The 42,940-nt window shown below is 63.9% G+C and carries 36 protein-coding genes and 1 pseudogene; 19 read left to right on the top strand and 18 right to left on the bottom strand.

Annotated features, from left to right (window positions below; all coding sequences use genetic code 11):
• Positions 1-1,528 (top strand): putative PEP-binding protein (locus JWQ24_RS15495; RefSeq protein ID WP_299809647.1); only part of this gene is annotated, 1,528 nt, incomplete at its 5' end.
• Positions 1,529-1,751: 223 nt separating this feature from the next.
• Here JWQ24_RS15495 and JWQ24_RS15500 read toward each other — a convergent pair.
• The 4 genes from JWQ24_RS15500 to JWQ24_RS15515 all read right to left on the bottom strand — a co-directional run bounded on the left by JWQ24_RS15500 (position 1,752) and on the right by JWQ24_RS15515 (position 6,849).
• The gene (locus JWQ24_RS15500; protein ID WP_299809649.1) at positions 1,752-2,975 is read right to left on the bottom strand and encodes a bifunctional alpha/beta hydrolase/OsmC family protein; all 1,224 of its coding nucleotides are present in this window, start codon (positions 2,973-2,975) and stop codon (positions 1,752-1,754) included.
• Between the two features lie 103 nt (positions 2,976-3,078).
• Entirely contained in the window at positions 3,079-3,741 is a 663-nt protein-coding gene (locus JWQ24_RS15505) for a sulfite oxidase-like oxidoreductase (RefSeq protein WP_299809651.1), read from the bottom strand.
• Positions 3,742-3,775: 34 nt separating this feature from the next.
• Positions 3,776-5,011 carry an MFS transporter gene (locus JWQ24_RS15510; protein ID WP_299809742.1) on the bottom strand — a complete coding sequence of 412 codons (1,236 nt, stop codon included), beginning with the start codon at positions 5,009-5,011 and terminating at the stop codon, positions 3,776-3,778.
• Between the two features lie 410 nt (positions 5,012-5,421).
• On the bottom strand, positions 5,422-6,849 hold the full coding sequence (locus JWQ24_RS15515) for an amidase family protein (RefSeq protein ID WP_299809654.1): 1,428 nt from the start codon (positions 6,847-6,849) through the stop codon (positions 5,422-5,424).
• A 113-nt stretch (positions 6,850-6,962) separates the two neighbouring features.
• On the opposite strand from JWQ24_RS15515, the gene JWQ24_RS15520 reads away from it, so the two are divergent.
• Positions 6,963-7,808, top strand: a complete 846-nt coding sequence (locus JWQ24_RS15520; RefSeq protein ID WP_299809657.1) for an alpha/beta hydrolase — start codon at positions 6,963-6,965, stop codon at positions 7,806-7,808.
• Between the two features lie 177 nt (positions 7,809-7,985).
• Here the strand turns inward: JWQ24_RS15520 and JWQ24_RS15525 are convergent, their stop codons facing one another.
• The 5 genes from JWQ24_RS15525 to JWQ24_RS15545 form a co-directional block, all read right to left on the bottom strand.
• Positions 7,986-8,762, bottom strand: a complete 777-nt coding sequence (locus tag JWQ24_RS15525) for an SDR family oxidoreductase (protein ID WP_299809660.1) — start codon at positions 8,760-8,762, stop codon at positions 7,986-7,988.
• Between the two features lie 154 nt (positions 8,763-8,916).
• Positions 8,917-10,398 (bottom strand): ATP-binding cassette domain-containing protein, encoded by a 1,482-nt coding sequence (locus JWQ24_RS15530; protein WP_299809663.1) that lies wholly within the window; start codon positions 10,396-10,398, stop codon positions 8,917-8,919.
• On the bottom strand, positions 10,398-11,321 hold the full coding sequence (locus JWQ24_RS15535; protein WP_299809666.1) for a branched-chain amino acid ABC transporter permease: 924 nt from the start codon (positions 11,319-11,321) through the stop codon (positions 10,398-10,400). The genes JWQ24_RS15530 and JWQ24_RS15535 overlap by 1 nt, the downstream gene beginning before the upstream one ends.
• 2 nt (positions 11,322-11,323) lie before the next feature.
• On the bottom strand, positions 11,324-12,199 hold the full coding sequence (locus JWQ24_RS15540) for a branched-chain amino acid ABC transporter permease (RefSeq protein ID WP_299809669.1): 876 nt from the start codon (positions 12,197-12,199) through the stop codon (positions 11,324-11,326).
• Positions 12,200-12,420: 221 nt separating this feature from the next.
• On the bottom strand, positions 12,421-13,671 hold the full coding sequence (locus tag JWQ24_RS15545; RefSeq protein WP_299809673.1) for an ABC transporter substrate-binding protein: 1,251 nt from the start codon (positions 13,669-13,671) through the stop codon (positions 12,421-12,423).
• Between the two features lie 222 nt (positions 13,672-13,893).
• Here JWQ24_RS15545 and JWQ24_RS15550 point away from each other — a divergent pair, with 222 nt between their 5' ends.
• The gene (locus JWQ24_RS15550) at positions 13,894-14,967 is read left to right on the top strand and encodes a tartrate dehydrogenase (RefSeq protein WP_299809676.1); all 1,074 of its coding nucleotides are present in this window, start codon (positions 13,894-13,896) and stop codon (positions 14,965-14,967) included.
• An 83-nt stretch (positions 14,968-15,050) separates the two neighbouring features.
• Here the strand turns inward: JWQ24_RS15550 and JWQ24_RS15555 are convergent, their stop codons facing one another.
• Genes JWQ24_RS15555 through JWQ24_RS15565 form a run of 3 tightly spaced genes read right to left on the bottom strand, consistent with a single transcriptional unit; the run spans position 15,051 to position 18,189 of the window.
• A complete protein-coding gene (locus tag JWQ24_RS15555) occupies positions 15,051-15,959 on the bottom strand; it encodes an NAD(P)-dependent oxidoreductase (protein WP_299809679.1) in 909 nt (302 codons plus the stop codon).
• 25 nt (positions 15,960-15,984) lie between these two features.
• Positions 15,985-17,232: a Zn-dependent hydrolase gene (locus tag JWQ24_RS15560; protein ID WP_299809682.1), complete on the bottom strand. Its 1,248-nt coding sequence runs from the start codon at positions 17,230-17,232 to the stop codon at positions 15,985-15,987.
• A 39-nt stretch (positions 17,233-17,271) separates the two neighbouring features.
• Complete coding sequence (locus JWQ24_RS15565; RefSeq protein ID WP_299809684.1) at positions 17,272-18,189, bottom strand: LysR family transcriptional regulator; 918 nt, start codon at positions 18,187-18,189, stop codon at positions 17,272-17,274.
• A 125-nt stretch (positions 18,190-18,314) separates the two neighbouring features.
• Between JWQ24_RS15565 and JWQ24_RS15570 the strand changes: the two genes are divergently transcribed.
• The 6 genes from JWQ24_RS15570 to JWQ24_RS15595 all read left to right on the top strand — a co-directional run bounded on the left by JWQ24_RS15570 (position 18,315) and on the right by JWQ24_RS15595 (position 23,937).
• Positions 18,315-19,136, top strand: a complete 822-nt coding sequence (locus JWQ24_RS15570; protein ID WP_299809687.1) for a putative hydro-lyase — start codon at positions 18,315-18,317, stop codon at positions 19,134-19,136.
• An 81-nt stretch (positions 19,137-19,217) separates the two neighbouring features.
• Positions 19,218-20,468 (top strand): ABC transporter substrate-binding protein, encoded by a 1,251-nt coding sequence (locus JWQ24_RS15575; protein ID WP_299809690.1) that lies wholly within the window; start codon positions 19,218-19,220, stop codon positions 20,466-20,468.
• A 185-nt stretch (positions 20,469-20,653) separates the two neighbouring features.
• Entirely contained in the window at positions 20,654-21,532 is an 879-nt protein-coding gene (locus JWQ24_RS15580) for a branched-chain amino acid ABC transporter permease (protein WP_299809693.1), read from the top strand.
• On the top strand, positions 21,532-22,518 hold the full coding sequence (locus tag JWQ24_RS15585; protein ID WP_299809696.1) for a branched-chain amino acid ABC transporter permease: 987 nt from the start codon (positions 21,532-21,534) through the stop codon (positions 22,516-22,518). Before JWQ24_RS15580 ends, JWQ24_RS15585 begins: the two co-directional genes overlap by 1 nt.
• Positions 22,515-23,249, top strand: a complete 735-nt coding sequence (locus tag JWQ24_RS15590) for an ABC transporter ATP-binding protein (RefSeq protein WP_299809698.1) — start codon at positions 22,515-22,517, stop codon at positions 23,247-23,249. Before JWQ24_RS15585 ends, JWQ24_RS15590 begins: the two co-directional genes overlap by 4 nt.
• A complete protein-coding gene (locus JWQ24_RS15595; RefSeq protein WP_299809701.1) occupies positions 23,233-23,937 on the top strand; it encodes an ABC transporter ATP-binding protein in 705 nt (234 codons plus the stop codon). The genes JWQ24_RS15590 and JWQ24_RS15595 overlap by 17 nt, the downstream gene beginning before the upstream one ends.
• Positions 23,938-24,124: 187 nt before the next feature.
• Here the strand turns inward: JWQ24_RS15595 and JWQ24_RS15600 are convergent, their stop codons facing one another.
• On the bottom strand, positions 24,125-24,385 hold the full coding sequence (locus JWQ24_RS15600) for a GIY-YIG nuclease family protein (RefSeq protein WP_299809704.1): 261 nt from the start codon (positions 24,383-24,385) through the stop codon (positions 24,125-24,127).
• A gap of 149 nt (positions 24,386-24,534) precedes the next feature.
• Positions 24,535-25,200, bottom strand: coding sequence for an aldolase (locus JWQ24_RS15605; protein WP_299809707.1), 666 nt, complete (start codon positions 25,198-25,200; stop codon positions 24,535-24,537).
• 75 nt (positions 25,201-25,275) lie between these two features.
• Between JWQ24_RS15605 and ltnD the strand changes: the two genes are divergently transcribed.
• The 5 genes from ltnD (at position 25,276) to JWQ24_RS15630 (ending at position 32,944) form a co-directional block, all read left to right on the top strand.
• Entirely contained in the window at positions 25,276-26,214 is a 939-nt protein-coding gene (gene ltnD / locus JWQ24_RS15610; protein WP_299809710.1) for an L-threonate dehydrogenase, read from the top strand.
• A gap of 22 nt (positions 26,215-26,236) precedes the next feature.
• The gene (gene otnI / locus JWQ24_RS15615; protein ID WP_299809713.1) at positions 26,237-27,016 is read left to right on the top strand and encodes a 2-oxo-tetronate isomerase; all 780 of its coding nucleotides are present in this window, start codon (positions 26,237-26,239) and stop codon (positions 27,014-27,016) included.
• Positions 27,013-28,284, top strand: coding sequence for a 3-oxo-tetronate kinase (gene otnK, locus JWQ24_RS15620; protein WP_299809716.1), 1,272 nt, complete (start codon positions 27,013-27,015; stop codon positions 28,282-28,284). The genes otnI and otnK overlap by 4 nt, the downstream gene beginning before the upstream one ends.
• Positions 28,285-28,569: 285 nt before the next feature.
• Positions 28,570-31,755 (top strand): efflux RND transporter permease subunit, encoded by a 3,186-nt coding sequence (locus JWQ24_RS15625; RefSeq protein ID WP_299809719.1) that lies wholly within the window; start codon positions 28,570-28,572, stop codon positions 31,753-31,755.
• On the top strand, positions 31,745-32,944 hold the full coding sequence (locus tag JWQ24_RS15630) for an efflux RND transporter periplasmic adaptor subunit (RefSeq protein ID WP_299809722.1): 1,200 nt from the start codon (positions 31,745-31,747) through the stop codon (positions 32,942-32,944). Before JWQ24_RS15625 ends, JWQ24_RS15630 begins: the two co-directional genes overlap by 11 nt.
• 233 nt (positions 32,945-33,177) lie before the next feature.
• Here JWQ24_RS15630 and JWQ24_RS15635 read toward each other — a convergent pair whose 3' ends face one another.
• Both JWQ24_RS15635 and JWQ24_RS15640 read right to left on the bottom strand, forming a co-directional pair.
• Positions 33,178-34,677 carry an acetyl-CoA acetyltransferase gene (locus JWQ24_RS15635; protein ID WP_299809724.1) on the bottom strand — a complete coding sequence of 500 codons (1,500 nt, stop codon included), beginning with the start codon at positions 34,675-34,677 and terminating at the stop codon, positions 33,178-33,180.
• Between the two features lie 66 nt (positions 34,678-34,743).
• The gene (locus JWQ24_RS15640; RefSeq protein ID WP_299809727.1) at positions 34,744-35,877 is read right to left on the bottom strand and encodes a nitronate monooxygenase; all 1,134 of its coding nucleotides are present in this window, start codon (positions 35,875-35,877) and stop codon (positions 34,744-34,746) included.
• A gap of 272 nt (positions 35,878-36,149) precedes the next feature.
• Between JWQ24_RS15640 and JWQ24_RS15645 the strand changes: the two genes are divergently transcribed.
• Entirely contained in the window at positions 36,150-37,814 is a 1,665-nt protein-coding gene (locus JWQ24_RS15645) for an NAD(P)/FAD-dependent oxidoreductase (RefSeq protein ID WP_299809730.1), read from the top strand.
• Between the two features lie 131 nt (positions 37,815-37,945).
• Here the strand turns inward: JWQ24_RS15645 and JWQ24_RS15650 are convergent, their stop codons facing one another.
• Complete coding sequence (locus JWQ24_RS15650; protein ID WP_299809732.1) at positions 37,946-38,725, bottom strand: SDR family oxidoreductase; 780 nt, start codon at positions 38,723-38,725, stop codon at positions 37,946-37,948.
• Positions 38,726-38,882: 157 nt separating this feature from the next.
• Between JWQ24_RS15650 and JWQ24_RS15655 the strand changes: the two genes are divergently transcribed.
• From JWQ24_RS15655 to JWQ24_RS15665, 3 genes and pseudogenes are all read left to right on the top strand, one after another.
• Entirely contained in the window at positions 38,883-39,674 is a 792-nt protein-coding gene (locus JWQ24_RS15655; protein ID WP_299809734.1) for an enoyl-CoA hydratase/isomerase, read from the top strand.
• Positions 39,675-39,684: 10 nt separating this feature from the next.
• The gene (locus tag JWQ24_RS15660; protein WP_299809736.1) at positions 39,685-40,683 is read left to right on the top strand and encodes a phosphotransferase family protein; all 999 of its coding nucleotides are present in this window, start codon (positions 39,685-39,687) and stop codon (positions 40,681-40,683) included.
• A gap of 1 nt (position 40,684) precedes the next feature.
• Positions 40,685-41,047, top strand: a pseudogene (locus JWQ24_RS15665) (DUF6285 domain-containing protein); the annotation flags it as partial.
• 91 nt (positions 41,048-41,138) lie between these two features.
• Here JWQ24_RS15665 and JWQ24_RS15670 read toward each other — a convergent pair.
• Positions 41,139-41,918, bottom strand: coding sequence for an enoyl-CoA hydratase-related protein (locus JWQ24_RS15670; protein WP_299809738.1), 780 nt, complete (start codon positions 41,916-41,918; stop codon positions 41,139-41,141).
• 220 nt (positions 41,919-42,138) lie between these two features.
• On the opposite strand from JWQ24_RS15670, the gene JWQ24_RS15675 reads away from it, so the two are divergent.
• On the top strand, positions 42,139-42,940 hold an 802-nt coding region (locus tag JWQ24_RS15675; RefSeq protein ID WP_299809740.1), incomplete at its 3' end, for an acyl-CoA dehydrogenase family protein.

The following is a 42,940-nucleotide window of genomic DNA, read 5'->3' on the forward strand; positions in this document are numbered from 1 at the left end:
TCCGGCGTCGCTGGACCAGCTGCTGCATCCGACCATCGATCCCTCGGCCAAGCGCGATGTGATCGCAACCGGCCTGCCGGCGTCGCCTGGTGCCGCCTCCGGCGAAATCGTGTTCTCCTCCGATGAAGCCACAAAACTGCAGGCCGATGGGCGTAAAGTCATTTTGGTGCGGATCGAGACCAGCCCGGAAGACATCCACGGCATGCACGCCGCCGAAGGCATTCTGACCACGCGGGGCGGCATGACCTCCCACGCCGCGGTGGTTGCGCGCGGCATGGGCAAGCCCTGCGTCTCCGGCTGCGGCACCATCCGCGTCGATTACGGCCGCGGCACCATGACGATCGGCGATCGCACCTTCAAGGCGGGTGACATCATCACGATCGATGGTTCGATCGGCCACGTGATGGCTGGCCGCATGGCGATGATCGAGCCGGAACTGTCCGGCGAGTTCAACACGCTGATGGGCTGGGCCGACAAGGTTCGCAAGCTCAAGGTCCGCGTCAACGGCGACACCCCGGACGATGCGCGCACCGCCATCAAGTTCGGCGCCGAAGGCATCGGCCTGTGCCGCACCGAGCACATGTTCTTTGAGGAAACCCGCATCCGCACCGTGCGCGAGATGATCCTGGCAGAAGACGAGCAGACCCGCCGTGCGGCACTGGCCAAATTGTTGCCGATGCAGCGCGCCGACTTCGTCGAGCTGTTCGAGATCATGAAGGGCCTGCCGGTCACCATCCGCCTGCTCGATCCGCCGCTGCACGAATTCCTGCCGCATACCCAGGCCGAGGTCGAGGAAGTCGCGCGTGCGATGAACACCGATCCGCGCAAGCTGGCCGACCGCGCCCGCGATCTCGCGGAGTTCAACCCGATGCTCGGCTTCCGCGGCTGCCGTCTGGCGATCGCCTATCCGGAAATCGCCGAGATGCAGGCGCGCGCTTTGTTTGAAGCCGCCGTCGAAGCCGGCAAGCGCACCGGCGAGCTGGTCGGGCTCGAAGTCATGGTGCCGCTGATCGCCACCAAGATGGAATTCGATCTGATCAAGGCGCGCATCGACGCCACCGCGCTGGCGGTCATCAAGGAAACCGGCGCCAAGCTGAAGTACAGCGTCGGCACCATGATCGAACTGCCGCGCGCCTGCCTGATGGCCGGAGAAATCGCGGAAACCGCCGAGTTCTTTTCGTTTGGCACCAACGACCTGACGCAGACGACGTTCGGCATCAGCCGAGACGACGCAGCCTCCTTCCTGGGCACCTACATCGCCAAGGGCATCCTGCCGATCGACCCGTTCATCTCGGTCGACCGCAGCGGCGTCGGCGAACTGGTGAAGATCGGCGTCGAGCGCGGCCGCAAGACCCGCCGTGACCTCAAGGTCGGCATCTGCGGCGAACACGGCGGCGATCCGGCCTCGGTGGCGTTCTGCCACGAGATCGGTCTGGACTACGTGTCCTGCTCGCCCTACCGCGTGCCGATCGCCCGTCTGGCCGCCGCACAGGCGGCGCTGGGCAAGGAAGTCTCCAGCCAGGCGTAAGTTGGCAGGAGGCTTTATTGCAATAGTTACGAAAATGGCCGGGGATTCCCCGGCCATTTTTACGTGCAGAAATCGCCGTCATCGTGATTGTTCCCGCTCCCTCAGCTGTCGTTGCGAGGAGCGAAGCGACGCGGCAATTCAGAAGACCGCAAGCGCCGAAAGAACTGGATTGCTTCGTCGCAAGGGCTCCTCGCAACGACAGCTGAGAGAGCGGGGGCTCCCTCTACTCTTCCGCCGTTGTCACGATCCGGATTTCTGAGGTCAGCGTCTTGTGCACCGGGCACTTGTCGGCGATCTCCATCAATCTTGAGCGCTGCTCCGCGTCCAGCGCGCCGTCGATGGCGATCACCCGCTCGATCTGGTCGAGCATGCCGTCCTTGGTCTCGCAGTCCGCACAGTCCTTCGCATGGATCTTGGCGTGCTTTAGCGTCACCCTGACGCGATCCATCGGCAGCGCCTTGCGATCGGCGTAGAGCCGCATCGTCATTGCTGTGCAGGCGCCCAGCGCGCTCAACAGCAGGTCGTAGGGGCCGGGCCCGGTATCCGCGCCGCCAGAAGCCAGCGGTTCGTCGGCGATCAGCCGGTGTGGGCCGATCACGATCTGCTGCTGGAACTTGCTGGCGCGGGTCTCGGTCACCACCACCTGGCGCGGATCTTCCGTCGGGGCGGTCAGCGGCGCGTTGACGACAGGATCGAGATAGCGCGCCACCCAGGCGGCGATCAGGTCGGCGACGTAGATCGCGTCAGCCTGTTTCGTCAGCAGATGGTCCATGCCGTCGAGCGAGACAAAGCTCTTGGGATGCTTCGCGGCCAAGAATATCCGTGTCGCATTGTCGATGCCGACGGTGTCGTCGGTCGGCGATTGGAGGATCAGGAGCGGCCGTCGCAGCTTGGCGATATGCGCCGCCAGATTGTGGTCGGCGACGTCGTCGAGGAATTCGCGCTTGATGCGGAACGGCCGTCCGGCGAGTTGCACCGTGACCTCGCCTTTGGCGCGGATGTCGTCGAGATGGTCGGCGAACAGATGCGTGACATGCGAGGGATCGGAGGGGGCGCCGATCGTCACCACCGCCCTGGCCTCCGGAATCTGCGCTGCCGCGGCCAGGATGGCCGCGCCGCCCAGGCTGTGGCCGATCAGGATTGCGGGCGCCTGGCGATGCTCCCGCAAATGACCGGCGGCCAGGACGAGGTCGGCGACGTTGGAGGAGAAGGTCGTGTTGGCGAAGTCGCCTTCGCTGGAGCCGAGGCCGGTAAAGTCGAACCGCAGCACCGCGATGCCATCCGCGGTCAGCGCTGCTGCGATGCGCTTTGCCGCGAGCGTATCCTTGCTGCAGGTGAAGCAATGCGCGAACAGCGCGGTGGCGCGGACCGCGCCATCCGGCAGATCAAGCGCCGCCGCGAGCAGGTTGCCGTCCGCGCCGGTGAATTGGAAGCGTTCAGTAGGCATGGCGCATCCTTTCGATCAAGGTCGTTCACATACTCTACCGTCATCCTCAGGTGCCGTCGCGCAAGCGGTGAGCACCTCAGGATGACGACTTCGTGGCGAGTGGTCAGTCCTCCGAGTAGCGTTGCTCCAGCCAAGGATCGCCGCGGTTATGGTAGCCGCGGACTTCCCAGTAGCCGGGTTTGTCTTCGCTGACGAACTCGATGCTCTGCAGCCACTTGGCGCTCTTCCAGAAATACAGATGCGGCACAATCAGGCGCACCGGGCCGCCGTGGTCGCGCTCGATAGGCTGGCCAGCCCACGAATGCGCCAGCAGTGCGTCCGCGGCGGCGAAATCCTCCAGCGCAAGGTTGGTGGTGTAGCCGTCATGCGAATGCAGCACGACGAAATTCGCCTCGTCGCGCGGCTTGCACGTCGCCAGCAATTCGCGCGTGGAGAGGCCGTCCCACGTGTTGTCGTAGCGCGACCAGGTGGTGACGCAGTGGATGTCGGAGATGAATTGCTGCTGCGGCTGCGCGGTGAACTGCGCAAAGTCCCAGAACAGCGGGTTCTCGACCGCGCCGTAGACGTCGAGGCGCCAGCGTTCGCGGGAGATGTCCGGGGTAATGCCGAGGTCCAGCACCGGCCAGTCCCTGGTGAGGTGCTGGCCGGGTGGAAGTCTTTGCTCGTTCGGGCGCGCGATCCTGCCGGTGAGGAATTTGCCCTCGCGCGCCCAGCGTTGCTTGCTTTTCGTCAGCTTTGAATCCGGCGGCAGTTGATCGTCGGTCATTGCTGTCGCTCCGTCGTTCAGGACGACGCCGCCGTCACTCGTGACGGTTCATCGCCGAGGTGTGCTTGGTGTCGCGCATCGTGGCGTAAATGATCAGCGAGAGGAAGATCATGCCGCTGAGATAATAATAGAACCATTCCTCATGGCCGAGGCTCTTGAAGTACAGCGCGATCGCAGGCGCAGTGCCGCCGAAGATCGACACCGTCAGCGCGTAGGGCAGGCCGACGCCCAGCGCGCGGATGTTGGTCGGGAACAATTCGGCCTTCACCACGGCGTTGATCGAAGTGTAGCCGGCGACGAACACCCAGGCAGCGCAGATCAGCAGGAACGCGACGAACGGCGACTTGGTGTCCTTCAGCAGCGTCAGGATCGGGATCGTCGACAGCGTGCCGGCGACGCCGAAGAAGATCAGCAGCGGCTTGCGGCCGATCTTGTCGGAGAGGGCCCCGTACAGCGGCTGCAACAGGCAGGCAAAGATCAGCGTGCCGAAGATCACCGTGGTGGTCTGGTCCGTGGTCAGGCCGACCGAGAGCTTGACGAAGGTCTGCATGTAGGTAGTGAAGGTATAGAACGCCGCGGTGCCGCCGGCGGTGAGGCCGACAACCAGCAACAGCTCGCGGGGATAGGCCAGCAGGCCCTTGATCGAGCCCATCGGCTTCTTCAACCGCTTGGCTTCGAGGAACTGCGGGGTTTCGTGCATGTCACGGCGCATCACGGCGGCGAACACCGCGAGCAGGGCGCCGATCACGAACGGAATCCGCCAACCCCAGTCCTTCAGCTCCTGCTCGGTGAGGAACACCTTCTGCAGCAGCAGCAGCACGATGATCGCGGTCAGCTGGCCGCCGATCAAGGTGACGTACTGGAAGCTCGAATAGAAGCCGCGATGCTTGGGATCGGCGACCTCCGAGAGATAGGTGGCGCTGGCGCCGTATTCGCCGCCGAGGCTGAGGCCTTCGATCATGCGGGCGCAGGCCAGGATGACCGGTGCTGCAAAGCCGATGGTGGCGTAGGTCGGCGTGCAGGCGATGATCAGCGAGCCGAAACACATGCACAGCACCGAAAGCGTCAGCGAAATCCGCCGGCCGTATTTGTCGGCGAGGTAACCGAACAGCCAGCCGCCGAGCGGGCGCATCAGGAAGGTCGCGGCGAACAGCACGGCCGCATTGAGTTGCTGAACCACGGGGTCGCTGTTGGGAAAGAAGGCCGGTGCGAAATACAGCGCGAAGGCGGTGTAGGCGTAGAAATCATACCACTCGACGAGGTTGCCCATCGAGCCGATGAAGATCGCCTTGATCCGTTTCTTGGCGTCGTCGAAGTGAAGTTTGCCGTCGGGGTTCGGCGCTGCAATTTGTTCCGACACGTGGGACCTCGTATTCCGTGAAATGAAATGCCCCGTTGCCACGATCTAGCCAAAAAGCCAATGCCGCGGAACGCATTGCAGCTGGCAGCAGGCGGTTATCCTGCCTGGATCAAATCCATTTACAGAAACGCAGTGTCTTTCGGATCATGTTACCGGTGGTCTTGTGCTACGAAAGTCGTAGTTAGCCAGCGTGGAGGGCGCGCGCTACGGCGATAGCCCTCAGTCGTCGTTTCGAGGAGCACTTGCGACGAAGCAATCCAGTCTGGCCGGGAGTGCGGCTATGTGGATTGCTTCGTCGGGTTGGTTATATGCGGTCGTGCTTACTGCGCGGCGCGCGGATCGATCGGCGTAGTACCACGCAGGCCGAGCACGTCTTCAAGTACGCGGGAGCCGGCGAGCAGCTGCGCCTCGCCGCGCGGGGCGGCGACGATCTGCAATCCGACCGGCAGACCCTTCGAGGTGAAGCCGCACGGCAGCGACAGCGCCGGGCAGCACACCAGCGTGATTGCCGACACCAGCGTCAGCCATTCGATGTAGTTGTCGAACTTGTGGCCGGCGCATTCGGCGACATAGCGATCTTCGATCGGGAACGGCGGCACGATGGTCGAGGGGATCATCAGGAGGTCGTAGGTCTTGAAGAACTCCAGCGTGCGCACCGTCATCGCCAGACGCTGCGCCTCGGCGCGTTCGAGATCCTCGACGGTCAGCTTGAGGCCTTCCTCGATATTCCAGATCACTTCCGGCTTCAGCAGTTCGCGCTTTTCGCGCAGCAGCGCCGCCTTGGTCAGCGCGAAGTCGAAGGCGCGCAGCACGTGGAAGCAGTCGTGAGCCTCGCGCAAATCGGGATGGGCTTCCTCGACCTTGGCGCCGGCCTCGATGAAGCGCATCGCAGCCTTGCGGGTGATCTCGATGACTTCGGGATCGACCGGGCTGATGCCGCCGAGGTCCGGCGAATAGGCGACGCGCACCGGCGCGCGCGCGGTGCGCACGGCCGACAGGAACGAGGTAGGCAGCTTCGGCAGCGAGAGGGGATCGGCGATGTTCTCGCCGCTCATCGCATCCAGCATCAGCGCCAGATCCTCGACGTTGCGGGCCATCGGGCCCTGAACGCCGAGCGTGCGGTTGACACCGGCCGAGGGCGTCGTGGCTACGCGGCCGATGCTCGGGCGCAGGCCGACCACGCCACAGAAGCTCGCCGGGCTGCGCAGCGAGCCGCCCATGTCGGAGCCGTGCGCCAGCCAGGCGGTGCCGGAAGCCAGCGCCGCCGCTGCGCCGCCGGACGAGCCCGCGGCCGATTTCGACAGGTCCCACGGGTTCAGTGTCGGGCCGAACACGTCGTTGAATGTATTGGCCCCGGCGCCGAATTCCGGCGTGTTGGATTTCGCGTAGATCAGCGCGCCGTTTTCTTCGAGGCGGTCGACCAGGATGTTGGACTTGGCCGGCACGACATCCTTGTAGATCATGGAGCCCTGCGTGGTGCGCACACCGGCTACCGCAGTGAGATCCTTGATCGGCACCGGCAGGCCGGCGAGCAGGCCGCGGCTGCCTACCGGCTGCTTCATCAATTCCTTGGCAGAGTCGCGCGCGCGATCAAAGCACAGCGTCGGCAACGCGTTGACCTTACCGTCGACCTCGGCGATTCGCGCTTCCAGCACGTCGAGCAATTCCAGCGGGGAGACCTCGCCGGCATTGAGCTTGTCAACGATGGTGCAGGCCGTCGCTTTGATGAGGGTTTGATCAGTAGCCACGTGCGTCTCCAGTTTGCTTCCGCATTGTTGTCGATCCCGACGAAATAGCCGTGTAGACCATTTTGCGGAATTGTGGAATCGCGGGCGGCTGTCCGCACAGCAGGGATGCAACCATGAGTAAGCCTTTCGGCGAGACGAACTGGCGCGCGATGAACCAGCAGGAGCTGGATGCCGGCCTCAACAACGGGACGGCCGTGCAGGGCAGCGCCGATATCTCCGCCGGCTGGGTCAAGCGATCCGATGAGATCAAGGCGAAGTATCCCGGGCATCTCGAACTCTCTTACGGCCCGGCCGAGCGCAACAAGTTCGATTTCCTGAAGGCCGCCGATGGCGGACCGACCCTGGTGCTGATCCACGGCGGCTACTGGCAGATGCGCTCGAAGGACTTCTTTACCTGCTTCGCGGCAGGGCCGATGGCCCACGGCATCAACGTCGCGGTGATCGGCTATACGCTGGCGCCGGAAGCGACGCTGGACCAGATCGTCGCTGAGTTGCATGCCAGCGTCGATGCGCTGGTTGAGCAGTTGCCGGCGCTGGGCGGCGATCCCGCGCGCATCGTCGTCACCGGCTGGTCGGCCGGCGGCCATCTCACCGCGACCACGCTAGCCCATCCGGCGGTCAAGGGTGGCGTGGCGATCTCGGGGATCTACGATCTCGAGCCGATCCGGCACTCCTACCTCAACGAGAAGCTGAAGCTGGACGAGGCTATGTCGCGACGCCAGTCGCCGCTGATGCAGGACGGCGGCCCGGCGGCGCCCCTCTCGATCGTGGTCGGGGGCGGCGAACTGCCGATCCTGCGCCAGCAGAGCGCCGATCTCGCGGCCTTCCGCGCATCGCACGGTCTGCCGGTGACCTACGAGGAAATCCCCGGCGCCAACCATTTCACCGTGATGGCCGAACTGGAATCGCCCACCGGTCGTATCACCACGCTGATCAAGCAGATGGTGGAGCGGATTTAAGAACGCTATTGCGCCACCGCGCCTCTCGCTCAGTTGTCACCACCCGCGAAAGCGGGTGGCCCAGTAGACGGCGTGGTCACAATTCATTTATTGCCGGCTCGGATTACTGGGTCGCCCGGTCAAGCCGGGCGATGACAGTTGAGTTTGTGGCCACGCGTCCTGGACACGAGACCTATCCTATCCCCACCCGGCGCTGAGCCCGCCATCCACGGTGTAGATCACGCCCGATGTATAGCCGGCACGCTCGGAGGCCAGGAACGTCATCAGATCCGCGATCTCCCGCGGATGCGCCGCGCGGCCGAGTGGCAGGCCGGATTGTAATTCGCGAAAACGGTTCTCGTCGCCGAACTGAGCTTTGGCGCGCGTCTTCATCAGCGTGATGTGGCGCTCGGTCTCGACCGGGCCGGGGTTGATGCCGACGACGCGGATGTTGTCCTTCAGGCTCTTGCCGCCGAGCGCGCGGGTGAAGGCCATCAGGGCGGCGTTTCCGGCGCTGCCGCAGATGTAGTTGGCGTCGAATTTCTCGCCGGCCGCGCCGATGTCGTTGATGATGACCCCAAAGCCCTGCGTCTTCATCCGGGCGTAGACCAGCCGCGTCAGGTTGATAAAGCCGAACACCTTGAGATCCCAGGCGTGACGCCAGGTCGGCTCGTCGATCTTGTCGATCGAGCCGCCGGGAATGTCGCCGGCATTGTTGACGAGGATGTCGATCCCCGAGGCGGCGTCGGCCAGGGCGGCCAGTTCGTCGGGCTTGCGCAGGTCGACGGGATGGATGGTGACGTCAACCTGGTGCCGCGCGCGCAGGCGATCGGCCAGCGCCTCCAGCAGCGCCACGTTGCGGGCAGCCAGATGCAGATGGCAGCCCTCGGCAGCGAAGGCTTCGGCGGCCGCGGCCCCAATTCCCTTCGAGGCCCCGGTGATCAGGACGCGCTTGCCGTGCAGATGAAGGTCCATGGGAGGCTCGCTGTTGTGAAATAGGGGCGCCGTTGCCAGCCCCGTCATTGCGAGGAGCGAAGCGACGCGGCAATCCAGTAGGCCATAAGCAAGGAAAGAACGGGATTGCTTCGTCGCAAGGGTTCCTCGCAATGACGGGGGCGTAGTTGAGGCGCTACAAATACCCCTCGCCGGCCTCGGCAGCAAACCGGGCGGGGTCGCCTTCCCAGACGATGCGGGCATGCTCCAGCACATAGACGCGGTCGGCATGGGGCAGCGCGACCGTGACGTTCTGCTCGCCGAGCAGCACGGTGATATCCGTGGTCTGCCGCAGCTTTTCCAGCGCCCTGGAGAGCAGTTCGAGGATCACCGGGGCGAGGCCGAGCGTCGGCTCGTCGAGGATCAGGATTTTCGGCTGCATCATCAGCGCGCGGCCGATCGCCAGCATCTGCTGCTCGCCACCGCTCAAGGTCTGCGCCATCTGGCCCTGACGCTCCATGAGGATCGGGAACAGCTCGAACAGCCAGGCCATCTGCTTGGCCTTGACCTCCTCGGTGAGATGCTGGCCGCCGAGGTCGAGGTTTTCGCGCACGCTCATCTCGCCGAACAGCTCGCGGGATTCCGGGCACTGCACCACGCCGGAGCGCGCGATCTTGGCCGGGCTGATGCCGCGGAGTTTCTCGCCGTCGCGGATAATCTCGCCGGTGTAGGGCAGGAAGCCGGAGATGGTGTTGAACAACGTGGTCTTGCCGGCGCCGTTGAGGCCCACGACCGAGACGAACTCGCCCTTGTGAACGTGGATCGAGACGTTCTCCAGCGCCTGCGCCTTGCCGTAGTGCACGCTGACGTTCTCGACCTGCAACAGCGGCACCTTGTCGGTGAAATCGGCCTCGGGCCTTGCTGCGGTCTCGATCGCGCCGCCGAGATAGACCCGGCGCACGGTCTCGTTGCGCATCACCTCGCTGGCTGCGCCGGTGCAGATCTCCTCGCCGAGATACATCGCCAGCACGCGATCAACCAAGGCCGCGACGCTCTTGACGTTGTGGTCGACCAGCAGCACGGCGCGGCCCTCGTCGCGAAAGCTGCGGATCAGTTCGGAGAAGGTGCCGACCTCGGCCAGCGTCAATCCGGCGAAGGGCTCATCGACCAGCACCACCTTGGGGTCCCGGGCAATCGCCTTGGCGAGCTCCAGCCGGCGCAGGTCGGCAAACGGCAGCGTCGGCGGCCGGCGGTGCATGACATTGCCCAGGCCGACGCGGTCGGCGATCCACTTGGCGCGCTCGGTCAGCTTCTTGTCGGCGAACAGCATGAACAGGCTGTCCGGCAGCAGCGCCACCATGATGTTTTCCAGCACGGTCTGCCGGTTCAGCGGCCGCGAATGCTGGAACACCATACCGAAGCCCATTCGCGCGATCTTGTGCGCGGGTTGGCCGGCGATGTCTTCGCCCTGGAAGATCACCTCGCCGGCGGTCGGTCGTTCGATTCCCATCACTGATTTCATCGCGGTGGACTTGCCGGAGCCGTTCGGGCCGATCAGTCCGAATATCTCGCCGGCGCGCAGCTCGAACGACAGTTTCTTCACCGCGGTGAGGCCGCCGAAACGTTTCGTCAGGCCGCGGACTTCGAGGACGGGCGGGTGGTTGGTGACGGCATCCATTACGCACGGGCCTCGCGGGACAGGGCTTTGCCGAGAAAACCACCGGGGAAGAACAGGATGGCGAGCAGCGCCACGGCGGAGACGATGAAGGTGGCGAGTTCGCCGGTGGGGCGCAGGAATTCGCCCGCCACGATCAGGAAGATCGCGCCGAGTGCAGCGCCCAGCACAGTGCGGCGGCCGCCCAGCACGGCAGCGACGATCACCTGCACGCCGACGGCGACATCGACCACGGTGCCGACGGAAGCCGTGCCGAAGTAGAACACCAGCATCGCGCCCGATAGCCCTGAGAAGAACGCGCTGACGATGAAGGCGAACAGCTTGTGCTTGACGATGTTAAAGCCGAGCGCGCCGGCCTGCACCGGGTCCTGTCCGCTTGCTTGCAGCACGAGACCGATCGGCGATTGCGACAGGCCGTACAGGATGAACGCGCTGATGCTCATGAAGGCGAGTGCGATCCAGTAATTGGCTGACGCGTCGATGGTGATGACGTCGGGAATGGTAAGGCCGATCTCGCCGCCGGTGAGGTCGGCGAACACCACGATGAAGTTCTGCAGCATCAGAACCGCGACCAGCGTGGTCAGCCCGAAATATGGCCCGCGCACGCGCAGCGCCGGTAGCGCGAGCACGAAGCCGGCGACGACAGAGGCCATCGCGCCGAGCATGATGCACAGATAGACCGACCAGCCGTACTGGTTGTTGAGGATACCCGCCGTATAGGCGCCGACGCCGATCAGGAAGGTCGGGCCGAAATTGACCTCGCCGGCGAAGCCGAACAGCAGGTCCCACGACATCGCGAATACGCCGAAGTAATAGGCCACCGTGAGCAGGCCGAGAATGTAGCCGGAGACATAAAGCGGCAGCGTCGAGGCGATGACGACGATGCCGAGCGAAATCCAGAACAGCCGCGTTTTGAAAAAGGACATGTTCATCGCCTCCCGAGCAGGCCTTGCGGCCGGATGTACATCACCATTACCAGCAGCAGCAGGGCCGGAATGGTGCGGTAGGCCGGCGAGACCAGATAGGCAGTGAGGGTTTCCAGGTAGCCGACCACGAAGGCGGCGATCAGCGAGCCGGACACGCTGCCGAGCCCGCCGAGCACGACGATCGAAAACGCCGATGCGGTCAGCGGGCCGACGCTGTAGGACGACACGCCGAGGAACATGCCGAGCAACACGCCGGCGATCCCGGCGAGAAGGCCGTAGATGCCCCATACCACGATGTAGATGTTGGTGAGTTCGAGCCCGAGCAGTGTGACGCCGCGCGGGTTCATCGAGGCGGCCAGCACCGCCTTGCCGGTGCGGGTGCGGTTCACCAGCAGCCACAGCAGCGCGATGACGAGGCAGCACACCAGCGCGGTGAAGATCTCGTTCTGCGGCGTGCGCACGCCGAGGATATTCACCACGCCCTCGATGATCGGCAGCACGGTCTTGGCGTTGTTGGTGAAGAAGTAGGCGATCACCTCCTGGATCATGATCCCCCACAGCAGCGTGCCGGTGAGGACGAAGATTTCCTTCTCCTCATTGGGGATCCGGTTGGAGCGCTGGATCGGTTGCACCACCAGGAAATAGGTGAGCAGCGATGCCACCAGCGCCGTGCCGACGCCGATCAGCGCGCCGGCATAGTTGCCCACCCCAAGCACCGAGGAGGCCGCCCAGGCCGCCACCGCGGCGGCCACCATGATGGCGCCGTGGGACAGGTTAAGAACGCCGGAGACGCCGAAGATGAGGGTGAACCCGGTGGCCCCCAGCGCGTAAAGCGCGCTGATGGCGAAACCGTCGATCAGGATTTGCAGGAAAAGCATTTAGCACGCTGCGGCCAAAGGCGCCGTCACTGGAGGAAGAAGAAACATCTGCGCTGTCATGGTGGTTCCGTCATTGCGAGCCCGCGAAGGTTGGCGTTGCCAACCTTCGCGGGGCGAAGCAATCCAGAAAGCCGCAAAGAAAGGCTGGATTGCTTCGTCGCAAGGGCTAAGGGGAAAGCTGGCGAGCCAGCTTTCCTTGACCTCGCACTGACGCGTGGCCGTCAGTTCGTTGTCACCTTGATGAAGGCCGGGAACTTGATCTGCGCCTTCGCCACTTCCGGCGGCCAGACGCTGACCTGGGCGCCGTCCTGCCACTGCAGCATCAGTCCGGTGATCAGGCCCTTGCCGTATTTCAGGCCATGGGTGAAGGGCTCGTCCTTGCCGTAGAACTGGATGCGGCCGATGGTGCCTTCCCAGTCGGTGGCCTCCAGCGCCGTCACCATCTTGTCGGCGTCGGTCGAGCCGGCGCGCTTGATGGCATCGGCGAGGAAATAGACCTCGTCATAGGCGGTGTAGCCGGCATAAGACGGATAGTTGCCGAACTTCTTCTTGAAGCCTTCCGCGAACGGGATCGACTTCGGGGTCACTGCGACACCCGGGCCGGACACGCCCTGATACAGCACGCCGTCGGAGGCGTTGTTGGTGTCCTTGCCGAAGGTCGAATTGGTCGCCTGCGACGAGATGCCGAGCATGGGGATCGGCACCTGCTGGTTCTTCCACTGCACCGTCGGCTGCACGCCGACATGGCTGATGCCGGTGATGATGATGTCCGGCTTGGCGCCCTCGATTTTGTTGAAGATCGGGGTGAAGTCGGTGGTATCCGGCGAGAAGCGGATATGGTCGAGCACCTTGAGGCCGATCTTCGGCAGGCATTCCTCGTAACCGATGTCGAGCGGCTTGGTCCAGGCGGCGTCCTCGCTCATGATCACGGCGGTCTTCATCTTCTTGCCATCGACCAGCAGGTCCTTGGCGGCGTCGCACACCGAGAGCGCCAGCGAGGCGGACGTCAGGTAGCCGTGGAACGTGTATTTGTTCTTCTCGTAGTCCTTGTTGACCGCCTTCGGGATTTCGTTGGAAGCCGCACCCGGCGTGATGAACGGCGTCTTCAGCCGCGATGCCCACGGCATCAGCGCCAGCACCACCTCGCTGATATAGCTGCCGATTACGGCGTGGACCTTGTCCTCGTTGACGGCGCGCTGGAAGGCGCGCACCGAGTCGGCGGAGGACGAATGGTTGTCGTAGGACACGATCTCGATCATCCGGCCATCGACGCCACCCTTGGCGTTGATCTCTTCCGCGGCGAGCTGGGCTGCCTGCGGGATCGAGGCGCCGGCGATCGCCTGGGCTTCGGCGATGACGCCGATCTTGATGGGGTCGGCGGCAAAGCCGGCGGTGGCGCTCCAGCCCAAAGCGGCGGCGGCTACGGCGGCGCGCAAGGTCCATGAACGGGAATACGGGATTCTGTCTGCCATGATGGTTTCCTCGACCCTTTGTTCGGCTCTTTGGCCGGGGCTGTTGTTCAGCCGTGCGCGGATACTACGCAGATGGACGACCGCGGCAAGCTAAACTGCGACATGACCGCACATCAAATGCGCTGCACTGCAACGTTGATCGGCGCGGCAGTTTGGTCCACATCATGCCGATGATTTAGACAGGCCGGCTGCCCGCAGCCGCTGCCGATGGAAGGACATCCCGTGACCACCAAGGAATATCGTATCGCCGTCATCCCCGGCGACGGCATCGGCAAGGAAGTCATGCCGGAAGGCTTGCGCGTACTGGAAGCCGCCGCCAAGCTGCACCGCGTCAAGCTGCATTTCGACCATTACGACTTCTCGTCCTACGACTATTACGAAAAGCACGGCCAGATGATGCCTGACGACTGGAAGGACCAGATCGGCAAGCATGACGCGATCTATTTCGGCGCCGTCGGCCTGCCGGCGAAAATTCCGGATCACATTTCGTTGTGGGGCTCGCTGATCAAGTTCCGCCGCGAGTTCGACCAGTACGTCAACCTGCGCCCGGTCCGGTTGATGCCCGGCGTGCCCAGCCCGCTGGTCGGCCGCAACCCCGGCGACATCGATTTCTGGGTGGTTCGCGAAAACACCGAGGGCGAGTATTCGTCTGTTGGCGGCCGCATGTTCCCGGATACCGACCGCGAATTCGTCACCCAGCAGACGGTGATGACGCGCATTGGCGTCGACCGCATCCTGAAGTTTGCCTTTGACCTCGCGCAGTCGCGCCCGAAGAAGCATCTGACCTCGGCGACCAAGTCGAACGGCATCTCGATCACCATGCCGTATTGGGACGAGCGCGTGGAGGCGATGGCGAAGAGCTATCCGGATGTGAAGTGGGACAAGTACCACATCGACATTCTCACCGCGAATTTCGTGCTGCATCCCGACTGGTTCGACGTTGTGGTCGGCTCCAACCTGTTCGGCGACATCCTGTCGGATCTCGGCCCCGCCTGCACCGGCACCATCGGCATCGCGCCGTCCGGGAACATCAATCCGGCCGGGCTGTTTCCGTCGGTGTTCGAGCCGGTGCACGGTTCGGCGCCGGATATCGCAGGCCAAGGCATCGCCAACCCGATCGGTATGATCTGGTCCGGAGCGATGATGCTGGAGCACCTCGGCGAGAAGACCGCGGCGGATTCCATCGTCAAGGCGATCGAGCGCACGCTGGGCGAGCGCACGCTGCGTACCCGCGATCTCGGCGGTCAGGCGGATACGTCAGCCTGCGGCAAGGCCGTGGCGGAGATGGTGGAGTAGGCGCTCTTGCTTCCTTCTCCTCTCCCACCTGCGCAGCTTTCGCTGCTTGGGGAGAGGGGAAGGGCCGCCTCATTGAGTGAGCCTTAGCCCGCAATCCTTCTGCAATGTGCCCACGCCGCTGCGATCAGATTGTCGCTCGCTTCCGGCGTGCGGAACGCGGAGTGCGCGGACAGCGTGACGTTCGGCAGCGTCGTCAGCACATGCCCGACCGGGAGCGGTTCGATATCGAACACGTCGAGGCCGGCATGGCGCAAATGCCCGGAATTCAACGCGTCGATCATCGCGGCCTCGTCAACCACCGCGCCGCGCGCAGTGTTGACGAGGATCGCGCCTGGCTTCATCTGTGCGATCCGTTCACGCGACAGAAAGCCACGGGTGCCATCGTTGAGCAGCAGATGCAGCGAGACGACATGGCTCCGCGCCAGCAGTTCGTCGATGCCGACGAACTCCACGCCGGGATATTCTTTCGGCGTCCGGTTCCACGCGATCACCTTCATGCCTGAGCCGAGCGCGATGCGCGCGGCCTGCGCGGCGATGCCGCCGAAGCCGATCAGGCCGAGCGTCTTGCCGGTCAATTCCATGCCGTCGTCGCGCAGCCAGTTGCCGGCACGCATCTCACGGTCCATGCGCGCCAAGCCGCGGGCGCCTGCCCACATCAGCGCGATCGCGCATTCGGCGACCGCGGTGTCGCCATAGCCGCGGATCAGGTGCACCTCGATGCCGAGGCCTGCGAGTTCTTCCGGGTTCATGTAGCTGCGCGCGCCAGTGCCCAGAAACACGACGTGCTTCAGCCCGGTGCATTTGCGGGCGATGTCGGTCGGCAGGTACGTGTGGTCGATGACGGCGATCTCGGCGCCGTCGAGGACGCCGGGCAATTGCTCCGGCGTCACATCTTCATCGCGATGAATCTTCACCGCGATATCGCCGGCCTGCGCCTGGCTCTCGACAAGATCAGCCAGCGGTTTGCTGGCATCGACAAATACTGCGCGCATCATCGTTCTCTATCGTTCTCTGTCGTTATTTGGATGCGACGCCGGCCAGGCCCAGCACGGTGTGCAGCAGCACGTTGGCGCCGGCGGCACAATCAACCTGGGTGGAGTCTTCCAACTCGTTGTGGCTGATGCCGTCCTTGCAGGGCACGAACACCATGGCGGTCGGCATGATGTTGTTGAGGTTGCAGGAATCGTGCCCGGCGCCGGAAGTGATGCGGCGATGCGAATAGCCGAGCGTCTCTGCGGCCTGCTCGACCGCATTAACGAAGTCCTTGTGGAAGTGCGTCGGCGGCTTGTGCCAGACCTTGTCGAAGGTGACTTCGACCTTGCGATGCGCGGCAATCTCCTTGATGGCGTCGCGCACGCCCTTTTCGATGGCCTCGAGCTTGCCGTCATCGACGCTGCGCAGATCCATCGTGAAGGCGATCTCGCCCGGGATCACATTGCGCGACGGATTGGCGATCACTGCTTCGCCGACGGTGCCGAGCGCGCCGATGTTGCTGACGACGCGTTCGGTGGCGAGCACGATCTCGGACAAGGTCGCCAGCGCGTCGCGGCGCAACGGCATCGGGGTCGAGCCGGCATGGCTTTCAAAGCCGGTGATCTTGCCATCGAACCACAGCACGCCCTGGCCGGAATCGACCACGCCGATGGTCTTGCCTTCGGCCTCCAGGATCGGACCCTGTTCGATATGCAACTCGACGAATCCGGTGAACTTCTGCGTGCCGACCGGGGTGGTGCCGCGGTAGCCGATCGCGTCCAGCGCCTCGCCGACGGTGACACCGGCGATGTCCCTGCGCGCGAGAATATCGTCAGTGGTGAAATCGCCGACATAGGCGGCAGAGCCCATCATCGCCGGGGCGAAGCGCGAGCCTTCCTCGTTGGTCCAGTTGGCGATGCAGATCGGCAGTTCGGTCTCGATGCCAGCGTCGTTCAGCGTGCGGACCACTTCGAGCGCGCCCAGCGTACCCAGAATACCGTCGAACTTGCCGCCGGTCGGCTGCGTGTCGAGATGCGAGCCGATCCCGATCGGGGCCTTCGACATGTCGCGTCCCTTACGGAGCGCAAACATCGAGCCCAGCGCATCGATATGCACCTCGCAGCCCGCTGCTTCGCAGGCGGCGCGGAACCAGTCGCGTACCTGCTTGTCCTCAACGCTCAGCGTCAGCCGCCGTACGCCGCCCTTCGGCGTGCCGCCGAACTTCGCGGTTTCGTGAATCGTGTCCCAAAGCCGCGCGGAATCGATTTTGAGATTATCGCCAAGCTTGGTCATGCAGTCTGTCCCGGGAAGTTCGCGTTGAGGAGGTCTTCTTCAATGACGCGGCGCAACAGGGACGTCAACCAACGGGCTGCCCTGCGCGATCTGCGCAGCAAGGCCCGCGACGAGTTCGATGGCTACCGTATCGGGCGAGGCCAGCCAGCTCGCGGAGAACGTCAGCGGTGGCATCTGCAGATCGGTATTGAGCAATTGCAGCCGGCCGTCGGCGAGTTCGTTTGGTACGATCGCGGTCGGGATCACGGCAATGCCGAGTCCTTCGATCGCCATGTGGATCACGGTGGCGAGCGAGGCGCTGGCGTGCAGCCGGATCGGTGGCAGATCCGGCTGGTTGAACAGCGAGCGCACGATCTCGTAGGGCTGGGTCTTGCGCGGGAAGGTGATGATCGGATGCTTCGCCAGATCCTGTACCGTCAGTACTTCGCTGCCGAGGCCGAGTGCGGGGCTGGCGAGGAAACCGACCGGATAGTCGCCCAGCACCTTGTTGCGTACCGTCGAGGTAGCGATGGGGCCCATCAGCAGCGCCAGTTCGATCTCCTGCGCCAGCAATCGCGCGCGCAAGTTCGGCGTGATATCGACCTCGATCTCGAGCGTCAGGTTGGGGTAGGCCGCGTTGACGCTCTTGATCAGTCTCGGCAGCCAGGCGTGGACGATGGTTTCCGCGACGCCGAGCCGCAGTACGCCGCGCATTACCGAGCGATCGCCGACCGCCGCGATCATCTCCGAGCGCAGCCCGATCAGCTTCTCGGCGTAGACCATCAGTTGCCGGCCAGCCGGCGTCGGCGACGCCACCTTGCGGTCACGGTGCAGCAGCCGCACGCCCAGTTCGCGCTCAAGCTGCGCGATACGCTGTGAAATCGCCGGCTGGGTGGTGTTGAGCTTGTGGGCGGCGCCGCGGAAGCTGCCGAGATTGACGACCCACAAGAAAGTCTCCAGCGCCTTGAAATCCGCCATTGCTGCTATTGCTATCCGGCTTTTGATAAATTTAATTTATCACTAGTGATTAGAAACAACGATTAGACATTATAGTAGTCCTAGGTTCCATTCCCTGTCGAGGTGGAATTAGGCAGGACACGTAGATGGCCAGTTTTTCAGCAGTTCGCCCGACCCAGAATGGTGACGCACCGTTGTCGCCGAGCGCTGCTGCCCGCCGCGAGTACCGCGCGGGCAAATATGGCAGCACCGCCGGCGTCGCGCCGGGCTATGTCCAGGGCAATCTGGTCATCCTGCCGGAGTCTCAGGCTGCCGCCTTCCACCGCTTCTGCCAGCTCAATCCGAAACCCTGTCCGATCATCGGCATGTCCGAGGTCGGCGATCCCCGCATTCCCGCGCTCGGCCTTGATCTCGATATCCGCACCGACATTCCCCAGTATGTGGTGTGGCGTGACGGCGAGGCGATCGACCGCCCGGCAGAGGTGATGAATTACTGGCGCGACGATCTGGTGTCGTTCGTGATCGGCTGCTCCTACTCGTTCGAGGAGGCGATGATGGCCGACGACCTGCCGATCCGCCACATCGAGCAGGACGTGCTGGTCCCGATGTACCGCACCAATATCGCCTGCAAGCCGGCCGGCCCGTTTGCCGGGCCGATGGTGGTATCGATGCGGCCGCTGAAGCCGGCCGATGCGATCCGCGCGGTGCAGATCACCTCGCGCTTTCCCTCCGTGCACGGCGCGCCGGTGCATCTCGGACTGCCGCAGTCGATCGGCATCGCGGATATCAACAAGCCCGACTATGGCGACGCCGTGCGCATCAATGAGGATGAGATCCCGGTGTTCTGGGCCTGCGGCGTCACCCCGCAGAGCGTCATTGCTGCAGCGCGCGTGCCGTTTGCGATCACGCATGCGCCGGGGGTGATGCTCATCACCGACCTCAAGAACAAGCATCTGGCTGTTTTATAACAAGCAGCTTGCCGTTCTTTCAGGCTTTACCGTAACCTTGTTTAGCTCCATCGATAGCCGCCGGTCACAAAGGATCACGACATGACGATATCTCGCCGAAACGTACTGCTGGGGGGCGCCGCCGCTGCGGCCCTGATGCCGCTTGCTACCGCCGCGCGTGCGCAGGCGACTGAAGTCGTGATCGGCGTGATCTATCCGCTGTCCGGCGCCAGCGCGCAGATTGGCGTCGATGCCCAGAAGGCGTTCGAGACTGCCGCCGACATCATCAACAAGAATTATGACTTCGACCTGCCGCTGGCCCGCGGCGAAGGCTTCTCCGGCCTCGGCGGCGCCAAGGTGCGGCTGGTTTTCGCGGACCATCAGGCTGATCCGCAGAAGGGTCGCGCCGAAGCCGAGCGTCTGATCACGCAGGAAAAGGTCTGCGCCATCGTCGGCACCTACCAGAGCGCGGTGGCCGTCACCGTCAGCCAGATCTGCGAGCGCTACCAGATCCCGTTCATCTCGGCCGACAACTCGTCGCCGAGCCTGCATCGCCGCGGCCTGAAGTATTATTTCCGTGCTGCGCCGCATGACGAGATGTTCTCGACCGCGATGTTCGACTTCTTCGACGCCTTGAAGAAGAAGGGCCAGAAGATCGAGACGCTGGCGCTGTTCCACGAAGACACCATTTTCGGCACCGACTCGGCGAATGCGCAGCTCAAGCTCGCGGCCGATCGCGGCTACAAGATCGTGGCCGACATCAAGTACCGTGCCAATTCGCCGTCGCTGACCGCTGAAGTGCAGCAGCTCAAGGCGGCGAACGCCGATGTGCTGATGCCCTCCAGCTACACCACTGACGGCATTTTGCTCATCAAGACGATGGGCGAACTCGGCTACAAGGCCAATGCGATCGTGGCACAGGATGCCGGCTTCTCCGAGAAGGCGCTGTATGACGCCGTCGGCGACAAGATCCCGGGCGTGATCTCGCGCGGTTCGTTCTCGCTCGATCTCGCCGCCAAGCGTCCGATGGTCGGCAAGATCAACGACATGTACAAGGAGAAGTCGGGCAAGGACTTCAACGACTACTCGTCGCGCCAGTTCATGGGCCTGATCGTGATGGCCGATGCCATCAACCGTGCCAAGTCGACCGACGGCGAGAAGATCCGCGAAGCCCTCGTCGCCACCGACATGCCGGGCGAGCAGACCATCATGCCGTGGGCCAAGGTCAAGTTCGACGAGATGGGCCAGAATAACTTCGCCGATCCGGTGCTGCTGCAGTACACCGGCGGCAAGTTCGTCACCGTCTTCCCGCCGCAGGGCGCGATCGCCGAAGCCAGCTGGCCGATGAAGTAAGGCGCGCGCGCCGTTGCTTCACGCGACGGCGCCCGCAATAAACTCGGTGTCGTCCCCGCGAAGGCGGGGACCCACACCCTCCGAGCCAGTATTTCTAGAATAGCCTCACCACCGTCTGCTTCTTGCGCCGCCGGTGGTTATGGATCCCCGCCTTCGCGGGGACGACGACTGAGAGGATGTCCCCCTTGACCGCCGCGACAATTATCCAGAGTCTTGCCAGCGGTTTGCTGATGGGGCTGCTCTACGGACTGATCGCGGTTGGCCTCGCGCTGATCTTCGGCCTGATGGACGTCACCAACTTTGCCCACGGCGAATTCCTGATGCTGGCGATGTATGGCGCGTTCTTTTTGTTCGCCTTCTTCGCCATCGATCCGCTGCTGGCGGCGCCGCTGGTAGCGGCCGGGATGTTCGTGTTCGGCGCAGCGATCTACCTTCTGGTGGTACGCTTTGCGATGCGCGCCAAGGCCAATATCGGTATGGTGCAGATCTTCGCCACCTTCGGCCTCGCCATCCTGATCCGCGGCCTCGCGCAGTTCTTCTTCACGCCGGACTATCGCAGCATCCCGACCTCCTGGCTCGGCGGCAAGACCATCTCGCTCGGCGGCATCTTCCTGCCGGTGCCGCAACTGGTCGGCGCGCTTATCTCGCTGCTGGCCTTTGGCGCGCTGTACTTCTTCATCAAGAAGACCGATTTCGGCCGCGCCCTTGAGGCGACCCGCGAGGACGCCGGCGCGGTGGCGCTGGTCGGCATCGACAAGAACAAGGTCTTCGCGCTCGGCTGGGGCCTCGGCTCCGCGCTGGTCGGCCTCGCCGGCGTGGTGATGGCGATGTTCTTCTATATCTATCCCGATGTTGGCGCGTCGTTTGCGCTGATCGCCTATGTCACCGTGGCGCTGGGTGGCTTCGGTTCGGTGTTCGGCGCCTTTGCCGGCGGCATCATCGTCGGTCTGGTGGAAGCCTCCACCGCGCTGATCCTGCCGCCGTCGCTGAAGTCGGTCGGCATCTACGCCGTCTATCTGCTGGTGGTGTTCATCCGGCCCCGCGGCCTGTTCGGATCGATCTGATGGACAATGTCTTCACCCAGTCCCGCCGTCGCGATCTGATACTGGCCATCTTCCTGGCGGCGCTCGCCGCCGTGGTGCCGATCTTCGTCAAGGACGTGAACGTCCAGAATATCATGGTGCTGACCCTGATGTGGGCGGCGCTGTCGCAGAGCTGGAACATCCTTGGCGGCTATTGCGGCCAGATCTCGCTCGGCCACGCGCTGTATTTCGGCCTCGGCGCCTACACCACCACGCTGCTGCTGACCAAGTTCGGCGTGCTGCCGTGGTTCGGCATGATCGCAGGTGGACTGATCTCGTCGGTCATCGCGCTGGGGCTGGGCTATCCGACGTTCCGGCTGCGCGGCCATTATTTCGTCATCGCCACCATCGTGATCGCGGAAATCGGACTGCTGCTGTTCCATAACTGGGACTATGCGGGCGCGGCGCTGGGCATCGACGTGCCGGTGCGCGGCGATAGCTGGGCCCGGTTCCAGTTCACCCGCAGCAAGCTGCCCTATTATTACTTTGCGCTGGTGTTCTGCTGCGTCGCCTGGTTCGTCACCTGGAAGCTGGAAAACTCCAAATGGGGCTTCTGGTGGCGCGCGGTGAAGGACAATCCCGATGCGGCCGAAAGCCTCGGCGTGGTGGTGTTCAATTCCAAGATGGGCGCGGCCGCGATCTCCGCCTTTCTCACTGCGATCGGTGGCGCGCTGTACGCGCAATACGTCTCCTACATCGACCCCGACAGCGTCATGACGTTCCAGTTCTCGCTGCTGATGGCCCTGCCGGCGGTGCTCGGCGGCATCGGTACGCTGTGGGGGCCGATCCTGGGCGCGGTGATCCTGATCCCGCTCACCGAACTGACGCGCAACTACCTTGGCGGCTCCGGCCGCGGCGTCGATCTCATCCTGTACGGCGCGGTGATCGTGCTGATCTCGCTGGCGCGGCCGGAAGGCCTGATCGGGCTGTTCTCACGCAAACCGGCTTCCAAAGGAGTGCCGCAATGACGACACCCCTGCTCGAAACCCGCGGCGTCTGGCAGCGCTTCGGCGGCCTGATCGCCAATAGCGATGTTTCGATCTCCGTCGGCGCCGGCGAGATCGTCGGCTTGATCGGCCCCAACGGCGCCGGCAAGTCGACCTTGTTCAACCTGATCGCCGGCGTGCTGCCGCCGACGCAGGGCTCGATCTGGTTCAACGGCGAGGACGTCACCAAGATGCCGGCGGCGGCGCGCTGCCAGCGCGGCATCGCCCGCACCTTCCAGGTGGTGAAGAGCTTCGAGACCATGACGGTGATCGACAACGTCATCGTCGGCGCGTTGATCCGCACCACGGTGATGCGCGACGCCCGCCGCAAGGCGCATGAGGTGCTGGAATTCTGCGGCCTCGGCGCGCGCGCCAATGTGCTCGCCAGCCAACTCATTCCCTCCGAAAAGCGCCGGCTTGAGGTCGCGCGCGCGCTGGCCACCGAGCCGAAGCTGCTGCTGCTCGACGAATGCCTCACGGGCCTCACGCCGCTCGAGGCGCAATCCGGCGTCGCTTTGGTGCGCAAGGTGCGCGAGACCGGCGTCACCGTGTTGATGGTCGAGCACGTCATGGAAATCGTGATGCCGCTGGTCGACCGCGCCATCGTGCTCAACCTCGGCAAGGTCCTTGTCGAGGGCAAACCCGCGGATGTCGTCCGGCATCCCGAAGTCATCAGCGCATATCTTGGGGATCGCCATGCTGTCGGTGCGTGAAGTCACCACCGCCTATCAGGGGCTGGTCGCCATTTCGGACGTCACGATTGACGTCGCCAAGGGCGAGATTGTCGCGGTCTGCGGGTCCAATGGCGCGGGCAAGTCGACGCTGATCAAGACTATCGCCGGCGCCGAGCGCCCGCGTTCGGGCTCCGTCACTTTCGACGGCGAGCGCATCGACGGCATCGCGCAGCACCTGATCACCGCGCGCGGGGTCGCTTACGTCCCGGAAAATCGCCGGCTGTTTCCCAGGCTTTCGGTCGGCGATAATCTGCGGCTGGGCAGCTATATGTACCGAGGCCAGGCCGATCGTGACGAGCCGTTGAAGCTGGTGTTCGAGCTGTTCCCGCGCCTCGCGGAACGCCTCGAACAGCGCGCTGAAACGTTGTCGGGCGGCGAGCAGCAGATGCTGGCGATCAGCCGCGCGCTGATGACCCGGCCGCGGCTCCTGATGCTGGACGAGCCCTCGCAGGGCATCATGCCGAAGCTGGTCGACGAGATCTTCCAGGCGGTCATCAAGATTCGCGACACCGGCATGACGATCCTGATCGTCGAGCAGCGCATGGCCGAAGTGCTTGAGATCGCCGACCGCGCCTACATCCTGCAAACCGGCCGCGTCCAGATGCAGGGCAACGCCGCGGATATCATCGGCAATCCGGACGTGCGCAAGGCGTATCTGGGGCTGTAATAGCTGTTATTCTCCGACCTCTCCCCGTCATTGCGAGGAGCTCTTGCGACGAAGCAATCCAGTTCTTTCCGAGCTTGCGGCTTTCTGGATTGCCGCGTCGCTTCGCTCCTCGCAATGACGGCTGAGAAGCTGGAGCGCCTCATTGCGACAGCGACCGCGCTTAGAACAACAATTCGTACAAGTCTTTTCACTCCGGATTGAAACTCTCAATCAGCGCGAGCTTGTCGGCCCTACTGCCGGCCTTGATCTGCTTTTCGCGGGTAATGGCCGAGATCATGGTGTTGTGGATTTCATACCAGACCAGCATCTTGCAGCCGTATTGTTTGGAAAAGCCGGGTACGAGCCCTTCGCGGTGTTCGTAGAAGCGTTTGATTGGCTGGCCTGTGACACCAGCGTAGATCGTGCCATTCCTTTTGCTGGCCATCATATAAACGCAGGGTTCCTTCACCGCGTCCTCCCTCAGTGTCGATCCACCGTCCTCTCCCCGTCATTGCGAGGAGCGAAGCGACGCGGCAATCCAGAAGGCCACAAGGGAAGACTGGATTGCTTCGTCACAAGGGCTCCTCGCAATGATGGCTGAGAGGCCTTGCCGTCCGATCACCCGTGCCCGTGCCCGTCATCGGGAAACCCCAGCCCGAACACATCCGACAGGTCTTTCACCTGCGCCGGCGAGAGGTACCGCGGGTTCAGCCCGCGCAGCAGCAGATACAGTCTTGCTGTCTCTTCCAGTTCCTCGATCGCGTAGACCGCGGCCTCCAGCGAATCCCCGGCGACTACGGGTCCGTGATTGGCCAGCAGCACCGATGAATACTTGCCGGCCAGCCCCCTGATGGCCTCCGCCACCGCGGGATCGCCCGGCCGATGATACGGCACCAGCGCGGTAGCGCCGCATTTCATCAGGTAATACGGCGTCATCGGCGGCAGTGCGGCGCGCGGATCGATCTCCGGCAGCATCGAGAGCGCCACCGAATGTGTCGAGTGCAGATGCACCACCGCGCGCGACGCCGCGCGGGTCTCGTACAAGGCGCTGTGCAGCGGCACTTCCTTGGTGGGCGCATCGCCGGAGAGCAGCCGTCCGTCGGCGCCGAGCCGCGACAGTCGCGCCGGGTCGAGCGAGCCCAGCGACGCATTGGTCGGCGTCACCAGCCAGCCGCCGTCGTCAACGCGCACGCTGATATTGCCGGACGAGCCCGGCGTCAGCCCTCGTTCGAACAGCGAGCGGCCGAGCCGGCAGATCTCTTCGCGGAGTTTTGTCTCTGTCATGGTGAGGTTTTCCCACGCTTTGGCAGGATGGCCAAGCCGTGATACCCAAGGGCCAAGGCCGCGCACAAGCCGGCTATGAGGAAACCGAGGGAATGCCGCATGGCTGGCACTGATAAACCGCGCGTCGCCGTGATTGGCCTGGGCTCGATGGGCTATGGCATGGCGACCTCGCTGCGCAACGCCGGCTTCGACGTAACCGGCTGCGACGTCTCCGCCGAGGCGGTGGCGAAATTCGTGGCCGAAGGCGGGCAGGGCGCTGCCACCCCGGCCGCCGCGGCGCAGAATGCCGATATTGTGGTCAGCGTCGTCGTCAACGCCGCGCAGACCGAGGCCATCCTGTTCGGTGCCGGCGGCGCGGCGGAGACGCTGGTCAAGGACGCTGTGTTCATTTCCTCGGCGACGATGGACCCCGACGTCGCCCGCCGCCTCGCCAAAGAGCTGGAGGCCACCGGCCGGCATTACCTGGACGCACCGATCTCCGGCGGCGCACAGCGTGCCGCGCAGGGCGAACTGACCATTCTCGCTTCCGGCAGCAAGGCCGCCTTTGCGAAAGCCCGCCCGGCGCTCGATGCGATGGCCGCCAAGCTCTATGAACTGGGCGATGAGGTCGGCCAGGGCGCGGCCTTTAAGATGATCAACCAGCTGCTGGCCGGCGTGCATATCGCCGCGGCATCGGAAGCGATTGCATTTGCGGCGAAACAGGGACTCGACATCCGCAAGGTCTACGAAGTCATCACCGCCTCGGCCGGCAATTCCTGGATGTTCGAGAATCGTGTGCCGCATGTGCTCGACGGCGACTACACGCCGCGCAGTGCGGTCGATATCTTCGTCAAGGACCTCGGTATCATCCAGGACATGGCGCGCACGGCGAAATTTCCAGTGCCGGTGAGCGCGGCTGCGCTGCAGATGTTCTTGATGACCTCGGCCTCCGGCATGGGCCGCGATGACGACGCCTCGGTGGCGCGGATGTATGCCAGGGTGACCGGCACGAAGCTGCCGGGCGATCCGGCCTGAGCAAAAACAAAGAGGACATTCAATGCCCCGCTTCGCAGCCAATCTCACAATGATGTTCACTGAGCACCCGTTCCTCGATCGCTTTGATGCCGCAGCCAAGGCGGGCTTCAGCTCAGTCGAATTCCTGTTCCCCTATGAGCACCCGCCGGAGGTCATCGCCGAGCGGCTGCAGCGCAACGGCCTCAAGCAGGTGCTGTTCAACCTGCCGCCGGGCGACTGGGATGCTGGCGAGAGGGGCTTTGCTGCGCGGCCGGACAAGTTCGGTGAACTCCAGCAGAGTATCCGCACGGCACTGCCTTACGCCAAGGCGACGGGCGTCCGCCGCCTGCATCTGATGGCCGGGCTTGCCGACCGCAAAGATCCGAAAGCCGTCGTGGCATTCCGCAAGTCGCTGGAATGGGCGGCGAACTTTTTCGGCGATCACGGCATCGAGGTGGTGATCGAGCCGATCAATCCGCGCGACGTGCCCGGTTACTTCCTCAACGATTTCACGTTCGCCCGCGATATCATCGTCGACATGAAGCTACCGAATGTCGGGTTGCAGTTCGATATCTATCACTGCCAGATCCTGCATGGCGACGTCACCATGCGGCTGCGCGAGATGCTGCCGTGGATCGGCCATATCCAGATCGCCAGCGTGCCGTCGCGCAACGAGCCCGGTGAGGAGTTGAACTATCCGTTCCTGTTCGCTGAGCTCGATCGGCTCGGTTATCAGCACTATATCGGCTGCGAATATCGCCCGGCGGGCGACACCGTCGCAGGTCTCGGCTGGTTCAAGCCCTATGCGGGAGTGAAGACGTGACGCTGGCGCTGGGTTGCATTGCCGACGATTACACCGGCGCCTCCGATCTCGCCAACACGCTGACGCGCTGCGGTCTGCGCACCGTTCAGACCATCGGCATTCCCGCCGACGATCTCGCGCTGCCCGAGATCGATGCCATCGTCGTATCGCTGAAGAGCCGCTCGATTGCGCCGGAGGTCGCGGTGGAGCTTTCGCGCGCGGCGGAAAAATGGATTCGCAGCCGCGGCGCCCATCACGTGCTGTTCAAAATCTGCTCGACCTTCGATTCGACGGACAAGGGCAATATCGGCCCGGTGATGGACGCCTTGCGCGCAGACGCTTCTGAGGAGATTGTGCTGGTGACGCCGGCGTTCCCGGAGACCGGGCGCACCGTCTATCAGGGCCACCTGTTTGTCGGTGCGGTCCCGCTGAACGAGAGCCCGCTGAAGGATCATCCGCTCAACCCGATGCATGACTCCAATCTAGTCCGTGTGCTGGCGTGGCAGAGCGCCTCCAAGGTCGGGCTTGTCGATCTCGCGACCATCGCCCGCGGCGAGGGCGCCGTGCGCGGCCGACTGGACGATCTCGCGGACAAGGGGTTCGGCGCGGCGATTGCGGATGCGGTCTTCCCAAGCGATCTTGAAACTATCGGCGCGGTGGCGCTGCGCCATCGCGTGTCGGTCGGTGCTTCGGGGCTTGGGCTTGGTCTGGCGCGGGCGCTGATCGCATCCGGCCGGGTGCAGGCCAGTGCCATGACCCCGACCATCGCCGCGGTCGGCGGCGCGGCCGCCTGTCTCGCCGGCAGTTGTTCGCAGGCGACCCTGCAACAGATCGCCCGCGCCGGGCAGACGATGCCGGTGCTGCATCTCGATGCGGAAAATATCATGGCCGGTCGACCGGAAATCGAACGCGCGCTGGCATGGGCGAAAGACCGGCTGGGCAAGGGCCCGATCCTGATCGCGTCGAGTGCGACGCCGGAGCAGGTCGGCATCCTGCAGGCGCGTCACGGCCGTGACGCGGCCGGCCACGCCATCGAACAGGCGATGGCCGACCTGGCCGAGGCGCTGGTCAAGACCGGTGTGCGCCGGCTGGTGGTGGCCGGCGGTGAGACCTCCGGCGCGGTGGTCGACCGGCTCGGTATTCCCGGCTTTCTGGTCGGCGCGGAAATCGCGCCCGGCGTCCCGGTACTGCGCGCCGTGGGCTCAACTGTCGGCGAACTGTCGCTGGCGTTGAAGTCGGGCAATTTCGGCGGCGAGACGTTTTTCGAGGACGCGCTGCGACTGATGTGATTCGTAGTGTCGCTCAATTGTCAGGCGCTGCAGTGCCTCGAAAGGCATAACTTCGCGCAATAAATGCGCATTACAAATAGTTCATGTTTCGCGTTTCGTTACTTGAAGCTTGAAACTGTTGTGCGACCGCCACGACGGCCGAAAATATTAACAATGTCGTCGAAGTGAAGTGCTGTGATGCGCCGGTCGTTGGCTATTTTGCCGCAGGTCGGGTAAATCCTTGCGGGCGAAGGGGCGGTATGCTCGCCCGTTCAACCCCACTGCAAACCCAGGAATGGCTGTTCGATGATTGCTTTGGTGCGCATAGCTTTGAGCCGGCCCTACACCTTTGTCGTGCTCGCCATGCTGCTTCTGCTCGTCGGTCCGCTGGCGGCGCTGCGCACCCCGACCGATATTTTCCCGGAAATCCGCATCCCGGTGATCGGCGTGATCTGGCAATATACCGGCCTGCCGCCGGACCAGATGGCCGGCCGTATCACCACGCCGTTCGAGCGTTCCTTGACCACCACCGTCAACGACATCGAACACATCGTGGCGAATTCTTATGCGGGCTTCGGCATCGTCAAGATTTTCTTCCAGCCCAACGTCGATATCCGCACCGCCAACGCCCAGGTCACCGCGATCTCGCAGACGCTGATCAAGCAATTGCCGCCTGGCGCCACGCCGCCGCTGATCCTTAACTACTCGGCCTCCACGGTGCCGATCATCAATATCGCGTTGTCCGGCGACGGCTTCAACGAGCAGCAGTTGCAGGATATCGCTTTCAACCAGTTGCGCACGCAGCTGGTCACGGTGCCGGGTGCAGCGATCCCCTATCCGTTCGGAGGCAAGCAGCGCCAGGTCACGATCGACCTCAATCCCGGCGCTCTTCAGGCGCGCGGCCTTTCCGGCCAGGATGTCGCCAATGCGCTGGCCGCCCAGAACCTGATCACCCCGGTCGGCACCCAAAAGATCGGCGGCTTCGAATACTCCATCAATCTCAACAACTCGCCGCTGAAGATTGACGAGCTAGGCAACCTGCCGATTCGCGCCGTCAACGGCGCCATGGTCTATGTCCGGGACGTCGCAAGCGTACGCGACGGCAACTCGCCGCAAACCAACATCGTTCATGTCGATGGCAACCGCTCGGTGCTGATGCAGGTGCTGAAAGCCGGCTCGGTATCCACGCTGGATATCATCTCGGGCATCAAGCAGAAGGTGATCGACTATCGCTCCGCGCTGCCCGACGGGTTGAAGATCGCCTATATCGGCGACCAGTCAGGCTTCGTGCGCGGCGCCATCGAGGGTGTGGCGACCGAAGGCGTGATTGCAGCCTTGCTCACCTCGGTGATGATCCTGCTTTTCCTCGGCAGCTGGCGCTCCACGGTGATCATCGCGGTGTCGATCCCGCTGTCGATCCTCGGCGCGATCATCATGCTGTCGCTGATCGGCGAGACGCTGAACATCATGACGCTGGGCGGTCTGGCGCTGGCCGTCGGCATCCTCGTCGATGACGCCACGGTGACGATCGAAAATATCAATTATCACCTGGAGAACGGCAAGGACGTCGAGCCGGCGATTATGGACGGCGCCAACCAGATCGTGGTGCCGGCTTTCGTCTCGCTGTTGTGCATCTGCATCGTGTTCGTGCCGATGTTCTTCCTCAACGGCATCGCGCGATTCCTGTTCGTGCCGATGGCCGAGGCGGTGATGTTCGCGATGATCTGGTCGTTCCTGCTGTCGCGCACGCTAGTCCCGACAATGGCGAAATATCTGCTGCAGAAGCACGTCCATCATGCCGAGGGCGAGCGTCCGAAAACCCGCAACCCGCTGGTGAATTTCCAGCGCGGCTTCGAGCGACAGTTCGAGCGTTTCCGCGGCGGCTATCATGGCCTGCTCGACCTCGCGCTGACGCGACGACCGGTCTTCGTGATCGGGTTTCTGTCGTTCGTCGCAGTGTCGTTCCTGCTGGTGCCGTTCCTCGGGCGCAACTTCTTCCCGACCGTGGACGCCGGCAGCATCCTGATGCATGTCCGCACCCAGGTCGGCACCCGCGTTGAGGAGACCGCCAACCAGTTCGCTGATATCACCAAGGCGATCCGCACCATCGTGCCGCCGGACCAGATCGACACCATGACCGATAATATTGGTATGCCGGTGTCGGGCATCAACCTGACCTACAACAACACCGGCGTGATCGGGGCGCAGGACGGCGACTTCCAGATTAAGCTTAAAGAAGGCCATCCGCCGACCGAGATTTATGTGCAGGCCTTGCGTGAAAAACTGCCGCGGATGTTTCCCGGCGTCAGTTTCGCGTTCCTGCCGGCCGATATCGTCAGCCAGATCCTGAACTTCGGCGCGCCGGCGCCGATCGACCTGCAGATCAGGGGCGCCAATCTCGCCGCCAACTTCGAATATGCCACCAAGCTCCTGAACAAGATCCGCCGCATCCCCGGCATTGCGGACGCGCGGATCCAGCAGTCGCCGAACAGCCCCGGCTTCAACATCGATGTTGATCGCACCCGCGCGCAGTATGTCGGCGTCACCGAGCGCGATGTTACCAACTCGCTGGTGGTCAATCTTGCCGGCTCGTCGCAGGTCGCGCCGACCTATTACCTCAACCCCGATAACGGCGTCTCATATTCGATCGTGATGCAGACGCCGCAATACAAGATGGATTCGCTGGGCTCGCTGGAAACGCTGCCAATCACCGCGGTCAACGCCGCCACCGCGCCGATGCTCGGCGGCATCGCCAGCATCACGCGCAGCGCCTCCAACGCCGTGGTGTCGCAATACGACATCCAGTATATGGTGCAGATCTACGCCACGCCGCAGGGCAGGGACCTCGGCGCGGTATCCAAGGATATCTACAAGGTGATCGACGAGACCAAGGCCGAGGTACCGCGCGGCAGCAACGTGGTGCTGCTTGGCCAGGTCGAGACCATGAACTCGGCGTTTTCCGGCCTGCTGTTCGGCCTGCTCGGCGCCGTGGTGCTGATCTATCTCCTGATCGTGGTCAACTTCCAGTCCTGGTCCGACCCGTTCGTGATCATCACGGCGCTGCCGGCGGCGCTTGCCGGTATCGTCTGGATGTTGTTCACCACCCAGACCACCCTGTCGGTACCCGCCTTGACCGGCGCCATCATGTGCATGGGCGTCGCCACCGCCAACTCCGTGCTGGTGATCTCGTTTGCCCGTGAGCGCTATGCTATCCTCGGCGATCCGATCGCCGCTGCCTCGGAAGCGGGCTTCGTCCGGTTTCGCCCGGTGCTGATGACGGCGCTCGCGATGATCATCGGCATGGCGCCGATGGCGCTGGGACTGGGCGAGGGCGGTGAGCAGAACGCGCCGCTCGGCCGCGCCGTGATCGGCGGCCTGATTTTTGCTACGATTGCAACGCTGATGTTCGTGCCGGTGGTGTTCAGCATGGTCCATAAGAAACAAGAGCCCGCGCCAGAGGCAGGCTCGCCGGAGTTATCGCATGTCCATTGATCCGAAGCCGCCGACCTCCCGCCGCAAGCTGGGTCTGGTCGGAGTCATCGGCCTGTGCGCCGCGGGCGCCATCGTCGTCACCGGTATCATGGCGCGCGCCAAGACCGAGAGCGAGCTGAAGAGCTGGACCGATGCCCAGGCAATCCCGAGCGTCGCGGTGGCGCCAGCCGATGCGCGGCTGCTCAACGCCACGCTCGATCTGCCGGGCCGGCTGGAGGCCTATTCGCGGGCGCCGATCTTTGCCCGCGTCAGCGGCTATGTGTCGAGCTGGAGCGCGGATATCGGCGCCCAGGTCAAGGCCGGCCAGGTGCTCGCCGAGATCGAGGCGCCGGATCTCGACCAGCAGTTGCTGCAGGGCCGCGCCGATCTGGTCAGCCAGCAATCCAGCGCGCGATTGTCTGAGGCCACGCTAAATCGCCGGAAGTCGCTTGTCGCCTCGAACTTCGTATCGGCGCAGGAAATCGACGAGCGCAGCGCCGACCTCGCCAACAAGAAGGCGGCGGTTAATTCGGGCACCGCCAACGTTGAGCGGCTGGAAGCGCTGGCCGGCTACAAGAAGGTCACCGCGCCGTTTGACGGCGTTGTCACCCAGCGCAATACGGACGTCGGCGCGCTGATCTCGGGCGGCACCGGCACGGGGCCCGCGATGTTCGTGATCTCCGACATCAAGAAGCTGCGCGTCTTCGTCGATGTACCGCAGAGCTACGTGCCGGCGATACGGATCGGCGCCAAGGCGGTTATCACCGTGCCCGACTATCCGAACAGGACCTTCTTGGCCACGGTGGAAGCCTCCTCGCAATCGGTCGATATCGCCTCCGGCACCACGCGCATGCAGCTGGCGCTCGACAACGCGAAGGGCGAGCTGCTGCCCGGCGGCTACGCCAATGTGAAGATGAGCTTGGCCCGCGAGAATGCCCCGCTGCACATCCCCGCCAGCGCGCTGATTTTCAACAAGGACGGCACCCGCGTCGCCACGGTTACCGCCGACGACAAGATCCTGTTCAAGACCGTCACCATCGCCCGGGATCTCGGTCGCGACATCGAACTGGCCTCCGGCATCACCGCCGACGACCGCATCGTCACCACGCCTCCCGATGGCCTCAGCGATGGCGATCAGGTGCGGGTGTCGAACTCACCGAAAGCCAGCAAGCCCGCCACGGCGTCCGAGAAGCAGGACGTAAAGGGCTGAGGGTGAGCGCGGCTCTTATTTCCCCTCCACCCCTTGTGGGAGAGGGTGGCCGCGCGTAGCGCGGACGGGTGAGGGGCAGCCACAAGCTCCGTCGTTAAAAAATTCCTCATCCGTCGCGGACGGAGTCTGTCATCGGGCGGAGCTTTGCGCCGGCCCGTTGGTCCGCGCCACCTTCTCCCACGCAGAGAAGCTTCGCTTCGCGCGGGGGAAAAGGAAGAAGGCAGAGTTGCGGCTCAGCCCACCCGCCATTCCAGAACGCCGTCCGCCGCGGTGTTGATCGCCCCACGCGACCCCACCGGCGAGCGGTCCATATCCATCAGATGCGCCAACGTTGCCGCGTCCTGCGCCGGCACCCGTGCCAGCGCGCGGGCGTGCTCCCCAGTGCGCAGGATCACCACGCCGTGCTCGATGGCATTGTTGCGGCCATAGATCACCGTGAAGCTCTCCACCTTGCTCACTCCCGACGCCTGGGTGACGAAGGACGGCACCTCGCCGCGATGCCGATCCGCCTCGGCCTGCAGGTTGGTGTCCTGCGCCAGCGCCTCGGCAGCCGCCTGTCGTGACAGCACCAGCGCATGGTGTTTGGTGACGAAGCCGCCCTGGCCGTAGAGCAGCCCAAGCTTTGCGCCTGCCCGCAGCCGGCGCACCATCGCGCATGCGGCATGCGCCATGTAGTCGTTGAGCGGCGCGCCGAAGAAGGTCAGTCCGCCCGCCACCGTCGGCTGCACGTCGGCGCCAAGGCCCAGCGTGCGCCGCGCCATCTTGGGCACCACGGGGAAGCAGCTGTACAGCTCGATCGCATCGAACGGCGTTCCGCCCGCCAGCGCCATCGCCGCCTTGAGCACGGCATTTTGCGCGTGGCTCTCGACATACTGGTCGCGGTCGAGATAGTCGCGCGGCTCCTCGGCCGAGGCGCCGCCGTGGATATGCATGATGCGGTCTTCGGCAATGCCGGCAGCGCGTGCTTTCGCAAGGCTGGTGATCAGGATCGCCGCCGCCTGGTTGACCATCGGATTGGCGACCATCAGCTTGGTGTAGGGCCAGGCGATCAGCCGGTTGTCGGATGTCGGCGTGGTGATCTCCTCCGGCGTGAAAGCGTGCTTCAGCCAGGCCTCCGGATTTTGTGCGGCGACCGCCGAGTAGCGCGACCACAGCGCGCCGGATTCCGCCAGCGCCTGCCGTGGCGTCTGGCCCCAGTGCGCGGCGGAGGCCGCCTCATAGAACGGATACACCGTGACCGGCTTGGCCACGCCAAGCGTGGTCGCCATCGGTCTCTGGTAGTTGGCGCCGCGCAGCGGCTCAGGTGCATCATGGGCGAACGGCGTCCACGGCAGCGCGACGCCGGCGCGCTCGGCCTTGGTCGCGGTCGATTGCGCCTCTGCGCCGCAGATCGCCGCCACCGTAGCCTCGCCGCGCGCGATGCGTTTGGCGGCCTCGTGGATGAAGCGGATCGGGCTTTCGCCGCCGACCGGGCCGTAATGCGCGTGTGTGGGCTTGATGCCCAGCCGGTCGCCGAGCTGTCCGGCGGGATCGCTGTAACGCCAGCTCAGGAAATTGACGATGTCGAGCGAGTCGATTTCGCCGAGCAGCCTGCCGCCGCTGTCTTGCTCTGCGCGCTTCAGCGCCTCCTCGATCAGCGCCAGCGGCTCCATGCCCGCGGTGAGTTCCCGGGGATGATCGCTGAACTCGCCGACGCCGACGATGACGGGAATGCGGTCTTCGGAATTTGTCATGCTGTTGTCTTTGCTTTCTTCAAGGTCGTCCGCACTTGCGCGCTTTAGAGGTGCCTGCCGCTCAACTCATTCCGCAACCAGCATCGCCAGATGCTCTGCGGCGTCGGCAAAATCCTCCTTGAATTCCTGCACGACAGCGCCTGCCGACTTGACGCTGTCAATCAGCCCCACGCCCTGGCCGACGAAATAGCTGACGAGATCGCGTGCCTGCGTATTGCCGGCGGCGGCGGCGCGGTCAATCGAGGCAAAGGCGTCGCGGCTGATAATGCTCTGCAGCGGCATCGGCAGTGCGCCGGGGCTGTCTTCGCCACGGTCCCAAGCGTCGGTCCAGACGGAGCGTAGCTGCCGTGCGGGCTTTCCGGTGCGGCCCTTCGAGCGTACGGCGTCGCGCGATGACGCCGCGATCATCTTCTTGCGAAAGATCTCCGAGGTCTCCGATTCAACGGTCGCCAGCCACACCGAGCCTGTCCAGGCGCCGGCGGCGCCCATGGCCATGCAGGCGGCCATCTGCCGCCCGGTCATAATGCCGCCGGCCGCCAGTACGGGCACTTCGCGCATCGGCCTGATCGCCTTGATCACCTCCGGCACCAGCACCATTGTCGAGACCTCGCCGCAGTGGCCGCCCGCCTCGGTGCCCTGCGCCACCAAGATGTCGACGCCGGCGGCGACCTGACGAACCGCATGCTCCTTGGCGCCGACAAGAGCGGCGACCGGAACCCCGTGTTGCTTGCCCATCGCGATCATCGCCTTCGGCGGAACGCCCAGCGCGTTGGCGATCAGCCGGATCGGATGGTTGAACGAGACCTCGAGCAGTTCCAGCGCGCGGGTGCCGTCGAACGGCTGCGGCTGGTCGGCCGATACTTCGGTGGTTGTCAGTTCGATGCCGTATGTCTTCAGCAGGCGTCTCGTAAAATCGCGATGCGCCGGCGTAATGCGGCTCTCGAGCGACTTCCAGGTGACATCCTTTTCGCCGGAGGTAGACATGTTCTCGGGGATCAGCACGTCAATTCCGTAGGGCCTGCCGTCGACGTGGTCATCGATCCATTTCAGTTCCCGCTCCAGCGTCTCCGGTGAATGAACGGTGGCGCCAAGCACGCCAAATCCTCCGGCGCGGCTGACGGCGGCGACCACATCACGACAATGGCTGAAGGCGAGCAGCGGGAAGTCGATCCCGAGCATATCGCAGACCGGCGATCTCATGGTGCGTTGACTCCCTGCACGGCTTGGCACTGCCTTGCTTCACCGGCAAGGTCGCCCTGAACGCTAGCGCATCGTTGGTCACGCTGCCAAGTCACACAAGTTCCGGACCCGGCGCAGCGCAAGCGACAAAGGGATGGTGGTGCACAGCGCTTGGGCAAGGAAACATTCCGTTCGACAAAATATCGGAGCTCGCTCTTCCAATTTCATCCTTGCGCTTTGGCTGGCATCGGGAAATGCTGCGGCCAACAAATAAAAATGCCGGGAGCAAACGCATGGTTGCCACACAGCCGCAATCCGTCCCCACGCGCGCTCACGCGAGATACGACGTCATCGTGGTCGGTGCCGGCTTCACGGGACTCTACATGCTGCACCGGCTGCGCAAGCTCGGGCTCTCCGCGCGCGTGTTCGAGCAAGGTGGCGATGTTGGTGGCACATGGTATTGGAACCGGTATCCCGGCGCGCGCTGCGACGTGGAAAGCATGCAGTATTCGTTCTCGTTCGATGAGGCGCTGCAGCGGGAGTGGGACTGGAGCGAGCGCTACGCGCCGCAGCCGGAAATCCTGCGCTACGCCAACCACGTCGCCGACCGTTTCGATTTGCGAAAGGATATCCAGCTCGACACCCGCGTCGAATCCGCCGTGTTCGACGAGACCAGCAATGAATGGACGGTGACGACATCGGATGGTGCGACCGTCACCGCGCCTTACGTCGTGCTCGGCACCGGCTGCCTGTCGAATGCACGGGTGCCCGAATTCAAGGGCATGGGCGATTTCAAGGGGCAGGTTTATCATACCGGGCACTGGCCGCATGAGCCGGTGGATTTCACCGGCCTGCGGGTTGGCGTGATCGGAACGGGATCGTCGGCGATCCAGTCGATCCCGCTGATCGCCGAACAGGCGAGCGAACTCTTTGTCTTCCAGCGCACTGCGAACTTTTCCGTACCCGCCCGCAACGCGCCACTCTCCGCGGGAGAGCGCGAGGCCTGGCGCAAGGATTATGCGGAAATTCGCCGCCGCGCCCGCGAGGATATGAAGAACGGCATCGTGCAGCCGGTGCCGGACCGCGGCGCGCTCGACGATCCCGACGAGGTCAGGCGCGAAAAATATGGCGCGCGCTGGAACAGCGGCGGCCTGACTTTCATGGGCGTCTACAACAATCTGGTGCTGGATCAGCCGGCCAACGACACCGCGGCGGATTTCATTCGCGAGCGGATCGCCGGGATCGTCGCCGATCCCGAGACGTCGAGGCTGCTACAGCCCAACGACCATCCGGTCGGTTCCAAACGCATTTGCGTCGACACCGATTATTACGCGACCTTCAACCGGCCGAACGTCAAGCTGGTCGATATCCGCTCACATCCGATCGAGCGTATCCAGCCGCACGCTGTACGCAGCGGCGGCCGTGACTACCAGGTCGATGCCCTGGTGCTGGCTACCGGCTTCGACGCGATGACCGGCTCGGTCGCCAAGATCGACATTCGCGGCCGCGGCGGGCGTACGCTGAACGACAAATGGGCGGAAGGCCCGCGCACTTATCTCGGCCTGATGAGCGCCGGCTTCCCCAACCTGTTCATCGTTACCGGCCCCGGCAGCCCATCGGTGCTGAGCAACATGATCGTCTCGATCGAGCAGCACGTCGACTGGATCGCCGACTGCCTCGCTTACATGCGCGACCGTGGCGTCGGCAGCATCGAGGCGACGCATTCTGCCGAGGACCGATGGGTCGCCCATGTCAATGAGGTGGCCGGCAGCACGCTCTATCCGCAGGCCAACTCCTGGTACATGGGCGCGAACATTCCCGGCAAGCCGCAAATCTTCATGCCCTATATCGGCGGCGTCGGAGTCTATCGGCAGATCTGCAACGACGTCGCGGCAAAGGACTACGATGGCTTTGCGATGGTGGTAGCCGCAAGGCCGCAAGCGGCGGCGGGCGGGTAGACACTGCCATGGCGAGGTCAGGGAAAACTGGCTTGCCAGCTTTCGTCCTAGCGAAGCGACGCGGCAATCCAGAGCCGCAAGCAAAGACTGGATTGCTTCGTCGCAAGGGTGCCTCGCAATGACGAGAAGGCTCAAAACGCCGTGTAGCCGCCATCGATCACGAACGTATCCGCGGTGTGATACGATGACGCCTGGCTCATCAGATACACGGCGATGCCGCCGAAATCCGACGGTTCGCCGAACCGGCGCACCGGGATGCGCGGCATCACATTGGCGACGAATTTATCGTTGGCCATCAGGCCCGCGGTCATCTCGCTCTTGATCCAGCCCGGCAGGATCGCATTGGCCGTCACGCCCTGGCGCGCCAGCTCGACCGCCAGCGCACGGACCAGCGCGTTGATCGCCGCCTTGGTCGCCGCGTAATGCTCGTTGCGCGCGGTGCCGAAGATCGAGGCGAGGCTCGATGTCGCTACCAGTCGGCCGAACCTGTCGCCGGCCTCGGCGCGCTCCGTCATGTGCCGTGCGGCGGCCTGGAACACATGGAAGACGCCGTCGAGATTGGTGGCGAACATCGTTCGCCATTGTTCTTCGGTGCGATCAATGAAGGCATGGCGTCCGCCGCCGCCGATGCCGGCATTGGCGAAGCAGCCATCGACCCGGCCGTATTTCTCCAAGGTGGCACCCATCGCTGATTTCACCGAGGCGGTGTCGGTGACATCGCAGACCTGCGTATCAACCTGGCCGGCGCAGCCTGCCATGGTAGCTGCAGCACTGGTATTCTTGCCGGCGTTGCGACCCCAGATCGAGACGTTGCAGCCAGCCGTGGCCAGTGCCTGCGCGATCCCAAGCCCGATGCCGCCATTGCCGCCGGTCACGACCGCGACGCGGCCCGTCAGATCAAAGATGCTCATCGGCGTTTCCTGTGTTGGCGCATGTTGGCCGTGCGTCCGTGCGAGGTGAGAGGCTCGCGCCAAGCATGGACAAGCACGTCCGAAAAATCAAATATGCGGGTTAGTGCGAACACTTCCACACCGCGGAATAAACACGCGGATCACAACCGAGGAAACCATGCAGTTCAAACACGTCACGCTCGACATCGACGGCGCCGTTGCCATCCTGAAGCTCGACCATCAGGAGGTCATGAACGCGGTCTCCATCGACATGCTCGGCGGTCTCGGCGAGGCGCTGGACGAGATCGATGAGCGCCGGGCCGAGGTACGCTGTCTGGTCATCACCGGCGCCGGCCGCGCCTTCTGCACCGGCGCGAACCTTCAGGGCCGCAACAACAACGTCACCAAGCGCGGCGGTGCAGGCTCCTCGCTGGAGACCGCCTTCCATCCGTTCCTGCGCCGGCTGCGCGGGCTGCATTGCCCGATCGTCACTGCGGTGAACGGCCCGGCCGCCGGCGCCGGCATGAGCTTCGCGATGATGGGCGATCTCATCCTGTGCGCGCGCTCGTCTTATTTCCTGCAGGCATTCCGCCGTATCGGCCTGGTGCCGGATTGCGGCTCGACGTGGATGCTGCCGCGGCTGATCGGCAAGGCCCGCGCGGTGGAATTGTCGCTGCTCGGCGAGCGGCTGCCGGCGGAGAAGGCGCTGGATTGGGGCCTGATCAACCGTGTCTATGACGACGCCGTGCTGATGGAAGAAGCGATGAAGCAGGCGCACGAACTGGCTGAAGGCCCGACCATCGCGCTGTCGCTGATCCGTAAGCTGTACTGGGAAAGCCCGGAGAATTCCTTCGAGGACCAGATCAATCTCGAAGTGCAGTCGCAGCGCATCGCCGGGAATGCCGACGATTTCAAGGAGGGCGTCACCGCATTCCTGGAGAAGCGCCCGGCGAAGTTCACCGGCAAATAGGCCGCGAGCAATGACCGCAACCACGACGGAGGCACTGCTGGCGCGCAGTGTCGTCTCGTGGTGCGCGGGCGCTGCCGGCGTCAACAACGCGGTGCAGCTGTCCGGTGGCGCCAGCCAGGAGACCTGGTCATTTGACATCGCGCATCCCGATGGTGTGATCGGCGCAATCCTGCGCCGCGCGCCATCCGGATGCGGCGCGGCGCCGGGCCGGGCCTGCGGCCTCGTTACCGAGGCGGCGCTGATCCGGTGCGCACATCGGGCAGGCGTGCCGGTGCCGGTTGTGCTGCATGTGCTGGATGACAGCGATGGGCTCGGCGTCGGTTTCATCATGCAGCGCATTGCCGGCGAAACCATTCCGCGAAAGATTTTGCGCGATGCCGAATTCGCGGCGGTCAGACCCGGGCTGGCACACCAGGCCGGCCGCATTCTCGCGGATATCCACGGCCTGCCGCTGTGCGATCTGCCCGAACTGCGTCGCATGACGGCGGCGGTGGAGATCGACGAACTGGCGCACGATATTGCGGATTTCGGCTGGCCGCGCCCGGTATTCCAACTGGCGCTGCGCTGGCTGCGAGATCACGATCCCGGTCCGTCCGAGCGCATTACGTTGGTGCACGGCGATTTCCGCCACGGCAATTTGATGATCGGCCCGGATGGCATCCGAGCGGTGCTGGATTGGGAGCTGGCGCATCTCGGCGACCCCATGGAAGACCTTGGCTGGATCTGCGTCAATTCCTGGCGCTTCGGAGAGATCGACCGGCCGGTCGGCGGCTTCGGCCTGCGCGAGGATCAGTTCGCCGGCTACGAGGCGGCCAGCGGCCTCACTGTCGATGTCATGCGCGTCAAGTTCTGGGAGGTGATGGGCACGTTGCGCTGGGGCGTGATGTGCTGCGGCATGATGCAGCGCTTCCGCGATGGACCCGACCGTTCGCTGGAGCGTGCGATGATCGGGCGGCGCTCGTCGGAGACCGAGATAGATCTGTTGCGCCTGTTGGCTCCGCGAGGTTGAGATGCAGGACGAACCGACCCCCATTGAACTGACCAGGGCCGTCGCTGATTTTTTGCGTGCCGACATCGCGCCGCAGATCACCGGCCACACCGCATTCAAGCTCCGCGTGGCGATCAACGCGCTCGATCTGGTGACGCGGCAGCTCAGCCTGCAAGGCGACAGCGACACCGCTGAATTGCATGGGCTGACGATGCTGCTCGGGGTGCAGGGCACGCTTAAGGGATTGAACGCCGATCTCGCCGAACGCATCGCGCAGGGTGATGTCGATCTGTCGGTGCCGGGGGTGAAGGACCATCTGTGGCAGACGACGCTGGCCAAGCTGGCCATCGATCAGCCGAATTATGCGGCGTACAAGAGGGAGCTGGAAGCAGACCTCTCCACAACATCGCCGTCATCCTTCGAGGCTCGCCCAAGTGGGCGAGCGCCTCAGGATGACGACATCGGTGCTTGTGGGGCTACTTCCCCTTCCAGTTCGGCGCACGCTTTTCCGAGAACGCCTTAGGTCCTTCGATGTAATCCTGCGACGCCACCATCGCCTTCACCGCGGGGTATTCGCGCTGCTCCGCGATTGCCTGTTCCAGTGACACGTTCATGCCCTTCTGGATCGTCTGCTTTGAGGCGCGGAGCGACATCGGCGAGTTCTTGCAGATCGTCTCGGCCCAGCGCAGCGCAGCAGTCAGCGCCTCGCCCTGCGGCACGACCTCATTGACGAAGCCGAGCTCATAGCCTTCCTGCGCCTTCACATGCCGCGCAGTCAGGATCATGCCCATGGCGCGCTTCATGCCAATCTGCCGCGGCAGCCGATGCAGGCCGCCGGCCAGCGCCGCGAGCCCAACGCGCGGCTCCGGCAATGCGAATGTGGCGTTCTCCGCGGCGATGATCAGGTCGCAGGCCAGCGCGATCTCGAAACCGCCGCCCATCGCCACGCCGTTGACCGCGGCGATGATCGGCTTGTCGCAATCGAACCGCGCGGTGAGGCCGGCAAAGCCCGAGGTGTTCCAGCCGCGCTTGCCGCCGGCGGCCTGCCATTTCAGGTCGTTGCCGGCGCAGAACGCCTTGTCGCCGGCGCCGGTGACGATCGCGACCCATTGCTCGGGATCGGCGACGAAATCGTCGAACACCTTGTTGAGCTCGAAATGCGCGTCAGTGTGCAGCGCGTTGTACACTTCCGGGCGCGACAGCGTCACGATCGTAATCGGTCCCTTGCGCGTCACTTTTGAAAACTTCAGGTCCATGTTTGCTCCCGTTGATTTTTTTCCCTGGTGCGGAATGAAGCCGAATACTAGCTGGCTCTCCCCGCCGGATACCATCCAATTACGCAAGCAAGCCGCGCGTCACAAGCGGTATTCCATTGCTTGACTTGGGCGCCGTCTTCTCACCTTATTCGATGGCTCAAAGGGCCGCGCAGCGCCTTAACGCAAGTGACAACAAGACAACCTTCCGGGAGAGACTGCCTTGGATTTTTCATTGCCGGCTGACCTCGTCGCCTATCTCGCCGAGCTCGACAGTTTTATCACCCGCGAGATCAAGCCGATCGAACAGGCAGACGACAACATCCGCTTCTTCGATCACCGCCGCGAATGGGCGCGCACCGATTTCGACAATGGCGGCTTGCCGCGGCATGAGTGGGAAGCACTGCTGCGCCGGGTGAAAAACCTCGCCGACAGCGCCGGCCATCTGCGATTCGCGATTCCAAAACGCTATGGCGGCAAGGACGGCTCCAATCTCTGGATGGCCGTGATCCGCGAGCATTTTGCGTCCAAAGGGCTTGGCCTGCACAACGACCTGCAGAACGAGCATTCGATCGTCGGCAATCTGCCCATTGTGACCATGCTCGACCGCTACGGCAGCGACGCGCAGAAGGCGATGATCGACGGCTCCATCACCGGCAAGTACCGCATCACGTTCGGTCTCACCGAGCCCGATCACGGCTCCGACGCCACGCACATGGAAACCCGTGCGGTGCCGGCGACCCGCGACAACGTCAAGGGGTGGCTGGTCAACGGCCAGAAGATGTGGACCACCGGCATGCACGTCGCCACCCATTGCGCGCTGTTCGCGCGCACCTCGGGCGACGACGGCGATGCCCGAGGCATCACCTGCCTGCTGGTGCCGGCCAAGGCGGAGGGGGTGAAGGTCGAGGAATATATGTGGACCTTCAATATGCCCACCGATCACCCGCGCGTCAGTTTTACCGACGTGTTCGTGCCCGACGACGCGCTGTTCGGCGAGTTCGGCCGCGGCCTGTCGTTGGCGC

The sequence above is a fragment of the Tardiphaga sp. genome (genome assembly GCF_028290495.1).
In the GTDB taxonomy this organism is placed as follows: Bacteria; Pseudomonadota; Alphaproteobacteria; order Rhizobiales; family Xanthobacteraceae; genus Tardiphaga.

Coding starts and splice junctions, on each gene's coding strand:
- JWQ24_RS15500 (WP_299809649.1), bottom strand. CDS start 2,975: ATGCCTACTGAACGCTTCCAATTCACCGGCGCGGACGGCAACCTGCTC.
- JWQ24_RS15505 (WP_299809651.1), bottom strand. CDS start 3,741: ATGACCGACGATCAACTGCCGCCGGATTCAAAGCTGACGAAAAGCAAG.
- JWQ24_RS15510 (WP_299809742.1), bottom strand. CDS start 5,011: ATGGGCAACCTCGTCGAGTGGTATGATTTCTACGCCTACACCGCCTTC.
- JWQ24_RS15520 (WP_299809657.1), top strand. CDS start 6,963: ATGAGTAAGCCTTTCGGCGAGACGAACTGGCGCGCGATGAACCAGCAG.
- JWQ24_RS15525 (WP_299809660.1), bottom strand. CDS start 8,762: ATGGACCTTCATCTGCACGGCAAGCGCGTCCTGATCACCGGGGCCTCG.
- JWQ24_RS15530 (WP_299809663.1), bottom strand. CDS start 10,398: ATGGATGCCGTCACCAACCACCCGCCCGTCCTCGAAGTCCGCGGCCTG.
- JWQ24_RS15535 (WP_299809666.1), bottom strand. CDS start 11,321: ATGTCCTTTTTCAAAACGCGGCTGTTCTGGATTTCGCTCGGCATCGTC.
- JWQ24_RS15540 (WP_299809669.1), bottom strand. CDS start 12,199: ATGCTTTTCCTGCAAATCCTGATCGACGGTTTCGCCATCAGCGCGCTT.
- JWQ24_RS15545 (WP_299809673.1), bottom strand. CDS start 13,671: ATGGCAGACAGAATCCCGTATTCCCGTTCATGGACCTTGCGCGCCGCC.
- JWQ24_RS15555 (WP_299809679.1), bottom strand. CDS start 15,959: ATGCGCGCAGTATTTGTCGATGCCAGCAAACCGCTGGCTGATCTTGTC.
- JWQ24_RS15560 (WP_299809682.1), bottom strand. CDS start 17,232: ATGACCAAGCTTGGCGATAATCTCAAAATCGATTCCGCGCGGCTTTGG.
- JWQ24_RS15565 (WP_299809684.1), bottom strand. CDS start 18,189: ATGGCGGATTTCAAGGCGCTGGAGACTTTCTTGTGGGTCGTCAATCTC.
- JWQ24_RS15570 (WP_299809687.1), top strand. CDS start 18,315: ATGGCCAGTTTTTCAGCAGTTCGCCCGACCCAGAATGGTGACGCACCG.
- JWQ24_RS15575 (WP_299809690.1), top strand. CDS start 19,218: ATGACGATATCTCGCCGAAACGTACTGCTGGGGGGCGCCGCCGCTGCG.
- JWQ24_RS15585 (WP_299809696.1), top strand. CDS start 21,532: ATGGACAATGTCTTCACCCAGTCCCGCCGTCGCGATCTGATACTGGCC.
- JWQ24_RS15590 (WP_299809698.1), top strand. CDS start 22,515: ATGACGACACCCCTGCTCGAAACCCGCGGCGTCTGGCAGCGCTTCGGC.
- JWQ24_RS15595 (WP_299809701.1), top strand. CDS start 23,233: ATGCTGTCGGTGCGTGAAGTCACCACCGCCTATCAGGGGCTGGTCGCC.
- JWQ24_RS15605 (WP_299809707.1), bottom strand. CDS start 25,200: ATGACAGAGACAAAACTCCGCGAAGAGATCTGCCGGCTCGGCCGCTCG.
- ltnD (WP_299809710.1), top strand. CDS start 25,276: ATGAGGAAACCGAGGGAATGCCGCATGGCTGGCACTGATAAACCGCGC.
- otnI (WP_299809713.1), top strand. CDS start 26,237: ATGCCCCGCTTCGCAGCCAATCTCACAATGATGTTCACTGAGCACCCG.
- JWQ24_RS15625 (WP_299809719.1), top strand. CDS start 28,570: ATGATTGCTTTGGTGCGCATAGCTTTGAGCCGGCCCTACACCTTTGTC.
- JWQ24_RS15630 (WP_299809722.1), top strand. CDS start 31,745: ATGTCCATTGATCCGAAGCCGCCGACCTCCCGCCGCAAGCTGGGTCTG.
- JWQ24_RS15635 (WP_299809724.1), bottom strand. CDS start 34,677: ATGACAAATTCCGAAGACCGCATTCCCGTCATCGTCGGCGTCGGCGAG.
- JWQ24_RS15640 (WP_299809727.1), bottom strand. CDS start 35,877: ATGAGATCGCCGGTCTGCGATATGCTCGGGATCGACTTCCCGCTGCTC.
- JWQ24_RS15645 (WP_299809730.1), top strand. CDS start 36,150: ATGGTTGCCACACAGCCGCAATCCGTCCCCACGCGCGCTCACGCGAGA.
- JWQ24_RS15650 (WP_299809732.1), bottom strand. CDS start 38,725: ATGAGCATCTTTGATCTGACGGGCCGCGTCGCGGTCGTGACCGGCGGC.
- JWQ24_RS15655 (WP_299809734.1), top strand. CDS start 38,883: ATGCAGTTCAAACACGTCACGCTCGACATCGACGGCGCCGTTGCCATC.
- JWQ24_RS15660 (WP_299809736.1), top strand. CDS start 39,685: ATGACCGCAACCACGACGGAGGCACTGCTGGCGCGCAGTGTCGTCTCG.
- JWQ24_RS15670 (WP_299809738.1), bottom strand. CDS start 41,918: ATGGACCTGAAGTTTTCAAAAGTGACGCGCAAGGGACCGATTACGATC.